General features: G+C 62.7%; 54 protein-coding genes and 2 riboswitches (2 of these 56 running past the window's edge). Of the genes, 34 read left to right on the top strand and 20 right to left on the bottom strand.

All coding sequences use genetic code 11. The features are described from left to right. The 7 genes from tolQ to pal all read left to right on the top strand — a co-directional run. A protein-coding gene (gene tolQ, locus IVA95_RS21235; RefSeq protein WP_028351338.1) for a protein TolQ crosses the window boundary here: on the top strand, nt 1-658 show its 3' portion. It extends 56 nt beyond the left edge of the window; 658 of the gene's 714 nt are visible here — the last part of the coding sequence; its start codon lies off the left edge, out of view; its stop codon occupies nt 656-658. A gap of 38 nt (nt 659-696) precedes the next feature. After that, nucleotides 697-1,173, top strand: coding sequence for a biopolymer transporter ExbD (locus tag IVA95_RS21230; RefSeq protein ID WP_247512225.1), 477 nt, complete (start codon nt 697-699; stop codon nt 1,171-1,173). 119 nt (nt 1,174-1,292) lie between these two features. Beyond that, nucleotides 1,293-2,162 (top strand): protein TolA, encoded by an 870-nt coding sequence (locus IVA95_RS21225; protein ID WP_247512236.1) that lies wholly within the window; start codon nt 1,293-1,295, stop codon nt 2,160-2,162. A gap of 54 nt (nt 2,163-2,216) precedes the next feature. Beyond that, a complete protein-coding gene (tolB, locus tag IVA95_RS21220; RefSeq protein ID WP_247512235.1) occupies nt 2,217-3,554 on the top strand; it encodes a Tol-Pal system beta propeller repeat protein TolB in 1,338 nt (445 codons plus the stop codon). A 181-nt stretch (nt 3,555-3,735) separates the two neighbouring features. Next, entirely contained in the window at nt 3,736-6,069 is a 2,334-nt protein-coding gene (locus IVA95_RS21215; RefSeq protein ID WP_247512224.1) for an EAL domain-containing protein, read from the top strand. Between the two features lie 166 nt (nt 6,070-6,235). Next, entirely contained in the window at nt 6,236-6,976 is a 741-nt protein-coding gene (locus tag IVA95_RS21210; RefSeq protein ID WP_247512223.1) for a hypothetical protein, read from the top strand. Between the two features lie 313 nt (nt 6,977-7,289). Continuing rightward, a complete protein-coding gene (gene pal, locus IVA95_RS21205; RefSeq protein ID WP_057838504.1) occupies nt 7,290-7,781 on the top strand; it encodes a peptidoglycan-associated lipoprotein Pal in 492 nt (163 codons plus the stop codon). A gap of 4 nt (nt 7,782-7,785) precedes the next feature. Here pal and IVA95_RS21200 read toward each other — a convergent pair whose 3' ends face one another. Then, entirely contained in the window at nt 7,786-8,709 is a 924-nt protein-coding gene (locus IVA95_RS21200; RefSeq protein ID WP_247512222.1) for an alpha/beta hydrolase, read from the bottom strand. 182 nt (nt 8,710-8,891) lie between these two features. Here IVA95_RS21200 and ybgF point away from each other — a divergent pair, with 182 nt between their 5' ends. Continuing rightward, on the top strand, nt 8,892-10,040 hold the full coding sequence (ybgF, locus tag IVA95_RS21195) for a tol-pal system protein YbgF (protein ID WP_247512221.1): 1,149 nt from the start codon (nt 8,892-8,894) through the stop codon (nt 10,038-10,040). A gap of 58 nt (nt 10,041-10,098) precedes the next feature. Here the strand turns inward: ybgF and IVA95_RS21190 are convergent, their stop codons facing one another. Next, nucleotides 10,099-11,370, bottom strand: coding sequence for a DUF892 family protein (locus tag IVA95_RS21190; RefSeq protein WP_247512220.1), 1,272 nt, complete (start codon nt 11,368-11,370; stop codon nt 10,099-10,101). 219 nt (nt 11,371-11,589) lie between these two features. Here IVA95_RS21190 and tilS point away from each other — a divergent pair, with 219 nt between their 5' ends. Beyond that, on the top strand, nt 11,590-12,621 hold the full coding sequence (gene tilS, locus IVA95_RS21185) for a tRNA lysidine(34) synthetase TilS (RefSeq protein WP_247512219.1): 1,032 nt from the start codon (nt 11,590-11,592) through the stop codon (nt 12,619-12,621). A 265-nt stretch (nt 12,622-12,886) separates the two neighbouring features. After that, entirely contained in the window at nt 12,887-14,809 is a 1,923-nt protein-coding gene (gene ftsH, locus IVA95_RS21180; RefSeq protein WP_247512218.1) for an ATP-dependent zinc metalloprotease FtsH, read from the top strand. 162 nt (nt 14,810-14,971) lie between these two features. Here ftsH and IVA95_RS21175 read toward each other — a convergent pair whose 3' ends face one another. Both IVA95_RS21175 and metE read right to left on the bottom strand, forming a co-directional pair. Then, nucleotides 14,972-15,172, bottom strand: coding sequence for a hypothetical protein (locus tag IVA95_RS21175; RefSeq protein ID WP_247512217.1), 201 nt, complete (start codon nt 15,170-15,172; stop codon nt 14,972-14,974). Between the two features lie 123 nt (nt 15,173-15,295). Next, nucleotides 15,296-17,638: a 5-methyltetrahydropteroyltriglutamate--homocysteine S-methyltransferase gene (metE, locus tag IVA95_RS21170; RefSeq protein ID WP_247512234.1), complete on the bottom strand. Its 2,343-nt coding sequence runs from the start codon at nt 17,636-17,638 to the stop codon at nt 15,296-15,298. Nucleotides 17,639-17,777: 139 nt separating this feature from the next. Beyond that, nucleotides 17,778-17,992: riboswitch (cobalamin riboswitch) on the bottom strand. A gap of 133 nt (nt 17,993-18,125) precedes the next feature. Further along, nucleotides 18,126-18,346, top strand: a riboswitch (cobalamin riboswitch). 115 nt (nt 18,347-18,461) lie between these two features. On the opposite strand from metE, the gene IVA95_RS21165 reads away from it, so the two are divergent. From IVA95_RS21165 to IVA95_RS21155, 3 genes are all read left to right on the top strand, one after another. Then, a complete protein-coding gene (locus IVA95_RS21165; protein ID WP_247512216.1) occupies nt 18,462-21,368 on the top strand; it encodes a ribonucleoside-diphosphate reductase subunit alpha in 2,907 nt (968 codons plus the stop codon). Nucleotides 21,369-21,393: 25 nt separating this feature from the next. Beyond that, a complete protein-coding gene (locus tag IVA95_RS21160; RefSeq protein WP_247512215.1) occupies nt 21,394-22,524 on the top strand; it encodes a ribonucleotide-diphosphate reductase subunit beta in 1,131 nt (376 codons plus the stop codon). Between the two features lie 250 nt (nt 22,525-22,774). After that, nucleotides 22,775-23,998, top strand: coding sequence for a glycosyltransferase family 87 protein (locus IVA95_RS21155; protein WP_247512214.1), 1,224 nt, complete (start codon nt 22,775-22,777; stop codon nt 23,996-23,998). Between the two features lie 54 nt (nt 23,999-24,052). Here IVA95_RS21155 and IVA95_RS21150 read toward each other — a convergent pair whose 3' ends face one another. Then, complete coding sequence (locus tag IVA95_RS21150) at nt 24,053-24,865, bottom strand: sialate O-acetylesterase (RefSeq protein WP_247512213.1); 813 nt, start codon at nt 24,863-24,865, stop codon at nt 24,053-24,055. Nucleotides 24,866-25,212: 347 nt separating this feature from the next. On the opposite strand from IVA95_RS21150, the gene IVA95_RS21145 reads away from it, so the two are divergent. Together IVA95_RS21145 and IVA95_RS21140 are read left to right on the top strand one after the other, a co-directional pair. After that, complete coding sequence (locus IVA95_RS21145; protein ID WP_247512212.1) at nt 25,213-25,887, top strand: TetR/AcrR family transcriptional regulator; 675 nt, start codon at nt 25,213-25,215, stop codon at nt 25,885-25,887. 89 nt (nt 25,888-25,976) lie between these two features. Beyond that, entirely contained in the window at nt 25,977-26,402 is a 426-nt protein-coding gene (locus IVA95_RS21140; protein ID WP_213253261.1) for an OsmC family protein, read from the top strand. Between the two features lie 123 nt (nt 26,403-26,525). Here the strand turns inward: IVA95_RS21140 and pyk are convergent, their stop codons facing one another. Then, nucleotides 26,526-27,959: a pyruvate kinase gene (gene pyk / locus IVA95_RS21135; RefSeq protein ID WP_213253262.1), complete on the bottom strand. Its 1,434-nt coding sequence runs from the start codon at nt 27,957-27,959 to the stop codon at nt 26,526-26,528. After that, entirely contained in the window at nt 27,956-28,540 is a 585-nt protein-coding gene (locus tag IVA95_RS21130; protein ID WP_247512211.1) for a DUF1036 domain-containing protein, read from the bottom strand. The genes pyk and IVA95_RS21130 overlap by 4 nt, the downstream gene beginning before the upstream one ends. A 200-nt stretch (nt 28,541-28,740) precedes the next feature. On the opposite strand from IVA95_RS21130, the gene IVA95_RS21125 reads away from it, so the two are divergent. Together IVA95_RS21125 and IVA95_RS21120 are read left to right on the top strand one after the other, a co-directional pair. Next, nucleotides 28,741-29,043, top strand: a complete 303-nt coding sequence (locus IVA95_RS21125; protein ID WP_247512210.1) for a DUF1244 domain-containing protein — start codon at nt 28,741-28,743, stop codon at nt 29,041-29,043. A gap of 294 nt (nt 29,044-29,337) precedes the next feature. Beyond that, complete coding sequence (locus tag IVA95_RS21120) at nt 29,338-29,613, top strand: DUF2312 domain-containing protein (protein WP_213253265.1); 276 nt, start codon at nt 29,338-29,340, stop codon at nt 29,611-29,613. Nucleotides 29,614-29,759: 146 nt separating this feature from the next. On the opposite strand, the gene IVA95_RS21115 is transcribed toward IVA95_RS21120, so the two are convergent. The 5 genes from IVA95_RS21115 to IVA95_RS21095 form a co-directional block, all read right to left on the bottom strand. After that, on the bottom strand, nt 29,760-31,376 hold the full coding sequence (locus IVA95_RS21115; protein WP_247512209.1) for a DUF882 domain-containing protein: 1,617 nt from the start codon (nt 31,374-31,376) through the stop codon (nt 29,760-29,762). Between the two features lie 267 nt (nt 31,377-31,643). Next, a complete protein-coding gene (locus tag IVA95_RS21110) occupies nt 31,644-33,773 on the bottom strand; it encodes a L,D-transpeptidase family protein (RefSeq protein WP_247512208.1) in 2,130 nt (709 codons plus the stop codon). 366 nt (nt 33,774-34,139) lie between these two features. Continuing rightward, complete coding sequence (locus IVA95_RS21105) at nt 34,140-35,639, bottom strand: sigma-54 dependent transcriptional regulator (RefSeq protein ID WP_247512207.1); 1,500 nt, start codon at nt 35,637-35,639, stop codon at nt 34,140-34,142. A 101-nt stretch (nt 35,640-35,740) separates the two neighbouring features. Beyond that, the gene (locus IVA95_RS21100) at nt 35,741-36,385 is read right to left on the bottom strand and encodes a TerC family protein (RefSeq protein ID WP_247512206.1); all 645 of its coding nucleotides are present in this window, start codon (nt 36,383-36,385) and stop codon (nt 35,741-35,743) included. Nucleotides 36,386-36,502: 117 nt separating this feature from the next. Next, nucleotides 36,503-36,844: a hypothetical protein gene (locus IVA95_RS21095; protein ID WP_247512205.1), complete on the bottom strand. Its 342-nt coding sequence runs from the start codon at nt 36,842-36,844 to the stop codon at nt 36,503-36,505. A gap of 407 nt (nt 36,845-37,251) precedes the next feature. Between IVA95_RS21095 and IVA95_RS21090 the strand changes: the two genes are divergently transcribed. The 13 genes from IVA95_RS21090 (at nt 37,252) to IVA95_RS21030 (ending at nt 47,861) form a co-directional block, all read left to right on the top strand. After that, the gene (locus IVA95_RS21090; protein WP_247512204.1) at nt 37,252-37,605 is read left to right on the top strand and encodes a hypothetical protein; all 354 of its coding nucleotides are present in this window, start codon (nt 37,252-37,254) and stop codon (nt 37,603-37,605) included. Nucleotides 37,606-37,773: 168 nt separating this feature from the next. Next, on the top strand, nt 37,774-39,600 hold the full coding sequence (locus tag IVA95_RS21085) for a M3 family oligoendopeptidase (RefSeq protein WP_247512233.1): 1,827 nt from the start codon (nt 37,774-37,776) through the stop codon (nt 39,598-39,600). 95 nt (nt 39,601-39,695) lie between these two features. After that, nucleotides 39,696-40,283, top strand: coding sequence for an intradiol ring-cleavage dioxygenase (locus IVA95_RS21080; protein WP_247512203.1), 588 nt, complete (start codon nt 39,696-39,698; stop codon nt 40,281-40,283). A gap of 142 nt (nt 40,284-40,425) precedes the next feature. Then, nucleotides 40,426-40,698 carry an AbrB/MazE/SpoVT family DNA-binding domain-containing protein gene (locus IVA95_RS21075; RefSeq protein ID WP_247512202.1) on the top strand — a complete coding sequence of 91 codons (273 nt, stop codon included), beginning with the start codon at nt 40,426-40,428 and terminating at the stop codon, nt 40,696-40,698. Further along, a complete protein-coding gene (locus tag IVA95_RS21070; protein ID WP_247512201.1) occupies nt 40,695-41,081 on the top strand; it encodes a type II toxin-antitoxin system death-on-curing family toxin in 387 nt (128 codons plus the stop codon). The genes IVA95_RS21075 and IVA95_RS21070 overlap by 4 nt, the downstream gene beginning before the upstream one ends. Before the next feature lie 85 nt (nt 41,082-41,166). Then, nucleotides 41,167-41,319 (top strand): aa3-type cytochrome c oxidase subunit IV, encoded by a 153-nt coding sequence (locus tag IVA95_RS21065; protein WP_213253275.1) that lies wholly within the window; start codon nt 41,167-41,169, stop codon nt 41,317-41,319. A 134-nt stretch (nt 41,320-41,453) separates the two neighbouring features. After that, nucleotides 41,454-42,581: a Re/Si-specific NAD(P)(+) transhydrogenase subunit alpha gene (locus IVA95_RS21060; protein ID WP_247512200.1), complete on the top strand. Its 1,128-nt coding sequence runs from the start codon at nt 41,454-41,456 to the stop codon at nt 42,579-42,581. Between the two features lie 11 nt (nt 42,582-42,592). Continuing rightward, nucleotides 42,593-42,910: a proton-translocating transhydrogenase family protein gene (locus IVA95_RS21055; protein WP_057851893.1), complete on the top strand. Its 318-nt coding sequence runs from the start codon at nt 42,593-42,595 to the stop codon at nt 42,908-42,910. Between the two features lie 47 nt (nt 42,911-42,957). Next, entirely contained in the window at nt 42,958-44,355 is a 1,398-nt protein-coding gene (locus IVA95_RS21050; protein WP_247512199.1) for an NAD(P)(+) transhydrogenase (Re/Si-specific) subunit beta, read from the top strand. A gap of 18 nt (nt 44,356-44,373) precedes the next feature. Next, entirely contained in the window at nt 44,374-45,231 is an 858-nt protein-coding gene (locus IVA95_RS21045; RefSeq protein WP_247512198.1) for an alpha/beta hydrolase, read from the top strand. Then, nucleotides 45,228-46,325: an ionic transporter y4hA gene (locus tag IVA95_RS21040; protein ID WP_247512197.1), complete on the top strand. Its 1,098-nt coding sequence runs from the start codon at nt 45,228-45,230 to the stop codon at nt 46,323-46,325. Before IVA95_RS21045 ends, IVA95_RS21040 begins: the two co-directional genes overlap by 4 nt. 15 nt (nt 46,326-46,340) lie before the next feature. Beyond that, nucleotides 46,341-46,625, top strand: a complete 285-nt coding sequence (locus IVA95_RS21035) for a cupin domain-containing protein (protein ID WP_247512196.1) — start codon at nt 46,341-46,343, stop codon at nt 46,623-46,625. A gap of 174 nt (nt 46,626-46,799) precedes the next feature. Continuing rightward, a complete protein-coding gene (locus IVA95_RS21030; protein ID WP_247512195.1) occupies nt 46,800-47,861 on the top strand; it encodes a hypothetical protein in 1,062 nt (353 codons plus the stop codon). 330 nt (nt 47,862-48,191) lie between these two features. On the opposite strand, the gene IVA95_RS21025 is transcribed toward IVA95_RS21030, so the two are convergent. Both IVA95_RS21025 and rpsU read right to left on the bottom strand, forming a co-directional pair. Beyond that, nucleotides 48,192-48,836 (bottom strand): tetratricopeptide repeat protein, encoded by a 645-nt coding sequence (locus IVA95_RS21025; protein WP_247512194.1) that lies wholly within the window; start codon nt 48,834-48,836, stop codon nt 48,192-48,194. Between the two features lie 208 nt (nt 48,837-49,044). Further along, nucleotides 49,045-49,347, bottom strand: coding sequence for a 30S ribosomal protein S21 (gene rpsU, locus IVA95_RS21020; protein ID WP_028350145.1), 303 nt, complete (start codon nt 49,345-49,347; stop codon nt 49,045-49,047). A gap of 254 nt (nt 49,348-49,601) precedes the next feature. Here rpsU and aqpZ point away from each other — a divergent pair, with 254 nt between their 5' ends. Further along, nucleotides 49,602-50,324 (top strand): aquaporin Z, encoded by a 723-nt coding sequence (gene aqpZ / locus IVA95_RS21015; protein WP_213253282.1) that lies wholly within the window; start codon nt 49,602-49,604, stop codon nt 50,322-50,324. A 120-nt stretch (nt 50,325-50,444) separates the two neighbouring features. On the opposite strand, the gene IVA95_RS21010 is transcribed toward aqpZ, so the two are convergent. Then, on the bottom strand, nt 50,445-51,548 hold the full coding sequence (locus IVA95_RS21010) for a 5-(carboxyamino)imidazole ribonucleotide synthase (protein WP_247512193.1): 1,104 nt from the start codon (nt 51,546-51,548) through the stop codon (nt 50,445-50,447). Next, nucleotides 51,545-52,033: a 5-(carboxyamino)imidazole ribonucleotide mutase gene (gene purE / locus IVA95_RS21005; RefSeq protein WP_247512192.1), complete on the bottom strand. Its 489-nt coding sequence runs from the start codon at nt 52,031-52,033 to the stop codon at nt 51,545-51,547. Before purE ends, IVA95_RS21010 begins: the two co-directional genes overlap by 4 nt. 151 nt (nt 52,034-52,184) lie before the next feature. Between purE and IVA95_RS21000 the strand changes: the two genes are divergently transcribed. Further along, nucleotides 52,185-52,868, top strand: a complete 684-nt coding sequence (locus IVA95_RS21000) for a GGDEF domain-containing protein (protein WP_247512191.1) — start codon at nt 52,185-52,187, stop codon at nt 52,866-52,868. A 143-nt stretch (nt 52,869-53,011) separates the two neighbouring features. Here IVA95_RS21000 and IVA95_RS20995 read toward each other — a convergent pair whose 3' ends face one another. The 3 genes from IVA95_RS20995 to IVA95_RS20985 all read right to left on the bottom strand — a co-directional run bounded on the left by IVA95_RS20995 (nt 53,012) and on the right by IVA95_RS20985 (nt 53,902). Next, entirely contained in the window at nt 53,012-53,263 is a 252-nt protein-coding gene (locus IVA95_RS20995; protein ID WP_028350150.1) for a hypothetical protein, read from the bottom strand. A 27-nt stretch (nt 53,264-53,290) separates the two neighbouring features. Next, entirely contained in the window at nt 53,291-53,497 is a 207-nt protein-coding gene (locus IVA95_RS20990) for a hypothetical protein (RefSeq protein WP_247512190.1), read from the bottom strand. Nucleotides 53,498-53,695: 198 nt separating this feature from the next. Next, nucleotides 53,696-53,902: a DUF465 domain-containing protein gene (locus IVA95_RS20985; RefSeq protein ID WP_028350152.1), complete on the bottom strand. Its 207-nt coding sequence runs from the start codon at nt 53,900-53,902 to the stop codon at nt 53,696-53,698. 239 nt (nt 53,903-54,141) lie between these two features. Between IVA95_RS20985 and IVA95_RS20980 the strand changes: the two genes are divergently transcribed. Beyond that, a complete protein-coding gene (locus IVA95_RS20980) occupies nt 54,142-54,327 on the top strand; it encodes a DUF465 domain-containing protein (RefSeq protein WP_213253287.1) in 186 nt (61 codons plus the stop codon). A gap of 85 nt (nt 54,328-54,412) precedes the next feature. On the opposite strand, the gene IVA95_RS20975 is transcribed toward IVA95_RS20980, so the two are convergent. Further along, nucleotides 54,413-55,516, bottom strand: coding sequence for an NAD(P)/FAD-dependent oxidoreductase (locus tag IVA95_RS20975; protein ID WP_247512189.1), 1,104 nt, complete (start codon nt 55,514-55,516; stop codon nt 54,413-54,415). 258 nt (nt 55,517-55,774) lie between these two features. On the opposite strand from IVA95_RS20975, the gene IVA95_RS20970 reads away from it, so the two are divergent. Next, a protein-coding gene (locus IVA95_RS20970) for an EAL domain-containing protein (protein ID WP_247512188.1) crosses the window boundary here: on the top strand, nt 55,775-56,301 show its start. The gene runs 2,179 nt beyond the window's last position; only the first 527 of its 2,706 coding nucleotides appear in the window; the start codon lies at nt 55,775-55,777; its stop codon lies beyond the right edge, outside the window.

Below are 56,301 nucleotides of genomic sequence, written 5' to 3'. Positions count from 1 at the left end.
GCTGATCGCGCTGTTCTGGCAGGCCCACTGGGTCGTGAAGTCGGTCATGCTGGGCCTGCTCGCCTGCTCGGTCTGGGTCTGGGCGATCGCGATCGACAAGATTTTCCTCTATTCCCGCACCAAGCGCGCGATGGACCGCTTCGAACAGGCGTTCTGGTCGGGACAGTCGATCGAGGAACTCTACCGCGCGCTGTCGGCCAAGCCGACCCAATCGATGGCGGCGTGCTTCGTCGCCGCCATGCGCGAATGGAAGCGCTCGTTCGAGAGCCAGTCGCGCTCCTTTGCCGGATTGCAGATGCGGATCGAGAAGGTGATGAACGTCTCCATCGCCCGCGAGGTCGAGCGGCTGGAGCGGCGGCTTCTGGTGCTGGCGACCGTCGGATCGGCCGGACCGTTCGTCGGCCTGTTCGGAACCGTCTGGGGCATCATGTCGAGCTTCCAGTCGATCGCGGCTTCCAAAAACACGTCGCTGGCGGTCGTTGCGCCCGGCATCGCGGAAGCGCTGTTTGCGACCGCTATCGGTCTTATCGCCGCCATCCCGGCGACGATTTTCTACAATAAGTTCACATCCGAGGTGAATCGGCAGGCGCAGCGGCTGGAAGGTTTTGCCGACGAGTTTTCAGCCATCCTGTCCCGCCAGATCGACGAGCGGGCGTGAGGCGTGGCAAATGATGAGCGCATCGTGAGATCAAGATCATGGCGATGAACATGGCAGGTTCGGCCGGAGGCGGCGGTGGACGCCGCGGCCGTCGTCGCGCCGCCGTGATGGCGGAGATCAACGTCACGCCGATGGTCGACGTGATGCTCGTGCTGCTGATCATCTTCATGGTGGCGGCGCCGCTGATGACCTCGACGATCGATATCGATCTGCCCGTCGCCGGCGGCGGCAGGCAACTGCAAGCCAACGCGCCGCCGCTGACGCTGTCGGTCAAGCGCACCGGCGGGGCCTGCAATTCCAACGTCGAGCTCTATCTCGGGGATACGCTGATTCCGGCCAATGAGCTCCTGCCCAAGATAACGGCGATCAAGGAGACCAGATCGGAGGCTGAGAGGGTGGTATACCTGCGGGGGGACAAAGACGTTTGTTATACGGATATGATGAAATTATTGGGGTATATTCGGACGGCGGGGTTCAAGGCGAATATCGTCATCGTGCCGGAGCAGGGCTCCTGAGCCATGAAGCGGCGCGCGACGATTGACGGCGGAGCGGGAAAGCTCAAGTGAAGCTCAAGGACGTCGACAAGACACTGGTTGCGTCGGTTGCCCTACACGTCCTCGTGCTGGGGTGGGCGATGGTGTCTGTCTCGACCAAGGCCCTCGAAATGCCGCCGGAAGATTCTGTAGCGGTCGATGTGATTTCTCCCAATGAGCTTGCCAAGGTCATGGCGGGCATGAAGACGGGCAAGAAGGAAAATCCGAAGCCGCTGGTCGAGAAAGTTGCTGAAGCCAAGCCGGTCGATGACGCCGTTGGCAAGATCACCGAGAAGGCGCCTGTTGTGACCGAGACCGCGCCGCCGCCCCAGCCGAAGGTCGAGGAAAAGCCGGTCGAGAAGAAGCCCGATCCGCCGAAGGTCGTCGAGAAGCCGAAGGAAGAGCCGAAGCAAGTCGAGAAAAAGCCCGATCCGCCGAAGGTCGATCAGATCGGCGACACCATCAAGAAAGAAGAGAAGAAGCCGCCGCCGAAGCCGCCGGTGCAGGCCGCCAAGCCGCCGCCGGAGCCGCCGAAGCAGCGGATCGTGGAGCGGCACTTCGATCAGAACCAGATCGCGGCCCTGCTCGACAAGCGTGATCCGTCGCGTCAGGCCACGACCGGCGACACGTTGAATTCCAATGCCGCGCTCGGCCTTTCGAAGGGCGCGGCTGCGGACAATTCCGCGACATGGGGCGCGATGTTCAAGCAGCAGGTCGCGCGCTGCTGGAAAAAACCCTATGGCGCCCTCGAGTCGCAGAAGCCCGAGGCCATCTTCGCTATTCGCCTGAAGCGCGATGGCAGCCTCGAAGGCACGCCGGTTCCTATAGGAACGCCGGCGACGCCGTATCTGCGCGTCTATCAGGAGAGCGCGTTGCGCGCGATCATCGAATGTCAGCCTTACAAACTGCCGGCGGCGCTGTTCGATGAATGGAAAAATTTTGAGCCGGTGTTCCAGGAGCGAGCGACCTGACGGCGCTCCGATCATGAGTTTGAAGCGATGACTGACAAAGATGAATTGCTTGATATGCCGTTCCGCCTGAGCCGCCGGCAGGTTATTGCCGGAATGGCCTCGACCGGCCTCTTGATGGGCGGTCACGTCGGCGGTGCGTCCGCCCAAGCGCCCAAGCGCATCATCGTTCCAGAGGGCGAATTCACCCCGCTGCCGATCGCGATCCCGAATTTCGTCGCGGGCACGCCTGGAGACGCCGAGGTCGGCGTCGGCGTGTCGCAGGTCATCACCAACAATCTCAAGCGCAGCGGACTGTTCGCGCCGATCGACCAGGCCGCGTTCATCGAGCGCATTTCCAATATCGATACCGCGCCGCAGTTCAATAGTTGGAAGCAGATCAACGCGCAGGCGCTGGTGACGGGACGGATGACGCGGCAGGGCGACGGCCGCCTCAAAGCGGAATTCCGCCTCTGGGACGTCAACACCAACCAGCAGCTCACCGGCCAGCAATATTTCACCTCGCCGGAATACTGGCGGCGGATCGCGCATATCATCTCCGACCAGATCTATGAGCGGCTGACCGGCGAGAAGGGCTATTTCGACAGCCGCGTCGTCTTCGTCGACGAGACCGGATCGAAGGAGCGCCGCGTCAAGCGGCTGGCGCTGATGGATCAGGACGGCGCCAATGTCAGGTATTTGACCAGGGGATCCGATCTGGTGCTGACGCCGCGGTTCTCGCCGTCGACGCAAGAGATCACCTACATGGAATTCGGCCAGGGCGATCCGCGCGTCTATCTGTTCAACGTCGAGACCGGGCAGCGCGAGATCGTCGGCAATTTCCCGGGCATGTCGTTCTCGCCACGCTTCTCGCCGGACGGCCAGCGCATCATCATGAGCCTGCAGCAGGGCGGCAACTCCAACCTGTTCGTGATGGATTTGCGGTCGAAATCGACGACGCGGTTGACCGATACGCCGGCGATCGACACCTCGCCGTCCTATTCGCCCGACGGCAGCCGGATCTGTTTCGAATCCGACCGCGGCGGCAAGCCGCAGATCTACGTGATGCCGGCCACCGGCGGCGGCGCGCAGCGCATCTCGTTCGGCGAGGGCAGCTATTCGACGCCGGTGTGGTCGCCGCGCGGCGACTACATCGCCTTCACCAAGCAGGGCGGCGGGGCATTCGCCATCGGCATCATGAAGACCGACGGTTCGGGCGAACGCATCCTCACCTCGGGTTTCCATAACGAGGGGCCGACCTTTGCGCCGAACGGCCGGGTCGTCATGTTCTTCCGCGATCCCGGCGGCAGCGGCGGGCCGTCGCTGTACACGGTCGATATCTCCGGTCGCAACGAATTGCGCGTACCAACGCCCGGTTTCGCCTCCGATCCGGCGTGGTCGCCGCTGTTGTCGTAGTGCAACCGGGCCGCGCGGACGGCCTGTCATTAACCGGCAAACATTGCCTAGCCTGCTGATTTTTCAGGCAAATTGTTCGTGCGCCGAATAAAAGCAACATCTCGGTAACGATGTTCGCTCAGAAAGACTTCATCTGAGAAGGGTAGAACTACGCACCCCTAACAGGATGCGTGCCCCGAATATGCAGCTCGCCAATCAGAGCGGAGAGCCGGACCAGCGACAGATATCGCCGAAGATTGCGGCGGCGCTGATCGACTCGCTGTTCGAAACTCAAGGTCCGGTGCACGTCGGCATCTTCTTCCTGGCCGTCGCGGCGAGCCTGACCGCGCTGAAGACCGGCGAAAATCTGATCTGGGCATGCGTCGGGCTTCTGCTGCTCGCCGGTGCGATCCGGGCTTTCGATTTGCAACGGTACCAAGCCTGTAAAGCGAACCTGACGGCCGATGAAGCTGAGCGGTGGAAAAAGCGATATCAGATCGGGGCGATAATCCAGGCCGCTGCAATGGGCATATGGGGCGCCGTCACCATGCTGAGCAGCGACGATGCCGTCGCCCATATGATCTGTTTGTCCGTCATTACGGGGGTCCTATCGGGAGGCGCAGGTAGGGCCTATGGACGGCAATGGATATTCCAGTTGCAGGCTGCACTTGCCTTCGGTCCAACCGTGATCGCGCTGGCGCTGCGTGGTACGCCCTATTACATCGCCATGTCGGTTATCACCGCGGCGTTCCTTATCGTTGTCATGCAGATGTCGGCCAATTTGCACGGCATATTCTTGCGGGCGCTTCTGGCGCGCGAGCGCGAGGCGGCGCTGGCCGGACAGTTCGATACCGCCTTGAACAACATGCCCCACGGTCTGTGCATGTTCCGCGGCGACGGACAGCTTGCGGTGATGAATCACCGCTTCTGCGAAATGATGGATCTGTCCGAAGATCTCGTGCAGCAGGGCGCGAGCGCGCCCGACATCATCGCCGCCTGCGTGAGTGCCGGATCGATCTCGGCGGCGAGTGGACAAATGATCCTCGCCGAAATCGAGAATTCACAGGCCATGGACGTCGTCACCGCGGACCCCGATCTCACCAGAAACCGTTCGCTATCGTGGACCTTCCAGCCGATGGCCGGCGGCGGCGCAGTCGTGCTCCTGGAAGACATTACCGAGCGGCGCAACTCCGAAGCCAAGATCAGCCATCTGGCGCGGTATGACGAACTGACCGAGCTCCCCAACCGGGTCAACTTCCGCGACGAGATCGGACATCTTCTGGCAGCCCAGCAGGGCGCCGAACAGTTGTCGGCGCTGCTGTTCGTCGACCTTGACCAGTTCAAGCAGGTCAATGACACGCTCGGCCATCCCTGCGGCGACCAGTTGCTGTGCGCGGTGGCCGGTCGCCTGCGTGAAATGCTGCGGCCCGAGGATTTCGTGGCGCGCTTCGGCGGCGACGAGTTCGTGGTGTTCCAGCAGAACATCCAGTCCCCCGACGACGCCGCCGGTCTCGCGCGGCGCATCGTCGATCGCCTGAGCGAGCGCTACAAGATCGACAACCATCTGGTCGAGATCGGCGCCAGCGTCGGCATTGCCATGACCTCGCGCGGCGTCAGCGCCGACACGCTGCTCAAGAATGCCGACATGGCGCTCTATCGCGCCAAGGCCGACGGCCGCGGCACCTTTTGCTTCTTCCGGGAGGAGATGGCGCAAATCGTCGAATCCCGCCGTATCCTCGAACTGGACCTGCGCAAGGCGCTGGCCAACGAGGAGTTCGAGCTGTTCTTCCAGCCGCTGGTCAATCTCAAGTCGGGCCGGATATCGACCTGCGAGGCGCTGATACGCTGGAATCATCCAGTCCGCGGCACGGTGTCGCCGACCGACATCATTCCAATCGCCGAGGACATGGGTCTGATTGTCGATCTCGGCCGCTGGATTTTGCGCAAGGCCTGCATGGAATGCATGAAATGGCCCGAAGCCGTCAGCGTTGCCGTCAACTTCTCGCCGCAGCAGTTCCATCAGCGCGACGTGCTGAGCGAGGTCCGCTACGCGCTCGAAGTCTCCGGCCTGCCGGCGAACCGGCTCGAAATCGAGATCACCGAATCCTCACTGCTGCGTAACACGCAGTTGACCCACGACGTGCTGTCGCAATTGCACTCGCTCGGCGTGCGGATCTCGCTCGACGATTTCGGCACCGGCTATTCGAGCCTCAGCTATCTGCACAACTTCCCATTGCAGAAGGTGAAGATCGACCGCTCCTTCCTGGAAGGGATCGATAGCGACCGTCCGCTGACGCTGCTGCGCGGCGTGGCGCGGCTGTCAGCCGATCTTGGAATGTCCGTCGTGGTCGAGGGCATCGAGACCAACGAGCAACTCGAATTGATCAGCGCCGACGGGGCGGTAACGGAAGCGCAAGGCTATCTGTTCAGCCCGCCGGTTCCGGCCGTGCGCGTCCGGCAGTTGCTCAATGCGTCGCACGGTCGCCGCATGCCTGACGATCAGATCGTCGCTGTTTCTTCGCGATCGATCGCCTGACTTCAGCCTAATCAGCCCCACTGTGTTTGTGCTCTCGACCCGGCTACTCCGGGTTTTTGCGGGCTGCAAGGTTAACCCTAACGTGTCTAAGCCTTTGCAATTTTGTTAAGGGACCGTTAATCTTTTCGCACTCGTAGAAGTTGTTATGGAAAGATTAGGAGTACAGATGAAGGCCAGAGCCGAACCGCGCACTTCGCTCTTTGCGCCGGAGTCAGGGTTATCTGATCGCGTCGATTACCGACTCATGGAAACTCCCGAGGAAAAAGATTGCATCTATTTGATGCGTTACAAAGCCTATCTCCACGGCGGAGTAACCTCGCCGTCGGAGTCTCAGCGCGTCAGCGATCGTTACGACGATGCGCCCAACGCCTGGATATTCGGAATCTATGTTGACGGAGAACTCTGTAGTTCGATCCGCCTCAACGTCGTGACGTCAGAATGTCGGATTTCCGGTTCAGCCGACTTGTTCGGCGATGTTCTTCACCCGCGCCTCGATCAAGGCGAAGTTTTCATCGATCCGCTTCGTTTGGCAGCGGACCCCGAAAAAACGAGGCGGTTTCCTGACCTTCCCTACCTGACGGTGCGGCTGGCCTATCTGGCATGCGAGCATTTCAACGCCGATACCGGGCTGGCGCTCGTTCGTGCCGAGCACCAGGCGTTCTATCGCCGGGTCTTCATGTCCGAGGTCATCGCCGAACCGCGTTCGTTTCCGGGCTTTTTGCCAAAGGTGGCATTGATGGCGTCCGATTACCGGGCCGTGCGGGAAAAGGTCATGACCCGTTTTCCCATCATGCGTTCGACGTCCGTCGAGCGGCGGATGCTGTTCCAGCGCGCCGGCGAGCGCCATTCCTCGCCGCGCCGTGTCGTCACATCCTTCGAGCAGGCCTCGATCGTTCCGACTTCCTGAACCGGCCGGACAACGGCGGATCAGACCATCCGGCATAGGCCCTATCCGAATTTCCGCGACTCGCCATTCTTGGGCCACCGTTCTGGGGCCACCGTTGCCGAAACGCCGCAAATCCGGTGATTTCGGCCCATGCGCGCTTGCCTTCACCCTCGCGCCACATTTACAAATCATTAACTATCGCAGTCGCTTTTCACGGGTTGTCGGCATTTGATCGGGTCTGGCAAGGTTCCATCAAGGTTGACGGAACGTTCGCTTAACCATCCACCTGTAGACCGGATAACAGTCGAAAAACGTGAGCGTTGGAGGCTCCGGAATGAAATACCAGATGCGTATCCTCCAGGGATGGAAGCTGGCGGCCGTGGTCGCTGTGGCGCTGTCGATGGGCGCCTGCGCCAAGAACAATGTCGGCGCCGATGGCGCGATGGCCAGTGCGGCAACCCCGGGCAGCCAGCAGGATTTCGTGGTTAATGTCGGCGACCGCGTGTTCTTCGAGAGCGACCAGACCGATCTGAGCCCGCAGGCGATCGCCACCCTGGAGAAGCAGGCGCAGTGGCTGCAGACCTACAACCGCTATTCCTTCACCATCGAAGGCCATGCCGACGAGCGCGGCACCCGCGAGTACAACATCGCGCTCGGCGCACGCCGCGCCCAGTCGGTGCGCAGCTATCTCGCCTCGCGCGGCATCGACCCGAACCGCATGCGCACGATCTCCTACGGCAAGGAGCGCCCGGTGGCGGTCTGTAACGACATCTCCTGCTGGTCGCAGAACCGCCGCGCGGTCACGGTGCTGAACGCCGGCGCCTGAGCCGTCAGGCCTTTGGCAGAGTTTGAAAGCCGGCGCCTTCGGGCGTCGGCTTTATTTTTGGGCGCAGGATGAAATCGCGGATAACGGCCAGCGTGCGTTCGGGGGCATCATTGATCACGCCGTGGCCGCAACCGGCAAAGCGCTCGAACTGCACGAGACGCGGCGGCAGCGCGGCGGCGATATCCGCCTGGCTCTCGATCGGATGCATCGGATCGTCCTCGCCGCCGAGCACGAGTGTTGGACAGCGGATGCGACCGAGATCCGGAAACATGTTGAAGCTGTCGCTCTCGCCGTCGGGTCTTGCGAACCAGTGCAGCGCCACCTCTCGGCGATTGACCGCACGCCTCGCCATGTCCGGATCGCGCGGCATTCGCGTATAGACCGGCATGGCGAGCCGCAGCCAGGCGTCGCGCTCTGTCTGATCCAGGGCGCCTTCAGGCGCCAGAAATCGGCGCCGAGCCAGCGCACCCACTTCCGGCCCACCGAAGCGCTCAAACAGCGCTACGCGCCGTTCCCGATAGGAACCACCGGCGGCCTCGGTGCTGATGAGGATCAGTCTGGAAGGGTGATCCGGATGGCGCGTGGCATAGGCAAGTGCGACCATGCCGCCGAACGACGCGCCGAGCACGATCGGATCGACGATGCCGAGCACCTCGCAGAAGGCGCGCACGTCATCGCCCCATTGCGCCAGATTCCAGCCCTCTCGTGGACCATCCTCGCTGCGGCCGTTGCCACGATGGTCGAGATAGACGACCTGGGCGATGTCGGCCAAGGCGGAGTAGGCGGGCCGGTAGATCGAGTGGTCGGCGCCAGGGCCGCCATGCAGCATCAAGAGCACCGGTTTTTCCCGCATCACCGGGCCGTCGGGGACGAATTTCGCGCCCTCGACGTCGAAGAACAGCCGCACTCCGTTCACAGACACGTGCATGAGCGGGTCTCCCTCGATTTGTGAACAGACTGCCGGACCGGGCGGCTTGTCTTGCAGCAGATACTAAACCATACCGGGATGCAGCAAACCGATTCGGAAACGCCAGTCACAATTCCGGCGTACTCCCTCTCTCAATGTGTTCTGCTTTCGTTTGACCACGTGATTTTCGTCGTCAGGGCAAAATGTCATCCAGATTCCTCAATGCTGCCGGCGCCGCGGCAATTGCCGCGATGCTGGCTTTGTCTGTGCAGACCTCGTCCGCACAGATCACGTTCCCGTGGGAGCGTTCTCCGCAAGGCTCCCCGCAGGTCCAGGCGCAGTCCGACGACGCCGATCTGGAGATGCGGATCCAGCGGTTGGAAAACCAGCTCCGGCAACTGACCGGCCAGAACGAGGAACTGCAGTACCGCAACCGCCAGCTTGAGGATAGGCTGCGGCAGCTCGGCGGCGCACCGCCTGCGCCGGGCGGCCAGCCTCCGGGTGCGCAGCCCAACGTGGCCGCGGCGCCGCCTCCAGTTCAGCCCGGCCCGCCGCAGGGGCAACAGGGCTATCCGCAACAAGGTTATCCGCAGCAGGGGGCGCGCCAGCCGCAGGGCTATCCGCAGACTCAACCCGGCTATGACCGGCAACCGCAGATCGCCTCGCCGGCGCCCATCGTGCAGGAGCCGGCAGCCCCGGCGGTCGGCAGCCGGCGCCGCGGCGATGCCTTCGACCCCAACCAGAATCCCAACGCTCCCGGTGCGCCGCGTGCACTCGGCGGCGGCCAATTGCCGGTCTCGAACGAAGCTTCGGTCGGCGCCCCCGGTGGACGCGGACCGGGTGAGCCGCTCAATCTCGGCGGTCCGCGCGACCCCGGTGGTGCCTTGCCGCCGCCCGCTGCAGCCGCACCGCCGCCGCGCGGCCCGGGGCCCGGCGCCACCGCTGCGCTGACCACGTTGCCGCCCTCGGCCACATCCAAGGACGAGTTCGATCTCGGCATCGGCTACATGCAGCGCAAGGATTACGCGCTGGCCGAAGAGACCATGAAGAATTTTGCGCAGAAATATCCGAGCGATCCGCTGATTGGCGATGCGCAATACTGGCTCGGCGAAAGCTATTTCCAGCGCCAGCAATATCGTGACGCCGCGGAAGCGTTTCTTGGCGTGACCACCAAGTTCGACAAATCAGGCAAGGCGCCGGACGCGCTGCTGCGGCTCGGCCAATCGCTTGCGGCGCTGAAGGAAAAGGAAGCCGCCTGCGCGGCGCTCGGCGAAGTCACGCGGAAATATCCGCGCGCATCTGCCGGCGTCAAAGCCGCCGTCGATCGTGAGCAAAAGCGGGTCAAATGCTAACCGCGATCTCTGCTGCAGCCTCGGTGGCCCGCAGCAGAGACCCCTTGCACCTTGCTGTCTATTGTTCGGCTTGCTCGATCGCAGCCGGCATCTTAGCCACCGACATCAGCGACCGCGCCACCTGGTTGAGAAGCTGATCCGAATTTTCTTCCTCGGCGAGCGACTTGGACAGCAAGGCGACGACCGCGCTGTGGCGTAATTGCTGGGCGAGATTCTTCGCCGTTGTGTAGGCGGAGATTTCATAGTGCTCGACGCGCTGGGCGGCACCGATCAGCGCCAGATCGGCCGCGGCGTCTTCCTTTTCCTCGCCTTCGGCCATGACCTCCTGGCCTTCCTGGACTAGCCCCATCATCCCCTTGCAGGGCTTCGCGCGGGCTGTCTTGCCGAGCAATTCGAAGCACTCGTTGATGCGTTCGACCTGGTTCTCGGTCTCGGCGAGATGCTGCTCGAACAGCTCGCGCAGTTGATCGAAGCGTGCTGCCTGGGCCATTTTCGGAAGCGCCTTGGTGAGCTGTTTCTCAGCGTGCAGGATGTCGCGGAGCTCATTGATCAAGAGATCCTCGAGTCCGGCTTCATCGACCGGCGGAGAACTTTCTGTGACGATGACGGTGCCGGCGCCCGGTTCGGCCTGAATGGCCGGAGATTCCGTGAATACCCAGCCGTTGCCTTCGTTCCATGGGCCGCGCGTGTCGATTTCGCCATGCTCGCCGGTGCCGGTGGAATCGTTGAAGAACTGGTCGACCAATCCCGGCGTTGGCGCGATGCGGCCGACGCTGAAGGCCGGCTTGTTCATGCTTTCGAGCGCCAGAGCGAACGCCTTCATGTGGGTGATCTCGCGGGTCATCAGGAACTGCAGCGCGTCCTTGGTGCCGGCATCGTCGCAGAAATTGATCAGCCGCTCGTAGACGATCTTGGCTCGCGCCTCGGCCGCGATGTTGCTGCGCAGATCGACGTCGAGCTCTCCTGTTATCTTCAGGTAGTCGGCTGTCCACGCGTTGCCTTGCGAGTTGAACAGGTTGACCCCGCCACCGCCCGCAATGGCGATGAGCGGATCGGCTTCGGCGGCCTGACGGTCGAATTTTGCCGGCTTGAGATGCATGCGCGCCAGGGTGCCGACTACCTCGAGATGGCTGAGTTCCTCGGTGCCGATGTCCATCAGCAGGTCCTTGCGATCCGGATCCTCGCAATTGAGGCCCTGTATCGAATACTGCATCGCGGCAGCGAGTTCGCCGTTTGCGCCGCCGAACTGCTCGAGAAGCATGTTGCCAAAGCGCGGATCGGGTTCGTCGACGCGAACGGTGAACATCAGTTTCTTGACGTGGTGATACATGGGAGGGCCTCGAAGGTTGGGATGAAGACTCCCGAACGGCACGCTCTGCGCTTTGTTCCTAAACTGATGCGTGTGATCCGCAGCGACGCGCTGGCTCAATCGGAACTTCAAAGGGGCGGCAGCCTTCTGGCGCAGCAGCAGATTGATGGGAGTGCCAAGTGCCTTGCGGTAATCGGCAGATCGCTCCAAACATAGGGTTTTCATGGCGCCGGCAGGGCTATGCCTGATTTCGACCTATCCCCCATTTCGGCGAGCGAGGCGAAACGCCTGTTCGCGGGCTGGAAGGCTGCGCCCGCGCTCGTGCTGGCAGTGTCCGGCGGTCCCGACTCGATTGCACTGATGTGGCTCGCCGCGCGATGGCGACGCTCCCTCACGCAGGGGCCGCGACTGATCGCCATCACTGTCGATCACGGCCTGCGGCCGGAGGCCGCGCGCGAGGCGCGCAACGTCAAGCGCCTCGCCCGCTCGCTCGATCTGCCCCATCGCACGCTACGCTGGACCGGGACCAAGCCAAAGACCGGATTGCCGGCTGCCGCGCGGGAGGCCCGTTACCGCCTGCTGGCGAAAGCTGCGCGGGCGAGCGGCGCGACGCACATCCTGACCGCGCATACCCGCGATGATCAGGCCGAGACATTGTTGATGCGGATGTTGCGCGGCAGCGGCATCGCCGGTCTCGCGGCGATCGCGCGCGAGAGTGAGCGCGAGGGCGTGTGGCTGGCGCGGCCGTTGCTGGACATCCCGAAGTCCCGGCTTGTCGCGACGCTGGACAAGGCAAAGATCGCCTTTGCCGACGATCCCACCAATCGCGACATGAGCTTCACGCGGCCGCGGCTGCGTGCATTGATGCCGGCTTTGGCAGAGGAGGGCGGTGACAGCCGAAATCTGGCGCGGTTGGCATCAAGGCTGGCGCGGGCGAATGCCGCGATTGAGGTGTTGGCCGACGGCGCCGAGCGCTATCTCGCCGTGAGAGATCGTGATGATGCGGCACGCTTCGGTTTCGATGCCCAGGCGTTTGCCGGTCTGCCCGAGGAAATCCGGCTTCGGCTGCTCAAGCGCGCCATTGACCGGGCCGGTCACGAAGGACCCGCGGAACTCGGCAAGGTCGAGGCGCTGCTGGCGGTACTGGACAACGCCATTGCGAACGGCCAAAAGCAATCAAGACTGAAACAGACGCTTGCTGGGGCCGCAATCAGCCTTACCGGCGGCCGAATTTATGTCGATGCAGCGCCGCCGCGGGCTAGCCGGGCGTGACAGGCGTTCCTATCTCCCAGTATCCGTAATATCGGGACGGAGAGCCTTAACCACCCGGAAAAACCCTGGCCTTTTGCGCCATTTTTTGAACGGGAATCGCGTTAAGATGCGTTAAATAGTCCCGTATGGTTCCCTTGGCATTGACCCGGGCGCCACCTAGATTGGGTGTAGTGGACCGGGATTCTCGCCTCACTACCCAAGGAATATTCTAGGGTTACTATCAAGGACATACGGCCGCGATCCGCGCGACCACGAAGGAAGATCAATGAACGCCAATCTGCGCAACTTCGCCCTCTGGGTCATCATTGTCTTGCTGCTGTTGGCATTGTTCACGCTTTTCCAGAATCCGGGTCAGCGCACGTCTTCGCAGGACATCACGTTTTCGCAGCTATTGAGCGAGGTCGATCAGAACCGCGTGCGCGACGTCGTGATCCAGGGGCCGGAAATCCACGGTACCTTTACCAACGGCTCCTCGTTCCAGACCTATGCACCGAATGATCCGACGCTGGTGAAGCGTCTCTATGACGGCAAGGTCTCGATCACCGCCAAGCCGCCCGGCGATAACGTGCCGTGGTTCGTGTCGCTGCTCGTTTCCTGGCTGCCCTTCATCGCGCTGATCGGCGTCTGGATCTTCCTGTCCCGCCAGATGCAGGGCGGTGCCGGCAAGGCGATGGGCTTTGGCAAATCGCGCGCCAAGATGCTGACGGAGGCCCATGGCCGCGTCACCTTCGAGGACGTCGCGGGTGTCGACGAAGCCAAGCAGGACCTGCAGGAGATCGTCGAATTCCTGCGCGACCCTGGAAAATTCCAGCGCCTCGGCGGACGGATTCCGCGCGGCGTGCTGCTGGTCGGCCCTCCCGGTACCGGCAAGACGCTGATTGCGCGCGCGGTCGCGGGCGAAGCCAACGTGCCGTTCTTCACGATCTCGGGTTCTGACTTCGTCGAAATGTTCGTCGGCGTCGGCGCTTCCCGTGTCCGTGACATGTTCGAGCAGGCCAAGAAGAATGCGCCCTGCATCATCTTCATCGATGAAATCGACGCGGTCGGCCGTCATCGCGGCGCGGGCTTGGGCGGCGGCAATGACGAGCGCGAACAGACGCTCAACCAGTTGCTGGTCGAGATGGACGGTTTTGAAGCCAATGAAGGCGTGATCCTGATCGCCGCGACCAACCGGCCCGACGTGCTGGATCCCGCGCTGCTGCGTCCCGGCCGTTTCGACCGCCAGGTGGTGGTGCCGAACCCGGACGTCGTCGGCCGCGAGCAGATCCTGAAAGTTCACGTTCGCAAGGTGCCGCTGGCGCCGGATATCAACCTCAAGACCATCGCGCGCGGCACGCCGGGCTTCTCCGGCGCCGACCTGATGAACCTCGTCAACGAGGCCGCACTGACCGCTGCCCGCCGCAACAAGCGGATGGTGACGCAGGCCGAGTTCGAAGAGGCCAAGGACAAGGTGATGATGGGTGCCGAGCGCAAGTCGCTCGTCATGACTGAGGAAGAGAAGCTCTTGACGGCCTATCACGAGGGCGGCCACGCCATCGTCGGCCTCAACGTCGTCGCGACCGATCCGATCCACAAGGCGACGATCATTCCGCGCGGCCGCGCGCTCGGCATGGTGATGCAACTTCCCGAACGCGACAAGCTGTCGATGTCGCTCGAGCAGATGACGTCACGTCTCGCCATCATGATGGGCGGTCGCGTCGCCGAAGAACTAGTCTTCGGCCGCGAAAAGGTCACCTCGGGCGCGGCCTCCGACATCGAGCAGGCGACGCGTCTGGCGCGCATGATGGTGACGCGCTGGGGCCTGTCGGAAGAACTCGGCACCGTGTCCTACGGCGAAAACCAGGACGAGGTGTTCTTGGGCATGTCGGTGTCGCGCACGCAGAATGCCTCGGAAGCGACCGTCCAGAAGATCGACAAGGAGATCAAGCGGCTGGTCGAGGAAGGCTACAACGAGGCCACCCGAATCCTCACCGAGAAGCGCCAGGATCTCGAGACGCTCGCCAAGGGCCTGCTCGAATTCGAAACGCTGAGCGGCGACGAGATCATCGATCTCTTGAAGGGCAAGAAGCCCAACCGCGAGTCGGTGCTGGAGCCGAGCACGCCGCGCGCCTCCGCCGTACCCCCCGCCGGCAAGCCGCGTCCGCGTCCCGATCCGGACCCGGGTCTGGAGCCGCAGCCCCAGGCGTAACAGCGGGACTGCCTTCTGAATAAAAACGCGGCGGCGACGCCGCGTTTTTTTATGCTTGCGATCGGGTCCTCTTTGCGCCGCTGCCTTGCTGGTTCATGCGTATTAACGACGAGAGCTGGGAGCGCTTTGGTGATTACACAAACGGGATTGATTTTCGAACCGTCATGGCGCCGCGGCCGTCGCCCCGAGGTGTACGGCCAGAATGTGTTCCGGCGTCTCGACCACTTCCACCTTTTGCCCGTCGCCGCCGACGAAGGCGAGCATGGTGCGCTCGCCTTCGCGCCACATGCTGCCGACCAGGGCAATGTTGATGTGGATAGATTGCCCCGTCTCAAATCGCGTGCATTCGATCCAGAAGCGCATGACGTTCTCCTTGATGAGGGCCGTAGGGTGGGCACACCAACGATCTCGGATAGATGGTGGGCACGGCGCAAGTGCGCCTTTGCCCACCCTACGCAGCCGCAGTAAGATTAGAGGCTTCTTGCGCTACACGGATGCCCGCAATTCGCGGGCCGCCGCGACCATATTGACGAGCGCGGGCCGTACCTCCTCCCATTTGCGGGTCTTCAGTCCGCAATCCGGATTGATCCATATCTGGGTATCGGATAGCCGCGTCCGGGCGAGCTTCAGCAGAGCCGTCATCTCCTCGATGTCAGGCACGCGCGGCGAATGGATGTCGTAGACGCCGGGGCCGATTTCGTTCGGGTACCGGTAGTCCCTGAAGGCGTCGAGCAGTTCCATCTTCGAACGCGAGGTCTCGATCGAGATCACGTCGGCGTCCATCGCGCCGATCGCGCCGATAATGTCGTTGAACTCCGAGTAGCACATGTGAGTGTGGATCTGCGTCTCGTCGCGCACGCCGGACGAACAGAGGCGGAAAGCGTCGACGGCCCAATCCAGATAGGCCTGCCATTCGGACTTGCGCAGCGGAAGGCCCTCCCGCAGCGCCGCCTCGTCGATCTGGATCATGCCGGCGCCGGCGGCTTCGAGATCGGCCACCTCATCGCGGATCGCGAGCGCGATCTGCCGGCAGGCTTCGCTGCGCGGAATGTCGTCGCGGACGAACGACCAATTCAGAATGGTGACGGGGCCGGTGAGCATCGCCTTCATCGGTTTTTTCGTCAGCGATTGGGCGTATTGCCACCACTCGACCGTCATCGGCTTCGGCCGCGAGACATCACCGAACAAGACCGGCGGGCGAACGTAGCGCGATCCGTAGGATTGCACCCAGCCGTGTGTGGTGAAGGCGAAGCCTGCGAGTTGTTCGCCGAAATACTGCACCATGTCATTGCGCTCGAACTCGCCATGGACGAGCACGTCCAGCCCGATATTTTCCTGCCAGCGTACCGCGCGGGCCGTCTGGTTCTGTAGGTAGAGCTTATAGGCTTCGTCCGTCAGGGCTCCCCTGGCGTGAGCGGAGCGGGCGTTCCTGACATCGGCGGTTTGCGGGAACGAGCCGATGGTCGTGGTCGGGAACGCCGGCAGGTTGAAGCGCTCGCGCTGAACGGTGGCGCGTTCAGCGAAGACGCTGGAGCGGAAGCGCATCGGCTCATTGATGCCAGCAACGCGTGCCGCTACCTTCGCGTCGTGAATGCGCGGCGACGCCTTGCGGGAGGCTGCCGCCTGGTCTGAGGCTTTCAGAGTGGCCTCGACCGCTGCGCGGCCGCTGGCGAGCGCCGTTCCGAGCGCGGCCAGTTCCTCGAGCTTCTGCACCGAAAATGCCAGCCAGCTTTTGATTTCGGGATCGAGCCCGGTCTCAAGTGAGAGGTCGATCGGGACATGCAGTAGCGAACAGGAGGGGGCGCTCTGCACACGATGCTTGCCAAGTTTGGCGATCACGGGCTCAAACCGGTCGAGAAGCCGGCTCAAATCAGCGCGCCAGATGTTACGGCCGTCGATGATTCCGAGCGACAGCACGCGGTCATCAGGAAAACCGGCGAGCTCGTCGATCTGCTCCGGCGCGCGCACCAGATCGAGATGCAGGCCGGCGATGGGAAGGGACAGCGCGAGGTCGCGGTTGGCGCCCAGCCCGCCAAAATAGGTCGCCAGCATGATCTTGAGCTGCGGTACTGCGCTCGCGATCTCCGCATAGGCATAATGCAGTGCCTGCCGGGCGACGACGTCGAGATCGAGCACGAGACATGGCTCGTCGATCTGCACCCATTTCGCGCCGCGATAGGCGAGTTCGCGCAGGACCTCGATGTAAACCGGCACCAAGCGATCAAGCAGGGACAGCGGATTGAAACCGGCATTCTTGCTCTTGGCGAGTTTGAGAAACGTGACCGGCCCGACCAGCACAGGGCGGGTCTGATAACCCAGCGCCTTGGCTTCCTCGTATTCCTCGATCGGCTTGCGCGAGGCGAGGACAAATTTCTGATCCTTGGCCAGTTCGGGCACCATGTAGTGGTAGTTGGTGTCGAACCATTTTGTCATCTCGAGCGCCGGCACGCCATGCGCGGCGTCGTGTCCGTGATTGATATGGCCGCAGCTCGCTTCACGCGCCTTGCCTTGCGCGCCGCGTGCCATCGCAAAGTAAGTCGCGAGGGAGACCGGCCCGCCGTTCCAGCGATAGATTTCCGGAATCGCACCAACCATCACGGATGTGTCGAGCACCTGGTCGTAGAACGAGAAATCGTTCGACGGGATCACGGTGACGCCAAGCTTTTTCTGGCGCGCCCAGTTGGCGGCGCGAAGCCCGACGCTGGTTTCGATCAGCGCCCTCTCGTCGGTTGCGCCCGACCAGAAACTCTCCAGCGCGAATTTCAGCTCGCGGCGCGGACCGATGCGCGGCGTGCCAAGGGAGGCAACGGGAAGTGAGGAAGTGGAGATTGTGGAAGAAGACGTAGAACCAGACATTGGCTTAACCCCAAAAGTTGGGGGCAAAGGCCGAAGTGACACGTCTGGATTTTCGCGAACGGCAGAGCGCGCGCGGAAAATCGCAACCGCACCACCGGGACACCCCGCCCGAGGACGTGTATGTTGTCGAGGCAGGTCTCCTGGCTCGCGGGTCAATGCTGCTGTCCGGCCTTCCCGAAACCTCGTGAGGCTTCAGTGACTTCATTGGACAGCGGCTCGCCGCTTACAGTTGCGGGGGCAGCTCCGGCTTTGGCTTTTCGGCCGCACCGGCTTCCCTCTTAGCTTCGGAAGAACGTCTCCCGAAGAACCACGACAGGGTCCACTTATCGGCAACGCGGCAGGCGCGTCAACTCGGCGATATTCGCCGGCGCGTTGTAATCGTTGTTCACAGCCGAGAGTTCCCTCGCCGAAATTCTTGCACATCACCTGCTCTTCCCATTGACAGGCGGACGCGAATAACACGAGATATAGCTGTCACGGTCCGCCATGACCCAACACATGGTGGCTAAGAGGGAAGCCGGTGTATCGCGCGTAATGCGCGAGAATCCGGCGCTGCCCCCGCAACTGTAAGCAGTGAGTTGTTTCCGAATCTTACGTCACTGATGCGGCATCGCATTGGGAAGACACGGGGACAACGGCGACCTGCGAGCCAGGAGACCTGCCGCGACACCGAAAAAACGTCCACGGGCGGGGTGTCCCGGCGGCGCTTGCAGATTCATGCCGGCATTTCCAGCCCGTGCACTTGAAGCAGCGTCCTCTCTGACATCCAGCCCCAACACCATCACGGGGTCTCTTGATGTCACTCTCTCTCGATCGCGAAGCCAGCGCCGCTCCATTCCTCCGATTGCTGCCCGAATCGCTTGCCGCCTCGGAAGCGCAGCCGCCGATGCAGGTGATTCGTCGCAACGGCACGGTTTCGAAATTCGACGCCAGCAAGATTTCGGTCGCGATGACCAAGGCGTTTCTCGCGGTCGAGGGACATGGCGCGGCGGCCTCCCGCCGGGTGCATGAAATCGTCGAGCAATTGACCGCCGAAGTCGTCGGCGCGCTGTCGCGCCGGATGAGCGAGGGCCGCACCTTTCATATCGAGGACGTGCAGGACCAGGTCGAGCTCGCCTTGATGCGCAGCGAGCATCACAAGGTCGCGCGCGCCTATGTGCTCTATCGCGAGGAACGCACGCGCCAGCGTGCCGGACAGGACGCGGCCATGGCCGCCCAGCCATCGGGGAAGCCCTCGTTACGTGTCACGCTGGCCAGTGGCGTGCAGGTCCCGCTCGATATCGCGCGGCTGACGCTGATCATCGAAGAAGCCTGCACTGGCCTTCAGGGCGTCGGCGCCACCGCGGTGCTCGCCGAGACGCAGCGCAATCTCTATGACGCCATCAGCGAGGACGAACTGGCGCTGGCGTCGGTGATGGCCGCGCGCACGCTGGTGGAGCAGGAGCCGAACTACGCCTATGTGAGCGCGCGGCTCTTGCTCGACAAGCTGCGCACCGAGGTGCTGTCTTTCGTGCATAATACGCCGAGCAGCGCATCGCAGGCCGAGATGGCCGAGCGCTACGGCGAGTACTTTCCGGCCTACATCAAGGCCGGCATCAAGGCCGAACTGCTCGATCCCGATCTGGCGCGCTTCGACCTGAAAAAGCTTGCCGCGGCATTGAAGCCGGAACGCGACCTGGCGTTCCAGTTTCTGGGTCTGCAGACGCTGTACGACCGCTATTTCCTGCATGTGCACGGCAATCGCATCGAGCTGCCGCAGGCGTTCTTCATGCGGGTCGCGATGGGGCTGGCGATCCGCGAGATCGACCGCGAGGCGCGCGCGATCGAGTTCTACGATTTGCTGTCGTCGTTCGACTTCATGGCCTCGACGCCGACGCTTTTCAATTCCGGCACGCTGCGGCCGCAATTGTCGTCCTGCTTTCTCACCACCATCGCCGACGACCTCGACGGCATCTTCAAGTCGGTCAAGGACAATGCGCTGCTCGCAAAATATTCCGGTGGGCTCGGCAACGACTGGACCCGCGTGCGTGGGCTCGGCGCGCACATCAAGGGAACCAATGGCGAAAGCCAGGGCGTGGTGCCGTTTCTAAAGGTGGCCAACGACACCGCGATCGCCGTCAACCAGGGCGGCAAACGCAAAGGCGCGGTCTGCGCCTATCTCGAAACCTGGCACATCGACATCGAGGAATTTTTGGACCTGCGCAAGAACACCGGCGACGATCGCCGCCGCACCCATGACATGAACACGGCGAACTGGGTGCCCGACCTGTTCATGCAGCGCGTCGAGGCCGACGGCGAATGGACGCTGTTCTCGCCGGACGAGACGCCCGATCTGCATGACCTCTACGGCGAGGCATTCGCCGAGCGTTACGCGGCTTACGAAGCCAAGGCGGCGCGGGGCGATATCCGCGTGTTCAAGCAGATCCGCGCCACCGATCTCTGGCGCAGAATGCTGACCATGCTGTTCGAGACCGGGCATCCCTGGATCACGTTCAAGGATCCCTGCAATCTACGCTCGCCGCAGCGCCATGCTGGCGTGATTCATTCTTCAAACCTCTGCACCGAGATCACGCTCAATACGTCCGACGACGAGACCGCCGTCTGCAATCTCGGCTCGATCAACCTGCTCAACCACGTGCGGGAAGGCCGGCTGGATGAGGCGCGGCTGAAGCGCAGCGTGACCATTGCGATGCGGATGCTCGACAATGTCATCGACATCAATTTCTACACCATCCCCGAAGCGCGGCGCTCGAACCTGCGGCACCGCCCGGTCGGCCTCGGGCTGATGGGATTTCAGGATGCGCTGCAGGCGATGCGGATCGCGATGGCTTCCGATGCGGCGGTAACATTCGCCGATACCAGCATGGAGATGATTTCCTATTACGCCATCTCGGCTTCCGTCGATCTGGCCGCCGAGCGCGGGCGCTATCCGTCGTTTGACGGCTCGCTGTGGAGCCGCGGCATTTTGCCGATCGATTCGATCGAACTGTTGGCGGCAGCCCGCGGCGGTCTCGCGATGGACCGCAGCATGACGCTCGACTGGAATACCTTGCGCGAGCGCGTCAAATTATCAGGCATGCGCAATTCGAACGTGATGGCGATCGCGCCGACCGCGACGATTTCCAACATCTGCGGCGTCGCGCAGTCGATCGAGCCTGCTTACCAGAACCTTTATGTCAAATCCAACATGTCCGGCGACTTCACGGTGGTGAACGAATTCCTGGTCCGCGACCTCAAGGCGCGCGGGCTGTGGGACGAGGTGATGGTCAACGACCTCAAATATTTCGACGGCGGCTTGGGGGCCATCGATCGCATTCCCGACGACCTCAAGGCGCTCTATGCGACCGCATTCGAGATCGACAGCGCCTGGCTGATCGAGGCGGCGTCGCGGCGGCAGAAATGGATCGACCAGTCGCAGTCGCTCAACCTCTATATCGCCAACCCCTCGGGCAAGAAGCTTGATGCGCTTTATCGGCTGGCGTGGGCGCGCGGGTTGAAGACGACCTATTACCTGCGCTCGCGCAGCGCGACGCATGTCGAAAAGTCCACGCTCCGGGGGACCGACGGCAAGCTCAACAGCGTCGCGTCCGTGACGATGATGGCTCCAGCCCCGATCATCGTCGCGCCGGCCGCCACCGCGCCGGATTTAACCGGTGCGGTGGCGTGCTCGATCGATAATCCCGAATGCGAAGCCTGCCAGTAAGCAGCAAGAACAAAAGGAAACCACAATGCTCGACTGGTCCGAACCATCCGCATCCCCGCGTCAGCCGCAGCCGCCCTTCGTTGCGCAATCCGTTAGCCAGGCCGAACAAACCGGCCTCGGCACGATCGATCGCCACGGCGGGCGGGTGTCTGTCGACGACAAGCGGATGATCAACTGCCGTGCCGACGTCAATCAGCTGCTGCCGCTGAAATACAAATGGGCCTGGGAGAAATATCTCGCCGGCTGCAACAATCATTGGATGCCGACCGAAGTTTCCATGCAGGCCGATATCGCGCTATGGAAATCGCGCGATGGGCTGACGGAAGACGAGCGCCGCGCCATCAAGCGCAATCTCGGCTTCTTCGCGGCTTCCGAAAGCCTGGTCGCCAATAACATCGTGCTGGCGATCTACCGCCATCTGACCAATCCGGAGTGCCGGCAATATCTGCTGCGGCAATCCTTCGAGGAAGCCGTGCACACCCACACCTTCCAATACATCGTCGAGAGTTTGGGGCTGGACGAGGGCGAGCTGTTCAACATGTATCGCGAGGTGCCGTCGATTACTGACAAGGCGGCCTGGGCGCTCAGGCATACGCAGCATCTCGACGATCCCGACTTCAGGACCGGGACGCCGGAAGCCGACCAGGCGTTCCTGCGCGATCTCGTAGCCTTCTACGTGATCTTCGAGGGCATGTGGTTCTATACGGGCTTTGCGCAGATCCTCTCGCTCGGCCGCCGCAACAAGATGGTGGGCATCGCCGAGCAGTACCAATACATCCTGCGCGATGAATCGATTCACCTGAATTTCGGTATCGACGTCATCAACCAGATCAAGATCGAAAACCCGCATCTGTGGACCAGCGCATTCCAGGACGAAGTCCGCGCCATGCTGCACGAGGCGGCTGAACTGGAAGCGGCCTACGGGCGGGATACCATGCCACGCGGTTTCCTCGGGCTGAATGCGGCGCTGTGCGAGAGCTACATGCACTTCATCGCCAATCGCCGGTGCGCGCAGCTCGGGCTTCAGCGGGTGTTCGACGAGATTGAGAATCCGTTCCCCTGGATGTCGGAAGCGATGGACCTGAAGAAGGAGAAAAATTTTTTCGAGACGCGGGTGATCGAGTACCAGAACGGCGGTGCGCTGAGTTGGGAGTAGGGGAAGCCATACTCTCCCAACACGTCGTCCCCGCGGACGCGGGAGACCCATACCGCGTGATTTCTCAATGAGGCACTTAGGTGGGCGCTCTTTGTAAATAACTAGCTCCGGTGGTTGTGGGTCCCTGCGTTCGAGGGACGACCGGAAAAACCGCCGCTTGCGCCTGAAAACTTAAGATTTCCTCAAATCAGTCCGGCCTATTGCTTGAAGGCGTGCGTCTTCGGACAGGCGCGCCAGGCAAGGACCGCGCATGACCGCCTCTCTTTCCACGCCCAAAACCGCCCGCGACCAAGCTCCGATTCCCGAGTGGCTCGTGAAGGTGTGCCTTGCGCTGGCAATGGCCAACCTGGTCCTTTGCCCGGTGGCGTATTTCTCAAGCTGGTGGATTTACGACGCGAAGGGCCTGGGTATTCCGACTGACTTCATCAACGTCTGGGCCGCGGGCCGTCTGGTGCTCGATGGCGTTCCGGCGCAGGCCTATGATTGGGACATCCAGAAGCAGATCGAGGTCGCCAAGCTCGGTCAGGATTTCGTCGGCTATTTTGCCTGGCACTATCCGCCGCCGTTCCTGTTCGTCGCTTCGCTGCTGGCGATGCTGCCCTTTTCGGTAGGCTATGCCGGCTGGGTATATGTCAGCATGCTTCCCTACCTCGCCGCCATGCGCGCGATCGTAGGCCGCAATTTCGGCCTTCTGCTCGCGCTCGCAATTCCGACGGTGCTGGTGAATTCCTATGTCGGGCAGAACGGCTTCCTGACCGCGGCGATGATCGGCGGCACGCTCTATCTGATCCCCATTCGGCCGGTTCTTGCAGGCATTTGCCTCGGGCTATTGACCTACAAGCCGCAATACGGGTTGCTGTTTCCGGTTGTGCTGATCGCGGCGGCGCATTGGCGGGTGTTCATCAGTGCCGGCGTCACGGCGGTCGTGGTGGCGTTTGCCTCATGGCTCGCTTTCGGCATCGAAAGCTGGCTGGCGTTCTTCCACTGGATGCCGAGATTCTCGCAAGCCTTCCTGACCGAGGGCAAAGCCACATGGTGGAAGCTGCAGAGCATTTTCTCACTGGTGCGTTACTTCGGCGGCAGCGAGCCGCTCGGCTGGGCGTTCCAGTGGGTTCTCACCGCCTCCGTTGCCGTGGTGCTGGCGCTGATGTGGCGAAGCCGCGTGCCCTACACGTTGAAGGCGGCAGCGCTTGCCGCCGGTACGCTGCTGACCACGCCCTATCTCTTCATGTACGACATGATGGTGCTGGCGATCCCGATAGGCTTCCTGGTCCGCATCGGATTGAAGAGCGGCTTTCGTGCCTACGAGCTTCCCGCGTTGGGCGCCGTCATTGCCCTCATCGGCTGCTACATGTTCACCGGCATTCCGACGGGCCTTGGCGCCACGCTGATCGTGGGCGGTCTGGTCCTGCGCCGCGCCGGTCCCTGGTGGCGGCGCGAGACGGCGCCGGCATTGGCTGCGGCAGGGGCGTGAAACGGCCCGACGTGACGCCGGTCATCGCGCGTCAAGACGTCAGGTCATCAACCGCTACTTGATGAATGCCGCCCAGAGAGCGGCGTTGGCGAGCGTACCGATCTCGTTCATGTGACAACCGTCGGAGGGGTTGCGGCCGTCATTTCCGATCGTGTCGGTGTCGGGCCCTTGACGGATGTTGAGTGCGTCGTCGACAGCGGATAATTGACCGGCACGTACCGCAGCCGTGTTCTTCGGCTCGGCCATGCCGCATTTTGTGCTGCGTGACAGATAAAAGGGCGCATCGAACCCAGCCACTCGAAATCGATTCACGAGCTGATGCAATAGCGAGATATATTCTTCCGCTGATATCGTTGACCGCGCGTCCGTTTCACCTTGCTGAAATAGAAAATGCGTCGGCGTCAGGCCCGCTTCCTTCAGCTTCGAGATGGCGTTTGTGATCCAATCCGCCCGCTCATTGTTCAGGACCGAAAGTGAGGCGCTGCCAATGGCAAGGGGTACGACGATCACGCGATCGTAGCGCCCGGCCTGGATCAGAATGTCGCCGAGCCGTGTTGCAAAGCTCCCGCCTATGCCATCGGCACCCAGCAGGGGATCGGCGGCAGCGAAGCATTTGCCTGTGAGTGGGTCGAAATTGTCGACGGCTTCGCGCGCGGTATATCGGACGCTACCCCAATTGCCCGCATTGCTCTGGCCGTGCACGACGATGATTGCCGTGTTGCCGGACGCGTGGGCACAGGACCGTTCGACACGCGCCGGCGGCGCAACCGTGGCCAAATCGATCTGGTGGGCGCTCGACGTCAGTAGCTTGCCAGCAACCGTGCCGATCACAAGGCCACCAATCAGGAACGCGACAAGGCGCAACAATGGAAATGCTCTCCAAGGTAATTCTGATCGCGCCAGCGCGCAGTTCGCCCGCTCATCGCAAATGGCCTGCATCAGACGGCGTTTACCAATCCGGGCCGAGCGCGACCGATCTGAGGCTGCCCAACTCGGCGCATGCTAAACCGGCCAGCGTTGAGAGCCTGTTAATGGTTCGCAAGCCCCGCCGGCAAAACCTCTCCAGATCCGCGTTGCAAAACTGTCTTGTCATCAGCCGTGAATAGTTGTTCACTTCTTCAAGCGATAGCGCTTATCGCTCAAGACTTTGAAGATGTGCGCGTTCTGGCAGGCCCGCGGGGCCCGAGGGCGCGCCCGGGGACGGAAAACGCGCCATGGTCTATCGGCGAACCCATCAAGTCGTAAAGCGGCTGGCGGCGCGGCGTAACGCCATTCTGGCGGCGGCGCGGGATGCTGCGGCCGAAGGTGGCATGGCTGCGGTGCAGATCGCCCCGGTTGCGGTCCGCGCCAGTGTCGCGGCCGGCACCGTCTATCGTTACTTCCCCTCCAAGGCCGAACTGATTTCCGAACTGATCGCCGAGGTCTCGCGGGATGAGCTGGCCGCGATTCGCCGCGCGGCGGATGCGGCGCCGGGACCGTCGTCGGCGCTCGCCGCCGCCGTCACCACGGTTGCCGTGCATGTGCTGTCGCAGCGCAAGCTCGCCTGGGGCATTCTGGCCGAACCCGTTGATGTCGATGTCTCGGCGTCGCGGCTTGCCAGCCGCCGCGAAATCTCCGGCGAGATCGCTGCCAGAATTGACGCCGCGGTGCGTGCCGGCCATCTCCCGGCGCAGGATACCGCGCTCGCCGCCACCGCGCTGCTCGGTGCGCTGCATGAATCACTGGTTGGCCCGCTGGCGCCCGAGAATCTGGATGACCCCGCGAAGCTGCGCGACGCCGTGCAAACGGTCACACTTTTGGCGCTCCGCGCCGTCGGCGTGATGGATGCCCGCGCCCGCGGCCTCGTCGTGCAGGCGGTGCTGCCGGCAAAGGCGCTGGTCGGGGCCTAGAAACTTCCCCCCTTTGCGACACGCCTTTGCCGCAACCATTTGCCACGCTGCGGCTTATCGACGGTGCAACCCGCGATCAGGAGCATGCGATGACCATGACATCAGGGTCCGCCAAATGGCAGGGCGGCATCAAGGACGGCAAGGGCGCGATCTCGACCAAAAGCGGCGCGCTGAACGATTATCCCTACGGCTTTTCGAGCCGATTCGAGGGCAAAGCCGGCTCCAATCCGGAAGAGCTGATCGGCGCGGCGCACGCCGCGTGCTTCACTATGGCGCTGTCGCTGATTCTGGGTGAAGCCAAGCTCACCGCCGAACACATGGAAACGAAAGCCGACGTCACGCTGGAAAAACAGGACGATGGCTTTGCCATCACCTCGATTCATCTGACGCTGAACGCGAAGATTCCGGGCGCCGACAACGCAAAATTTCAGGAGCTGGCAGGCAAAGCGAAGGCCGGCTGCCCGGTGTCGAAACTGCTGAACACCAAGATCACGCTGGACGCGACGCTGCAGTAGTACTGCTGCTCCGCCATTCCAGGGCGATGCGCAGCATCGAACCCGGAATCTCGAGATTCTCAGGTGCGCAATTGCGCACCTGAGTTCGTCGCTTCGCGCCGCCCCGGAATGACGGCTACGCCGTCACTTCGCCCCGCCCTCCGGCTCGACATTGGCGATCCGCACCATGTTGGTGGTGCCGGGGATGCGGAGCGGCACACCGGCGACGATGATCACGCGCTGGCCTGCCTTGGCGAAGCCGTCACGAAAGGCAATCGAGCCGGCGCGATCGACCATGTCGTCCTGGTCGTGGGCATCTTCCGCCACTACGCAATGCACGCCCCAGACGACAGACAATTTGCGGCCCGTCGCGAGATTTGGCGTGATCGCGACCACCGGCAGCTTCGGCCGCTCGCGCGCCACGCGGATCGCGGTCGAGCCTGATGAGGTCCAGCAGATGATCGCCGACAATTCCAGTGTCTCGGCGATTTGCCGCGCGGCGTCAGCAATAGCGTCGCCGACGGTATTTTCGGGTTCGGGCCGCTGCGCCGACAGTACCGCGCGGTAGGTCGGATCGCGCTCCACTTCCTCGCCGATGCGATTCATGGTCGAGACCGCCTCGACCGGGAATTTGCCGGCGGCCGACTCGGCCGACAGCATGATGGCGTCGGCACCTTCGTAAACCGCGGTCGCGACGTCGGAGACTTCGGCGCGCGTCGGCACCGGCGCCTGGATCATCGATTCCAGCATCTGGGTTGCGATCACCACCGGCTTGCCGGCGCGACGCGCCATCCGCGTCATCTGTTTCTGCAGGCTCGGCACCCGCTCCAGCGGCAACTCGACGCCGAGGTCGCCGCGCGCGACCATCAGCGCGTCGGAAGCGTCGATGATCTCGGCCAGCCGGTCGATCGCCTGCGGCTTTTCGATCTTGGCCATGACAGCGGCGCGGCCGCGGATCATCCGCTTGGCTTCATGGACGTCCTCGGCGCGCTGCACGAAGGAGAGCGCGATCCAGTCGACACCGGTCACCAGGGCTGCTTCGAGATCGGCCCGATCCTTCGGCGTCATCGCCGACACCGGCAGGTCGGTATCGGGCAGGCTGACGCCCTTGCGGTCCGACATCTTGCCGCCGATCACCACGCGCGTTACCGCGCGTTCGGACGAGGTCTCCTCGGCGATCAGGCGCACCTTGCCGTCATCGAGCAGCAGCGCGTGGCCCGGCCGAAGTGCTGCGAGGATTTCCGGATGCGGCAACTGCACGCGGTTGTTGTCTCCCGGTGCCTTGTCGGAATCGAGTACAAAATTCTGGCCGTTCTTGAGCTGGGTCGAACCTTCGGTGAACGCACCGAGCCGCAGCTTCGGACCCTGCAGGTCGACGAGGATGCCGATCGGACGGCCGTAGCTGCTCTCGACATTGCGGATGGTATTGACCAGTTCGCGCATCTTGTCGTGCGGCGTGTGGCTCATGTTGATGCGGAACACGTCCGCACCCGCCTCGAACAGCTTCCGGATCATCGCGCTGTCGGATGATGCCGGCCCGAGGGTCGCGAGAATCTTGATACGACGAAGCCGTCTCATTGCTTGGGCGCCGGGGCTGGCGGCAGACCCGGTCCGCCCGGCGGATTGGACAGGCCGGGAACCCCGCCCGGACCCCCCGGTCCCATTGTGCCTGGAATTCCCGGCACGCGCTGCGCGGGCTGCTCGTTGGCTTCGGTCAATTGCACGGTCCACGCTCGCTGTTCGCCTGTATCGACCTCGAAGAACCCGGTGCGGTCATAGCCGCGCGCCAGGCAGTTCTCGGTGCCCTTGATGGTGAATTCCTTGTCACGCGAACACATGAAGGCCTGCCCCGACCATTCGCCGCCGCGGTCATAGTCAAGCGCGTAGATGTAATAATAGCGCGCAACAAGAGTTCCGCGCAGCAGTGTCTCGCAACTGCGCGACGACACGTTCCACCAGCCTTCGGTGGTCCAGCCCTCAGCATCCTTGTAGCCCAGCGCAATGCCGACCCGGCTGGAAGTGTTGTTGCAGAGCCGGAAATCGGCCGCAGCCGAGCTGCTCCACAGACACGCCACCGCCAGTGCAAGCAGCGGCGCAAGGCCGGCGGCGGTCACGCGAACGGGGAGGGGAGAAAAGCAGCGCGAATCTTTTCCGATCATGCAGCGAAGCTATATCAAATCATTGATGATTTCGCGTGACCCGGCGGGGCCTGTCAACGGCCGGGAAACGCCTTTCCCGCGCTATGGGAAACCGAGACTCCCTTATGAGACGCCAATTTTGCGCGCAGATATGGCAAAATCTGTGACAATTCCCACCTGATATCAATATGCTCGGCACATCTGACGCGGGATCCAAGACCATGACGATCGACGACAAAACCAGAACAGAACTGGAAGCCGCCGTTTTCCGGCGCCTGGTCGACCACCTGCGTGCCCGCACCGACGTCCAGAACATCGATCTGATGAATCTGGCGGGCTTCTGCCGCAACTGCCTGTCCAACTGGATGAAGGAAGAGGCCGACGCCAAGGGGGTCGCCGTCAGCAAGGACGAGAGCCGCGAGGCGGTCTACGGCATGCCCTATGAGGAGTGGAAGGCGAAATATCAGGGCACCGCCACGCCCGAGCAGCTAGCCGCAATGAAGAAGGTTCATCCCGGGCATTGAGTCCGGTTCTTACTCTCTCGTTGATGGCACCCAAGTTCTCCGTCATGCCCGAGCTTACCCCGGGCATCCACGTCTTGGCAGCTTCGCAAGGAAGACGTGGATGGCCGGGTCAAGCCCGGCCATGACGTGGCAACAGAGTGCCCTCATCTCCTGTGGGCGCGCTGTGGATGAGCGCGATGCTGCCTTGACGCAACGCCCCCTGATCTTGAGGGTCATTTTGCAAAAGCGCCGTGCGGTAACGCGTGCGGCGCTTGATCTTTCAGCATCACCGTCAGTTCCATTCAGGAGTATCCGATGGCCACCTCCGCCGCTGCAGCCGTCCAAGACGAGCCCGCGACAAGATTCGCCAAAGACCAGCTCAAGGCCATCATCGAGCGCATCGAGCGTCTGGAAGAAGAGAAGAAGACGATCTCCGACGACATCCGTGACGTCTATGCCGAAGCCAAGGGCAATGGCTACGACACCAAGGCGCTGCGCACCATCGTGCGGATGCGCAAGCAGGATGCCAATGAGCGCGCCGAGCAGGAAACCATTTTGGAAACCTACATGCAGGCGCTCGGGATGCTGTGAAGGTTGAGCGCAGTACGTAGCCCGGATGGAGCGAAGCGAAATCCGGGATCATTGCACAACCGGATCATCGCGCAATACGGCCGAGTGATCCCGGATTGCGCTGCGCTCCATCCGGGCTACTGTCGAGTGTGCGGAAACAGTGAACGTTAGCGCAGCGCGGCGGTGCGCAGCACGAACGACTGCGTCGGCAGTTGCGCGGTGGCCGATCCCGTGAAGCGGTCGCAGGTCATGCCCATCATTGGATCTTCCGAGAAGGTCATGGAGATCGCGGCCTGCGGCTTGACGAAATAGGCGCGCATCTGGGTCATCTCGGTGTCGCCGAGTACGGTCGTCGACATCGCGCTGCTGGCACTCGGCGCCAGCATCACCACCCGCATCCAGATATTGTTGCCCTGTGCGGCGGCAAGGCGGGTCGAGGTCGCGACCACGCTGTCCTGACCCTGGGTGCCTTTGGCGACCACGGTGTTGATTTCGGTCGATGCAGCACCGGCATAGCGCGCCGGACGGGCAGGACGCGGGATCGGCGCGGAGGCGGCGACGACGTTGGAGCGATCGACCGGCGAAGAAGCGGCCGGCGCATAGGCCATTGCCTTGTTGAAGGCGTCGCTGACGCTGGCGGTCGGCTGCGGATCGGTGGCCGCGGCGAGCGCCTGGCGGGCGCGCAGGGCCGCGACCTGCGCGGGGGTTGCCTGGTTCGGCGCCGTCGGTACATCGTCCCAGAAGCCGCGGGAATTGATGATATCGGCCGGCGTTTGCGGCTTCGGCTCGGCCTTGTCGGCGGACGCCTGCGCAACCTGCTTCGTCTCAGGCTTGGGCTCAGCTCTGGCTTTGGGCGCCGACACGATCTGGGCGTCGGCCGAGGCAAGCTGGATCGTCGCACCGATCGGCTTTGCGCGCGGGGTCGGGACCGGCTCGGCGGATTTCACAGCAGCCACGCTGGTCGGTGCAGGCTTCTCGTTCTTGACGGGCGCGCTGCCGCCCTCGTCATCCTCTTCGGTCGACTTGCCGCCCCTGAACAGGGCCGCGAATAGGTTCGGCAACTTGATAGTCGCGGCGTCGTTGCCGTTGCCGCGGCGTTCGATGTCGGCGCGGGCCAGTTCATAGCCCTTCATCGGACCGCCATTGGATGGCAGGTGCACCGTGCGTCCATCCGGGAATATCCTGGCCAACTGATCGTGGGTCATGCGCGGCCAGTGACGAACGCTGCCGGTATCGAGGTGGACGAAAGGCGATCCGGAGGTCGGGTAGAAGCCGACGCCGCCACGCTGCAAGCGGAGGCCGGCGGCGCGGATCTGCTCCAGCGGCACGTCCGGGATGTAGAAGTCCATGGCGTGGCCGAGCATGTGCTGGCTGAAACGCGCCACGCCGGAGGAGCGGCGGCGGAGCATGGAGTTGGTGGCGGGGGAGCGATAGGCGGAGATGATCTGGATCGGCTTCTTGCCGTCGACGTCGCGGTAGACTTCCCAGATGATATCGAACAGGTGCCGATCCATCGTGGTGGATTCCTGGCTGCGCCAGTCGCGAAGCAAGTGATTGAGTTTCTTCAGCGCCTCTTCGTCGTAGCGCCCGTCGCGCTTGAAGGTGACGGTGAGATCTTCGCCGGAATGGGTGTGGTGGAAGGAAAGGGTGCGGGTTTCGTTCAGCGCCGTCGCATCATGCACCGTGCCGGCGCCGGCCAGCAGCAAAAGCGACGTCAGGCCGATCCGATATCCGGCTTTTGGCAGAGCAAGCGGATTGAATTGGCGCGCGAAACCAGCCAGCACGTATGAGCCCACCCAGTCGACGAGCGTTCACGGTGTTCTTTTGCAGACCCCCGGCAAAAGACGGTGAACGCTTTCTTAAAGCAGGACGGTTAACCGAGGTTTACCGTCCTGCCCCCAAGCAAGCCTTAACCTAACGCGTGGACTGTGGCGAAAAAGCGCCCGGTGCCGAATCCGGGATGGATATTGGTTAACATAAACAATCTCTCCGGCGAGGAGAGATTGTTGATTTTGTTCCGAAATTCTGCCCTCGGGCCGTAGTGCTCCGGATTACCGGGTGAACCGCGGTTGCGGTCGCCGGCCGACCGGAGCCGGCGGCGTCATGGGTGACGGACCGCCGAACAGGCGCTCGAAGAATGACGGGCCGGAGGAAAAGGTGTTGTCACTGGCGAAGTTGACGCCGGCCGGCAAAGCATCCCTGGGGCGCGAATAATTCGGCTGGGCATGGGAGACCATGACCTCCAGGTCCCGATTGCGGTTGTTCTTGAGCAGCGCGATCATCGTGGCGTCGCGGCCATAGACGTCCTTGCGAAACTGCAACTTGCCGGCGTCATCCACGAACGCGGTCTGGTAGGTGATGTGTACCGGTATGGGAGTCGGGAATTTCAGGTCGATCTCGCTGCGGCCGTACATGCTGCGGATTCTTTCCGGGGTGTAGCGGTCGTTCGGCATAACGATGCCGAGCAGAGTCGCGGCGTATTGGTCCGGGTTCTGCACCCGCATGCAGCCATGGCTGAACGCACGCTCTTCCTTTGCGAACAGATGCTTGTCCGGGGTGTCGTGCTGATAGACCAGGAACTTGTTCGGGAAGTTGAAGCGGATACGCCCGAGCGCATTGGCTTCACCGGGCGGCTGCGAAATGTGGATGCTGCCGTCGCGGCGCCGCTCGAGCCTCAGACCCATGCGATCCAGCACGGTTGGATCCTGCTGCAGGGCAGGCAGGTATTCGTTGTAGATGATCGACGGCGGCACGTTCCAGGTCGGGTTGACGGTGATGAACTTCATCGTCTCCGTCAGCATCGGCGTGGCGTGCTTGCCCGGCTTTCCGGTCACCACGCGCGTGGTCCACACCGGGGCCCCGTTCTGCATCACCTTCAGCGTGAAGTCGGGCACATTGAGAATGACATAGGCATTGCCGAGCGAGGCAGCGCCGAGTTGGCGCGGCAGCCAGCGCAGGCGCTCCAGATTGACGAGAACGATGTCGATCTGCCGGTCGCGCTTCGGGCTGTTGATAGCCTTGACGGTACGGTCGTCAAGTACGCCGGTCGGCTTCAGATCGACGCTCTCCTGGAATTTGCGCACGGCGGCGGCAACCTTGGCGTCGTAATGCGTGCCATCGGGATTCTCGGCAATGCCGAGCTTGGCGCGCAGTTGCGGCACGCGCGGGTCTTCCGGCGCGACCTCACCCTGCTTCTTGGTAGCCGCCTTGTAAGCCAGCGCCGGACCTTCGGCGATGTGGATCATCGGTCCATCGCCCTGGCCGCGCAGCTCGGCGAGCTTGGCCTTCAGGTCCTTGTAGAGCTTGTGCGGCGGATTGTAGCCGTCGAGCGCCGCGGAAGCATCCTTGGCGGTCGAGATGTTGGCGAGCACTTCGGCCGGGTCGGTCGGGTGCTCGGGGTACAGGATGTCGCCAGCGACCTGCGACCAGTGCATCCGGCCGCTCTGGGCGTGTCGCGCATAGTCGAGCATGCTCGCGGTCAGTTTCAGTTCGGCTTCGGCGAGCTGGTCCGGCGAAGTGGCGGCGGCAAAATCCGGTACCGGATAGTCGGCCGGATTGAGGCCCTCGGCGGCGGCGTCCCTCAGGCGGGCGATTACGCCCTTGCCGCTGTCGGTCAATTTGCCGGCTTGGGTCCATTGCGGCGCATAGTCCCGCGTCGAGTAGAACTTCTCGACGGCAGCGCGCTCGTTCTTGCGGTCGAAATAGCGCAGCGATTTGGCGCCGAGCATGTCGCGCAACCGGTCCGCGACCGGCTGGTCGGCCGGTGCGACGGTGCTGACCTTCACCGGCTCCTTGGCAGGTTCGGCGACGGGCGCGGTGGCTGTCGCAGCCGGAGGTGCAGCGATCGTGGCCTCGTTGGCTGCAGGCGCAGTAATGGTCTCGGCCGGCTTGGGCTCGTCGGCCTTTGCCGCTGGGCTCGGCTCGGCCGGCTTGTCGATTGCCTTGGTTGCGTCAGGCACCGAGGCAGTGGAATCCATCTTGAAGTCGCCGATGGTCGGAGGCGGGACGTTGGCCGGTTCAGGACGGGGGATTGCTGCGTCGATCGCGAGCTCGGCAGCGCTGGTGCGCGGCGTCGTCGACTGGGCCGCCAGCGCTGAGGTCGCTGACACCGTGAGGAAGGTTGCCGCGACGGCCATCAGCACGCGGTCAAATCCTGCACGATTCATCGAACAGTCACGCATCGTCACACCCCCTTGGGCGAAACTGCCCCGTCATGGAACAGTCGTTGGCATCGTTCATAGCTTGCGCGGGAAAGCGCCGGCCTGGATCGGTTTCTCTGTCGTACGCCTGCACGCCACGATTCAACGCAGACGATACATGTGCCCCTTTCATGCAGCCAGCGCCATGCGGGACAACTCACGACAAACTGACCTCAAACTACCCGTTTGCATTCGAGTAGCGCGGTTTTGCCACGCTCCCCACCATTTGTCTGTCACCGCCAAGCCACGGTTCAAAAGCTTCCGAATGGTCGATGTCGTTGGTTCGCCACGATCTTTGCCATGCGGCCGCCATAATCGCGCGGGGCGACCGCTCGCTCAGTTCGCGCCTCAGTTTGCGTCCTGCGCGCCGCCTTCGGCCGAGCCGCTGGCGGCAGCTTCATCGAGCTTACGATAGAGTGTGGAACGACCGATCTTGAGCCGGCGCGCGACTTCCGACATCTGGCCGCGATAATGCGAGATCGCGAAACGGATGATTTCGTTTTCCATGTCTTCGAGCGGCCGCACCTCGCCGGTGGTGGTCAGCATCGAAAGGCTGCCGGCAGTGGCGAGGGGGGCAATTGGTATTTCGCTACCCGATACCATTGCAGGCGCCGTCGACGGCGCGACGACCAACGGTTCGCTGGGCGCTAACTGGCCGTCCGGCACGGCATGGCCGATAGCCTGCGGGAAATCAGACAGGCCGAGTTGATCGCTCTCGCTCATGACGACGGCGCGGTACACCGTGTTTTCGAGCTGGCGGATGTTGCCGGGCCAATCAAGCTGCGCGAGATGGGCTACGGCCTCGCCGTTGATGCCGGTGATGGTGCGGTTCTCCTCGGCGGCAAAACGCGCCAGGAAATGCCGCAACAGATGCGGGATGTCTTCGCGCCGCATCCGCAGCGGTGGGATGGTCACCGGCAGCACGTGCAGCCGGTAGAACAGGTCCTCGCGGAACGCGCCGCTCTTCACGAGGTCGAGCAGCTTGCGGTTGGTCGCGGAAATGATGCGGACGTCGACCTTCACCGGCTTGCGGCCCCCGACCGCCTCGACGGTTCCTTCCTGCAGCGCGCGCAAAAGCTTTACCTGCGCCGCGAGCGGGAGCTCGCCGATCTCATCGAGAAACAGCGTGCCGCCGGAAGCTTCGACGAACTTGCCCATGTGCCGTTCGGTGGCGCCGGTGAACGCGCCCTTCTCGTGACCGAACAGGATCGATTCCACGAGATTGTCGGGAATGGCGCCGCAATTGACCGCGACGAAGGGTTTTGCCTTGCGTTCACCGGAACCGTGAATGGCGCGAGCGAACAATTCCTTGCCAACGCCGGATTCGCCCTCGATCAGAACAGGAATGCTGGAAGCTGCCGCCTTCTGCGCGGTGCGCAGCACGGCTGCCATGGTTTCGCTGCGGGTGATGATATCGGCAAAGGTCAGCCGTCCTTCGCGGCTGTGACGGATGCGCTGCAGTTCGCCTTTGAGTGCTGAGGTGTTGAGCGCGTTGCGCAGCGATACTTGCAGCCGTTCGAAGCCGACCGGCTTGACCACGAAATCCTGCGCGCCGGCGCGCATCGCCGAAACCACGTTGTCGATGCCGCCATGCGCGGTCTGCACGACGACGGGGATGCTCAGGCCTGCTTCACGCATTTTTGCGAGCACGCCGAGCCCGTCGAGGCCGGGCATGACGAGGTCGAGCACGACCGCGTCGATCGCCTGCGCATCCGGAGCGGTCAGCAGGGCCACGGCCGCATCGCCGCTATCGACGACGAGAGGCTCATAGCCGCACTTCTGCACCATGTTCTCAACCAAACGGCGCTGCACGGCGTCGTCGTCGGCAATCAAAATGGTCGCAGCCATGGCTCTCCCCGCACGCTACTGTATTGTACCGAATCGGGGCAATTTCGCCGATGCCGATTAACGTTCTCTTAAACGTTGAAAACGGCCTTGTTGAGAAGCGGCTAGACGTTGAGGTGCGGCCACACTTCGAGCGCGCCGCGATAGCACATGTCGAGAGCCACATAGAGTATGATGGCGAGGCCGACATAGGCAATCCAGCGCTGCTTTTCCAATAGCCGCGCGATGAAGTTGGCGGCGAGCCCCATCAGCGCAATGGAAAGTGCCAAACCGAATATCAGAATCATCGGATGCTCGCGCGCTGCGCCCGCGACGGCGAGCACGTTGTCGAGCGACATCGACACGTCGGCGAGCGTGATCTGCCAGATCGCCTGGCCAAGCGTCTTTTGATGACCCGCTGGGGCGGATGCATCGACCGTCCCGGCAGCCGACAGGTCATTCAATTTCGCTTCATGATGATGCGATGTCCGCAACTCGCGCCACATCTTCCAGCACACCCAAAGCAGAAGAATGCCGCCGGCGAGCAACAATCCTATGATCTGCAGCAATTGGACGGTGATGGAGGCGAAGCCGATCCGCAGCGCCGTGGCGGCCAATATGCCTATTACAATCGCCTTCCGGCGCTGGGCCTCGGGCAGTCCAGCGGCTGCAAGCCCGATGACGATCGCATTGTCACCGGCGAGCACCAAGTCGATCATCACGACCTGGAAAAACGCTGTCAGGGCTTCTGAGGAGATTGATTCTAGCATGCGGGCCACTCCGTGAATTGGTCCAATCCGACATCGCAGTTCGCTTGAACTGCCAGAGGGGCCCGGGCTTGGACGCGCGTAAAAAACGTCGCAGTCAAACTGCGCAGATTCTTCTCGTTACTCTGGTTGATGCGAGAGGGTGAAAAGTCTGATCATCTGGTCCGGCTCGATCAGAACCGAGAGGACGACGCCGATGAACGTCAGGCTGCCGGCGAGCTCGAACGACATGATGCGGTAGCGATCGCGCCGGCAGAGCAGCGCGAAGCCGGCCGTCAGTGCGGCAACGCCAAAGAGCAGGGAGACGATCGCGGGCGCCAGCGCATCCGCCGGCACTACGTTCCGGATACCGAAGGTCGCAATCAGCGCCACGATCAGAATGCCGGCAAACAACTCCTTGCCACGAGCCGCAGGTGCTCGATCGTTCGTTCGGGCAATCTGACTGCGGTCCAAAAAGGCCATCGGAATCTTATTCGCGAGCTGAGATTGTGGTAGGAACTTCACCGGTCCCGGTATTCGGTTTTGCTAGTTTAGTAATCATGAAACGAGGAAAACATCAAGGCGGTTTCGCTGAACGGCTGCCGGGCAAGGCTGCGCCGGAAGCCAAGCAGTTGCGGAAATTGGCCGGGGATTGGCTGAAGCAGCGAAGGGCGGATGCCGAATTGTCGCAGGCGGACCCTCGCTGCTCGCCTCAGCCTGAAATATTACACGTTCATCTCACAGGTCGAAAACGGGTTGAGCCCCGTTCCAACTGAAATTATGGGGGCGTGGGCCAGCGAATTGGGTCTTGAACCGGCCGCCTTCGCGAGGCATCTGTTAAGGTATTACGAACCGGAATTGCACCGGCTGCTGTTCGGAGCGGAAAGCACATGAGCGTGGTTGCGTTCGAGCGCAAAGAGAATGCGGGCGAGTGGAGCGAGCGAGAGCTCAGCACCATTGTCGCGGCTCTGGATGCAGCGCTTACGCCGGGCACCAGACGCCAATGGGAAACCGGCATGACGGAGAAGCGCGATCCCCAGTTCTACCTGTTGGGACCGCTTCCGGATCAGGCTTGCGAGTTGTCCGTGTCGCGGATCGGCGGACGGTATATTCTCGAGGATGGATTGGGGCGGCTGCTCTTCGAGCACCGAAATCTCGATCTGGTCGTTCTGCACGCGCGCGGCAGTCCCGAGCACGTCGTGGCTTATGGTACGCGTGATCGTGTTGTGGTGCGCGATCCGTAGCGTGATGCACGAAAGGATCGAGCCGATGCTCACCGAAAGCGAGGAGTTGCTTGTCCAATTGGCACCGCAGCTTTCGGCTTTCGTCTGATCCCTCGCCCAGTTTCCTGATCACCTCTCAATTTTGAAAGTGTCATGAGCGCAAAATCTGCGATCTCCCGAGCCGTCAAGATGTCCCGTAAGCCCGCCAAGGGAAGCAAGGCGAACGCAGCCAAAGCCAAAACCGGCAAATTGCCGGAATGGAACCTCGCCGATCTTTATTCCGGCATCGACGCGCCTGAAATCGCGCGCGACCTCCAGAAGATGGATACCGACTGCGTCGCGTTTGAAACGGACTACAAAGGCAAGCTGGCGGAAGGCGTTGCCCGGGACGACGGCGGTCTTTGGCTGGCGGAGGCGGTCAGGCGCTACGAGGCGATTGACGATTTGGCCGGCCGGCTCGGCTCCTATGCTGGCCTCGTTCATGCCGGCGACAGCGTCGATCCCGTGATTTCCAAATTCTACGGCGACGTCTCCGAGCGGCTGACGGCGGCCTCGCTGCACCTCTTGTTCTTCGCGCTCGAACTCAACCGCATCGAAGACGCCGTGATCGAAGGCGCAATGCAGACACCTGAGCTCGGACTTTACCGGCCGTGGATCGAGGATCTGCGCAAGGACAAGCCGTATCAGTTAGAGGATCGCGTCGAGCAGTTGTTTCACGAAAAATCCCAGAGCGGCTATGCCGCCTGGAATCGGCTGTTCGACCAGACCATCTCCGGCCTGCGTTTCAAGGTCGGGACCAAGGAGCTCGCGATCGAGCCGACGCTCAATCTGCTGCAGGACCGCGCGCCGGAAAAGCGCAAGGCCGCCGCGCAGGCGCTGGCGAAAACGTTCAAGGATAATGAGCGGACCTTTGCCCTCATCACCAACACGCTCGCCAAGGACAAGGAAATTTCCGATCGCTGGCGTGGTTTCCAGGACGTTGCGGATTCGCGCCACCTGAATAACCGCGTCGAACGCGAGGTCGTCGATGCGCTGGTCGGCTCGGTTCGCGCAGCTTATCCGCGGCTGTCGCACCGCTACTACAATCTGAAAGCCGGCTGGTTCAAAAAGAAGAAGCTCGCGCATTGGGACCGCAATGCGCCGCTGCCGTTCGCGGCGGCCGGCACGATCGCCTGGCCCGAGGCGCAGAAGATGGTGCTGACGGCCTATCGCGGCTTCTCCACCGAGATGGCGGCGATCGCGGAACGTTTCTTCACCGACCGCTGGATTGATGCGCCGGTGCGCCCGGGCAAGGTGCCGGGCGCGTTCTCGCACCCGACCACGCCCTCCGCGCACCCTTACGTGCTTATGAACTACCAGGGCAAGCCGCGCGACGTGATGACGCTGGCGCATGAGCTCGGCCATGGCGTGCACCAGGTGCTGGCCGCGAAGAACGGCGCGCTGATGGCGCCGACGCCGCTCACGCTTGCGGAGACGGCAAGCGTGTTCGGCGAAATGCTGACCTTCAAGCGGCTATTGTCGCAGACCAAAAACGCCAAGCAGCGCCAGGCGCTGCTTGCCGGCAAGGTCGAGGACATGATCAATACCGTGGTGCGGCAGATCGCGTTCTATTCGTTCGAGCGCGCCTTGCACACCGAGCGCAAGAACGGCGAACTGACCGCCGAGCGCATCGGCCAGATCTGGCTCAGCGTGCAGGGTGAAAGCCTCGGGCCGGCCATCGACATCCGTCCGGGCTACGAGAATTTCTGGATGTACATTCCGCACTTCATCCATTCGCCGTTCTACGTCTACGCCTATGCGTTCGGCGATTGCCTGGTGAACTCGCTTTACGCGGTCTACGAGAACGCTTCCGAAGGCTTTGCCGAGCGCTATCTCGCCATGCTCGCAGCCGGCGGCACGAAGCATTATTCCGAGTTGCTCAAGCCGTTCGGCCTCGATGCCAAGGATCCCAAATTCTGGGATGGCGGGCTGTCGGTTATCGCAGGCATGATCGACGAACTTGAAGCGATGGGCTGATCGGCCGCGGGCACGAAACGGAATTGTGATGGACGCCGACACACTTTCGGCCGCCGTCGCCGGCCATGATGGCGGCGACAGGAGGGGAGTGCCCCATGATCGACACCCCGACAAGGCGCGCGGTGCTTGGAGCGGGAGTCTTCGCGGCCGGTTCCCTGCTCACGATCGACACCAGCGTTGCTGAGGCCTCGCTTGCCCTTACGCCCGAATGCCATGACGGCGACGCCGCGACAGTGGCGCAGACCGAAGGGCCGTTCTTCAAGCCGTCCTCGCCCGAGCGCGTCGAGCTGATTGAAGAAGGCATGGCGGGACAGCCGATCGAACTGGTCGGCTTCGTTCTTACCCGCGCCTGCAAACCGATCGCCGGAGCCTTGCTGGATTTTTGGCAGGCCGACGACAAGGGCCGATATGACAATTCCGGTTTTCGCCTGCGCGGTCACCAGTTCTCCGATGCGGAAGGGCGTTACCGGTTGCGCAGCGTCGTTCCCGGCGCCTATCTCGGCCGTACGCGTCATATCCACGTAAAGGTGCAGCCGCGCGGCGGCCGCGTGCTGACGACCCAGCTCTATTTCCCGGGCGAATCGCTGAACCGTACCGACGGCCTGTTTCGCAAGGAATTGCTGATGCGCACGACCAAGAACGCGGGCTGGCTCGCCGGGCGTTTCGACTTCGTGCTTGCTTAGGGGCGGCCCAGCCTCCGGCCGAGGGCGGGTCCTGAAGCGGACGGGCCGAAAACAGACGCCGACCAAGAAACGTGGGGATGTAAAACATCTGTTGAACGGAGCGGCGGGCAATGTTATACGTTTTGTATAACGGAGCTTGGCCATGAGCGAACAATCGAAAGTTGCGCCCGATCCCCGCGGCCAGGTGATCGGAACCGTCGAAATCAAAAAGATTGGTAATTCCTCGGGGATCATCCTGCCGAAGGATGTGCTTGCTCGGATGCATGTCAGTGTCGGCGATAAGCTCTATGCGACTCTCACGCCCGATGGCGGTTTTCGGCTAACCCCCCATGACCCGGATTTCGAGAAGGCGATGGAAGTCGCCCGGCGCGGCATGAAGCGCTATCACAACGCGTTGGCTGAGCTTGCCAAATGATCGAGCCGTTCTGGCTTACCCGCCAGATGATCGTTGCAATTCACGACGAGCAACTCACGATACACGGCGGTGCAAGTGGATTGCGCGACGAGGGCATGCTTGAATCTGCACTCGATCGACCGAAAAACAGGTGGGCTTACGAGAAGCCCGAACTGGCCGAGTTGGCTGCAGCATATGCGTTCGGCATCGCACGCAATCATCCGTTCGTTGACGGCAACAAGCGAATGTCGTTGCTGGCGCTCTACACCTTTCTGGGCGTCAACGGCATCGACTTCATTGTGCCCGGAGCGGAGGCGGCTGCCATCATCCTCTCCCTCGCCGCGGGCGAGGTCAGCGAAGAAAGCCTGGCCCGCTGGATCCGGGACAATTGGCCTTCCGAATGACCCGATAGGCAAGGGGGGCCGTTGCCCTCCCAAACGCTTTGCGGTAATTGCACGCGAGAAACGCGGATTTTGACTGGGGATACCGATGGCAGACCATAACGAAGTGGCGTACACGACCGCTGAGGGCAACGACTATGCGGCCCATGAGCAGACCTATGAAGGGTTCATCATGCTGGTCAAATACGGCACCATCGCCGTCGTAATCATTGTCGCCCTGATGGGCTATTTCCTGACCTGACGCGTCGCTGACTGCACCGCCGGCCCCGGCGGTGGCCAGAAAATTCGCACGCATGCCGGTTGTGAAACCGGTATCCAACTAAGCGAAAAAGACGCTAGTTTGCTTGCGCGCGCCCGCCGCGCCGGGGAGGCCTCATGAAAATTGCCGTTGCCAAGGAAATCGATCCGTCCGAACCGCGGGTTGCCGCTTCCCCGGATACTATCAAGAAGTTCAAGGCGCTGGGCGCCGAAGTCGCGATCGAACCGGGCGCGGGCATCAAGTCGGGCCTGCCGGATTCCGAATTCACCGCCGTCGGCGCCACCGTCAGCGCGGACGCGTTGAAGGACGCCGACATCATCATCAAGGTGAAGCGGCCCGAGGCCAGCGAACTTGCGAAGTACAAGCGCGGCGCGCTCGTGATCGCCATCATGGACCCTTACGGCAATGAAGCGGCGCTGAAGACGATCGCGGAGGCCGGCGTCTCGGCGTTTGCGATGGAGTTGATGCCGCGCATTACGCGCGCGCAAGTGATGGATGTGCTGTCCTCGCAGGCAAATCTCGCCGGCTATCGCGCGGTGATCGAGGCGGCCGAGTCCTTTGGCCGCGCGTTCCCGATGATGATGACGGCGGCCGGCACCGTGCCCGCAGCCAAGGTATTTGTGATGGGCGTCGGCGTTGCCGGCCTGCAGGCAATTGCGACAGCGCGCCGGCTCGGTGCCGTCGTTACCGCAACCGACGTGCGTCCGGCCACGAAAGAACAGGTCGAATCGCTCGGCGCCAAATTCCTCGCGGTCGAGGACGAGGAGTTCAAGAACGCCCAGACCGCCGGCGGCTACGCCAAGGAAATGTCGAAGGAATATCAGGCAAAGCAGGCCGCACTCACCGCCGAGCACGTCAAGAAGCAGGACATCGTGATCACGACCGCGCTGATCCCGGGCCGCCCCGCGCCAATGCTCGTCAGCGCCGAGATGGTCAAATCGATGAAGCCTGGTTCAGTGCTGGTCGATCTCGCGGTCGAGCGCGGTGGCAACGTCGAAGGCGCGAAGGCGGGCGAGGTCGTAGATGTCGATGGCATCAAGATCGTCGGCTATACCAATGTCGCCGGCCGCGTGGCGCAATCGGCCTCGAGCCTTTACGCCCGCAACCTGTTCTCGTTCATCGAGACGCTGGTCGACAAGGCGAACAAGGCGCTCGCGGTCAATTGGGACGACGAACTGGTGAAAGCCACCGCGCTGACCAAAGACGGCGCCGTCATCCATCCGAACTTCCAGCCGAAAGCCTAAGGAGAGAAGCCATGGAGCATATCGCTCAAGCCGTCGATCCCTTTGTGTTCCGGCTGTCGATTTTTGTCCTCGCCGTATTCGTCGGCTACTTCGTGGTCTGGTCGGTGACGCCGGCGCTGCATACGCCTTTGATGTCGGTGACGAACGCGATCTCCTCGGTGATCGTGGTCGGCGCGCTGCTAGCGGTCGGCGTGCCGATGATCTCGAGCGGCAGCGGCTGGGCACGCGGCTTCGGCTTCATCGCGCTGATCTTTGCCTGTGTGAATATCTTCGGCGGCTTCCTTGTCACCCAGCGCATGCTGGCGATGTACAAGAAGAAGGCCAAGTGAAATGACGGCGTGCACCTCGCGGGTGACGAAGACAATGGGGACCTGAGATGAACGCCAATCTGGCTGCACTGCTGTATCTCGTGGCGGGCGTGCTCTTCATCCTGTCGCTGCGCGGACTGTCCAGCCCCGCGACGTCACGACAGGGCAATTTGTTCGGCATGATCGGTATGGCGATCGCGATCGGCACGACGCTCGCGAGCCATCCGCCGGCTGACGGCGTGGCTTGGCTACTGGTCGTGCTCGGCATCGCCATCGGCGCCGGCATCGGCGCTGTGATCGCGCGGCGGGTGCCGATGACGTCGATGCCGGAGCTGGTCGCGGCCTTCCACTCGCTGGTCGGTATGGCCGCTGTGCTGGTCGCCGCCGGTGCGTTCTACGCGCCCGAAGCCTTCGACATCGGCAAGCCTGGCGCCATTCACGCCTCGAGCCTGATCGAGATGTCGCTCGGCGTCGCCATCGGCGCGCTGACCTTCACCGGCTCCGTGATCGCGTTCCTGAAGCTTTCCGCGCGCATGAGCGGTGCGCCGATCATCCTGCCCGGCCGGCACATCATCAACATCGCGCTCGCGCTGGCGCTGGTGTTCTTCATTTTCGGACTGGTGCGATCCGGCAGCGCGCTCGACTTCTGGCTGATCACCATCATCGCGCTGGTGCTGGGCGTGCTCATGATCATCCCGATCGGCGGCGCCGACATGCCGGTCGTGATCTCGATGCTGAACTCCTATTCGGGGTGGGCCGCGGCCGGCATCGGATTTACGCTCGGCAATTCCGCGCTGATCATCACCGGCGCGCTGGTCGGCTCCTCGGGCGCCATCCTGTCTTACATCATGTGCCACGCGATGAACCGCTCGTTCATCTCGGTCATCCTCGGCGGCTTCGGCGGCGAGACCGCGGCCGCTGGCGGCGGCAGCGGTGAACAGAAGCCAGCAAAGCTCGGCTCGGCCGACGACGCCGCCTTCATCATGAAGAACGCCTCCAAGGTCATCATCGTCCCCGGCTACGGCATGGCGGTGGCGCAGGCCCAGCACGCGCTGCGCGAAATGGCCGACATGCTCAAGAAGGAAGGCGTCGAGGTGAAGTACGCGATTCACCCGGTCGCGGGCCGCATGCCCGGCCACATGAACGTGCTGCTTGCGGAAGCCAATGTGCCCTATGACGAGGTGTTCGAGCTCGAGGACATCAACTCCGAATTCGCCCAGGCTGATATCGCCTTCGTGATCGGCGCCAACGACGTCACCAACCCGGCCGCGGAAGAAGACAAGACCTCGCCGATCTACGGCATGCCGGTGCTGCAGGTCTGGAAGGCCGGTACCGTGATGTTCATCAAGCGCTCGCTGGCATCGGGCTATGCCGGCATCGACAATCCGCTATTCTACCGCGATAACACCATGATGCTCCTTGGTGACGCCAAGAAGGTCACCGAGAACATCGTCAAGGGGATGTAACGCGATCGCAGGAAGTTCATGACCGGGCTGAAATGGCTACTGATCATCGTTTCGGCGGGTTATATCTGTGGTCTGCTCGCGCTGTTCTTCGCGCAGCGCGCCGTGCTGTTTCCTGTCCCGACGGGCGTGCGCACGCCGCCGCAAGCAGCGGGCTTTCCGGAAGCTGAAGAACATGTCCTCGTCACAGCCGACGGCGAAAAGGTCATCGTCTGGCATGTTCCGGCCAGGCCTGGACGTCCGGTCGTCCTTTATTTCCACGGCAATGGCGATTATCTCGCCGGCTTCTTCGGCCGCTTTCGCGGCTTGATCGCCGACGGGATAGGGATCGTCGCGCTGTCCTATCGTGGCTATGCCGGTTCGAGCGGGCGACCGAGCGAGCAGGGATTGCTGCAGGATGCTGCGGCGGCCTATGCCTTCACGGCAGCGCGATACAGCCCGGACAAAATCGTTGCATGGGGATTCTCGCTTGGTACCGGCGTTGCAGTGGTGCTGGCAGGCGAACAGCCGGTCGGAAAGCTGATCCTGGAATCGCCTTATACTTCCATTGTGGACGTCGCCGCGTCGGCGTTCTGGTTCGCGCCGGTGCGGCTATTCATGCGTGATCGGTTTCACTCCGACCAGCACATCGCGCGGATCAGGGTTCCGCTGCTTGTGATGCATGGCGCGCTCGATCCCACGATACCCGTTGCTTTTGGCGAACGGCTGTTCGCGCTGGCGAATGAGCCGAAACGGTTTGTCCGCCTCGCCCGGGGAGGTCACAACGATCTGGACAATTTCGGCGCGATTGAAATCGCGCGGAATTTCATCAATCTTGCGAAGGGGTGGTCGCTGCATGGACGGGCCTATCTTCCGTCCACGAACCGGTTGGGAACATGAGCGCACATGGACCGATGCCACGATCGGCCTGGATATTCCCGGCGCTGGCGATGCTGCTGTTTGCCGCGGCCACCGGCTTCGGGCTCAACTTTACGCCGTCAGTTGGCGGGTTTTTGTTCGCGGCCGCTCTGCTGGCGATCCTGTTCGGCACCGTGTTCGCAGCCGTGCATCATGCCGAAGTGATCGCCGAGCGAATCGGCGAACCCTACGGCACGCTGCTGTTGACGCTTGCCGTCACCATCATCGAGGTCGCGTTGATTGCGACCATCATGCTCGGCGAAAAGCCGCAGCCGGCGCTGGCGCGCGACACCGTGTTTGCGGTGGTGATGATCGTGTGCAACGGCCTCGTCGGCCTGTGTATCTTTATCGGGGGCCTGCGCTACCGCGAGCAGGATTTCCAGGTCTCCGGTGCCAACCTTTATCTCAGCGTGCTGTTCGTGCTCTCGACGATTACGCTGATCATGCCCAATTATACGCTGACGGCGCCGGGGCCGATCTATTCGGCGGCGCAGCTTGGCTTTGTGGACCTGGTCACGCTCATGCTCTACGGCGTGTTCCTTTATACCCAGACGATCCGGCACAGTGATTATTTCATCAAGGAAGGCGGCGGTGCTGCCACCAAAACCTCATCCCTGTCGAACCGGATGCTGGCGCTCAGCGTCGCGCTGCTGCTTATCTCCCTACTCGCCGTGGTGCTTCTGGCGAAGAAATTTTCGGTGGTGGTCGACGTCGTGACCGCGATGATCGGCGCCCCACCGGCGTTCGCCGGCGTGCTGGTCGCGATCCTCATCCTGCTCCCGGAGGGGGTCACCGCTATCGCAGCTGCGCGCAATAACGATCTGCAGAAGAGCATCAATCTCGCGCTCGGATCATCGCTGGCGACCATCGGGCTAACTATTCCCGCCGTCGGCCTGGCCACCTACGTGCTCGACAAGGAACTTGTGCTCGGGCTCAACGGTCAGGGCATGGTGTTGCTGTTGCTCACGTTCTTCCTGAGCATTCTCACCTTCGGCACCGGCCGCACCAACATCCTGTTCGGACTGGTGCATATGGTGGTGTTTGCTGTGTTCGTGTTTATGGTGTTCGTGCCGTAATCGGAGAAGAGTGAAATGCTTGCCGCGAAATCCGACGTTCAGGTCGACACATCAGAAGTCCGCGTCACCGAATGGCGGCTGGCGCCCGGCAGTGCCACCGGACATCACACGCATGAAATGGACTATGTGATCGTGCCGGTGACCTCGGGTGAAATGACGATTGTGGCGCCGAACGGCGAACGCACCAAGGCGCAGCTCGCGGCCGGCAAGTCCTATTTCCGGAAAGCCGGCGTGCAGCACGACGTGCTGAACGAGTCGGCAAGCGAGATTGTGTTTCTGGAGGTCGAGCTGAAGCCCTGACCCTCGCTAGGGTTCCACCTTGATTGCGGTGCCGCGCCGATGGGGAACCGTAGCGGTTGGGCGGGCGTCGCTGCACCTGCACAGGAACTGCTGAATTGCCATCGATCCGTCGCACTTGATCCCTCAATGTGCCTCAAAGTTCCAGCAATAAAAGGGCCGCGGGGAGTGGCCGGAATGCTGAATTACCTCAAGAAATTTGCGGTGGACATCTTCCCCTCGGTGGCTGCGACCGTCATCGGGGCGTACATCGTCAATCACTACATCGTAACCAAGCCCGCCGCGGACGCGCCGGCTGCCGCTGCGGCGTCAACAGCCAATCCCAAGGCGGACGACAAGGCCGAAGCCAAATCCGAAGCCAAGACGGCGTCCGACACCAAGTCGGGCGACACCACTGCCAGCAATCTGCCCGCCGCGGGCGTCAAGGCGAGGGGAATCTCCGAGAAGGCCATCATGGAGAAGACCGCGGCTGAACGGCCGGCGGTCGCCGAGAAGGCGCAGGAAAAGACCGAAGCCAAGGCTGACGCCAAAGCCGATGCCAAGTCGGCCGATGCCAAGTCCGCTGAGGTCAAGTCCGCCGGTGCCAAGTCTTCTGATACCAAGTCGTCCGATACCAAGTCTTCCGACAACAAGCCCGAGGTGAAGTCGGCCGAAGTCCCGGCCGATGACCAGCGCCGACATGCAGCGGCACCGCGCGAAAAGGAAAAGATTCGGGTCGTGCTGCCGTCGCCCGTGCAGCCCGTGACGTCCTCGGCCGCTCCGGTTGCGGCGGCTGCACCGGCCGCCCCGACCGAGCCGGCGGCTGCGCCGGATGAACGCCGCGACGCCAACGATCTGGCGCGTGCCGCGATCGAGCGCCTGCGCGAAACCTCGCCGCGCGCCCCGGAAGTGGCCCGCGCTCCCGAGGCACCAAGAGTCGCGAATGCACCGACTGCCGCGAATGCGCCTGCCGCCGTGAATGCGCCCGCGCTTCGTCCGCTGCCGCCGCCAATCATGATCTCGGGTACGCCGGCCGGCGAACCCCATGGTCAGGCTTCTTCGCCGGCGCCGGCGCGGCCACCCTATGCCGAGGCGGTCGATCCGAACCGCCCAACTCCGCCCGCCGAAATTCCGGTCTCGCGCCCGCTCGATCTGCGTGCCGAAGTTGCGGAGCCTTCCGTGCGTGAACGCGCCACGGCGGCTGCTGAGGACGCGCTGTCGACCGCCAAGTCGATCTTCCACGCGGTGCTGCCGAAATAGCGGATAGCATTTCGAGCGAAAGCATGCCCTCGGACCTGATCCGGGGGCTTTTGCTTGGCGCGCGGGAAAGCGCATCAAGTCATGCGCAGCGAGATCCCGATCCAATCAAATCCGATTGCGCCACGAAGAAGGTGCGCTCCCTCTCCCGCTTGCGGGGGAGGGCTGGGGTGGGGGTGTCTCCGCAGGCGACTCTGCCCGAGTGGAGAGAGCCCCCACCCGGCGCTTCGCGCCGACCTAAGAGCGAGCTTCGCTCGTCTCGACCCCGCAAGCGGGAGAGGTGAAGTGCGTCTGCGGCCAAGTCGATCTAAGCAAAAATCATCGCGCTCTAGTCTAGCCGCCGGTGCGCGCGAGCCCACTTCGCGCGGCGTCATCCTTGGGCCGGAGCGCCAGCGCACGGCCGTAGGATGTGAACGCTTTGGCCTTGTCGCCCAGGCGCTCATAGGTGACGCCGCGTGCCGACCAGGCTTGCGCGCTGTTGGGATCGGCCTGCACCGCCTCGTCGAGATCGGACGCGGCTTCCTTCGCCTTGTCGATGGCGAGGTAGCTGGTCGCCCGCGCCAGCAACGGCTCGACCCGTTGCGGCGTCAGGCCATTGGCCGCGGTGAAATCGGCGATCGCCTGCTCATGCTGCTTATCGGCCTGATGGATCAGGCCGCGGCCGTACAGCGCCTGCACATTGTAGGGATCGAGTGCGAGCGCGCGCTCGAATTCCGCGAGCGCTTCCTCGGTCTTGCCGGATTTAGCGAGCGTCTGCCCGCGCGTTGCGTGGCCTTGGGCGTCGCTGACGCTTTGTCCGCTGATCGTGCCGGTCGGTTTCTGCTCGACGGCCTGTGGCTTTTCCTTGTCCGATCCCCACGATCCCAGGTCGAACGAACAGCCGCCGAGGGGCAGGCCGAGAACGATCGCGAGCAACGCGACCGATGCGGCCGTGAAGCGCGAAGCGCAGGGAAGGGCATTGCAATCGATAACGGCCATGCAGCGGAATACTCGCGCGTCGAACATGGCATAGGTAACCCGATGGCTCGCAAAATGCATCGGTCAAAATGGCCGCAACGGCGTCGACGGCGATGTGGGTTGTTGAGAGCGCCGATTTTCCGGCGCGCCCGAATTCCGAGGAACAAGATCGCGAAAAACAAAACGCGGACCCAAGGCCCGCGTTTTTCATTCAAATCTAACGAAGTGCTTAGCGCGGTCCGCGCGGACCTGCACCCGGGCCACGGCCGCCAGCGCCACCACGGTCGCCACCGGGACCGGCGCCGAACACCGGCTTGGGCTTCATCGGCAGCAAGCCTTCACGCTGCAGCTTCTTGCGGGCCAGCTTGCGCGCGCGGCGCACGGCTTCGGCCTTTTCACGGGCCTTCTTCTCGGACGGCTTTTCGTAATGGCCGCGGAGCTTCATCTCGCGGAAGATGCCCTCGCGCTGCATCTTCTTCTTCAGCGCCTTGAGGGCTTGATCGACATTGTTATCGCGGACGAGAACCTGCACGCGGCATCCTCTTTCAATTGATCGGATAGGAATTCTGGTAAAGCGAAGGGCCGGCGAAACGCCTGATCCTCAACCCTGAGCGCGGGCATGTAGCAGACAAATCCGTAAATGTCTACCTGAGAAGGCGGCTTCCGGCCCCGGAAAGCTGCGAAAATCGGCTAGATTCGGCCGCGACCAGCCCGTTTCCTCAAATAACGAGCCCTTCACGGGACCTGCCTAGCATCCAGCAGTGCAAAAACATGCGGGAGGCGAGCATGAATACCAAAAAATATACCGCTGAAGCGATCGGCACGTTTTGGCTCACTTTTGCGGGATGCGGCAGTGCGGTCATCGCCGCCGGTTTCCCGCAGGTCGGTATAGGCCTGGTCGGTGTGTCCCTGGCATTCGGCCTGAGCGTCGTGACCATGGCCTATGCGATCGGCCACATCTCCGGCTGCCATCTCAATCCCGCCGTTACCATCGGGCTGGCCGCCGGCGGACGGTTTCCGGCGCAGCAGATCGTTCCTTACGTGATCGCACAGGTGATCGGTGCTGTCGCTGCCGCGGCGCTACTCTATGCGATCGCAAGCGGCGCGCCCGGCTTCGATCTAGCCAAGGGCTTTGCCGCCAACGGCTATGACGCGCATTCGCCCGGTCAGTACAGCTTGGTGGCTTGCTTCATCACCGAAGTCGTGATGACCATGATGTTCCTGTTCATCATCATGGGCGCCACCCACGGCAAGGCGCCTGCCGGCTTTGCGCCGCTCGCCATCGGATTGGCGCTGGTGATGATCCATCTCGTCAGCATCCCCGTCACCAACACGTCGGTGAATCCCGCGCGCAGCACCGGGCCCGCGCTGTTCGTCGGCGGCTGGGCGCTGGCGCAGCTTTGGCTGTTCTGGGTTGCACCCTTGATCGGCGGTGCGCTCGGCGGCGCGATCTATCGCTGGCTCAGCGAGGAGCCGGCCGGCGTCGTCGAAGGCTTGAAGACGGCCTGATCTGCAAACGCGCTCAATAGCGGTGCGGCTGCTCCTCGCCATTAGTCGGGGACGCACGGAGTCTGACGTGCGTACTCACCTCACCTGGCGTTACGGTCCAGGCGAGGAGCACGACAAGCACTATTTCCTGCTCGCCGGCATAATCTCGGTGACATGGCCCATCTTGCGGCCCGGCCGCGGCGCGCCCTTGCCGTAGAGATGAACCGTGGCGCCGGGAACCGTCAGCCATTGCTCACAGTCGAGGATATCGTCGCCGATCAGATTGGTCATGGTGACCTGGCCGTGACGAACCGGCTTGCCGAGCGGCCAGCCGGCAATCGCCCGGATGTGCTGCTCGAACTGGGAGATCGAGGCGCCGTCCAGCGTCCAGTGCCCGGAATTGTGAACCCGCGGCGCGATCTCGTTGACCAGCACGTGCGGTCCGCCGTTTCCGGTAACCACGAACAGCTCGACCGCGAGCACGCCGACATAGTCGAGCGCATGGGCGATCTTCTCGGCAACGGCTCGCGCCTGTGCTGCCAACTCGTCCGATATCGCGGCTGGCACGCGCGAGAATTTCAGGATGTGATCGCGATGCTCGTTTTCGGTGACGTCATAGCATTCGACATGGCCATCCGCCGATCGCGCGGCGATCACGGAGATCTCGCGCTCGAAGGGAACGAAGGCTTCGAGGATCGCGGATTTGGTGCCGAGTTCTTCCCAAATGCGGATGGGGTCGTCGCCCTCACGAATAATCGCCTGCCCCTTGCCGTCATAGCCGAAACGGCGGGTCTTGATCACGGCGGGAAGGCCGATGCGGGCAATGGCGCTCTGCAGGGTTTCCGCCGACGACACATCGGCATAGTCGGCGGTGTCGATGCCGAGCCGCTTGACGAAATTTTTCTCGATCAGCCGGTCCTGCGTGGTCTCCAGGATTCTCTGCGCCGGCAATACCGGACGGCGCGCAGCCAGCACCATGGCGGTGGCGGCCGGCACGTTCTCGAATTCATAGGTGATGACGTCGACATCGTTGGCGAACAGCTCGAGCGCCTCGACGTCGGCATATTCGGCGCAGGTTGCGTTCAGCACCACGTCGAATGCGGGCGAGTCCGGGTCCGGCGAAAACACCTGGCATTTGAAGCCGAGGCGCGCCGCCGCCATGGCCAGCATCCGGCCCAATTGTCCGCCGCCGAGAATTCCGATGGTGTCGCCCGGCTTCAGCTTCACCTTGCCCGAAGCCGTCATGCCGAATCCTCCGGGCGCTCCTTGACCGCATCCGTCTGCTGCTTGCGCCAGGCAGAGAGCCGCGTGGCGAGGGCGGTATCGTTCAGCGCGAGTACAGCCGCCGCGAGCAGCGCGGCGTTGATGGCCCCGGCCTTGCCGATCGCCAGCGTTCCGACGGGAACGCCGGCCGGCATCTGCACGATCGAGTACAGCGAATCGATCCCCGACAGCGCCTTGGATTCGACGGGAACGCCGAACACGGGGAGTTCCGTCAGCGCCGCCGCCATGCCGGGCAGGTGCGCCGCGCCACCGGCGCCGGCAATGATGACCTTGAAACCTTGGGCCTTGGCGCCCTTGGCGAAGGCGAACAGCCGGTCCGGGGTCCGGTGGGCCGAGACGACGCGCTTTTCGCAGCCGATCCCGAGCGCCGCCAGCGTCTCGGCGGCATGGCGCATGGTCTCCCAGTCGGACTGGCTGCCCATAATGATGGCGATCGGTGCGGTCATCTCGTCAATTCTGTTCGGGAATCCAGAAACATAGGCCGATTATAAGGTCGGCCCGGGGCTCATCCAAGGCGTGGCAAGGGATCAGGAATGGACTATCCTGTCTTGGTGAATCCCGGCAAGCCTTCATAAGCGTGCCTGCACAGGGAAGGCCATGAAGAAGAAAACCAGGGCGACCGCCTCCAGGGCCGGAAAACGCCCCAAAAGCGCGGCTTCCGGGCGAAAATCCGCACCGCGGCGATCACCGCCACCGGCATCCCGGCCGCCGGCAGCGTCCAACGAAACCAAGGCGACGATTCGCCGGCTGAAGGCGGAACTGGCCCGGACCCAGGCGCAGATCGAGGAACTTCAGGCCTCCGCCGACACCGACTTCCTGCTGGGCATCCCGAACCGGCGCGGTTTCGAGCGCGAGCTCAATCGCGCGATCGCCTACATGAAGCGGTATCGCGCCAGCGGCGCCCTGGTCGTGCTCGACGTTGATCGGCTGAAGCCGATCAACGACGCCTTCGGACATGCTGCGGGCGACCAGGTACTCAAGGCCATCGTCGCGGCGCTGCTGGCGCAGGTTCGCTCTTCCGACATGGTGGGCCGGCTCGGCGGCGACGAGTTTGCGCTGCTGCTGTGGAATCTGAGCGAGACCGATGCGAGAGCCAAGGCCGCCGCATTGGAGGAAGCGATCGATCGCCTCAGCTTCGAGTTCGATGGCCGCACCATTACCGCGGGGGCCTCCGCGGGCGTCTCGGTGCTCGATACCCACTCTGATGCCGGCCGCGCGCTGGAAGCGGCCGACAGCGCCATGTATGTGCGCAAGGCGCTGCGGCGGCATGAGGCGTCGTGAAGGCGTAGAGTGAGCAAAGGAGCGCTTCGCGCCGTGTCCACCATCAGACGAGCATGGAAGAAAGTTGGTGGGCACGCGGAGCCTGTCATCGGGCGCGCGTTCGCGCGACCCGTTGGCTTTGCCCATCCTACGAATTCGATGATCTACAGCCCGCTGAGATCGTCCGGCACGTTGCCGAACTTGCGCAGCAGTTTCGCGTCGCCGAATTCACCCATCATGGGATCGCCGCTGCGACTGAAGGCAACGGCGCCGATGCTGCCGGCCATCCGCGACATCGTCTCGGCGCGCCGCAACGCGGTGGTCGGACTCTGGCATTCTTCCGCGGCGCCCGCCACCGGCGAGCCGCTATCGTCCTGCAGGAATGGCATTGCGACGTAATAGGTAACATCGGCCATGTATCTCTCCAGTGTGATCGCTCCAGATCAGGCCGCGTTGCTACTCGCACGTTTGGCCGGCACACAGCCGGCTGCTATCGCGGCCTGCAACTCCTCCAGTTCGATTTCCAGATACTCGTTCGCCATGATCAGCGCCTTGATGGTCGACCGCAGATTGCCGTCGCACATCGCAATGGCCTGATCGCAGGCCTGCTCGTAACGGCTGTTGTCGGAGAGGGGCGGTGTAGCGGACATGGCTGGACTCCCGAGGCTGGCGGCAGAAAGGTATGTTCTCTTTTTGTTCTCGTGGAGTCAAGCCGCATCCGCCAGCCGCAGGCTTTTTTTGCTGGCCGCCCGGCAAGCCTGTCGCCCACGGCGTGTGGATGTCGGGGAAAAGAATCTGCCGAAAGGCGGATAGCTTTGCGCGCCGAATTGGGCGGAACGCGGCGATGATCAGGCGATGATGTCAGGCGTGATCTGGTCTTCGATGAAGGCGATGCGGTCGCGCAATTGCAGCTTGCGTTTCTTCAGCCGCTGCAGCCGCAACAAGTCCGGCGCCGGCGACTGATGCAGCGCGTCGATCGCTGCATCGAGATCGCGATGCTCCTGCTGCAGCCTGGCGAGCTCGGTTTCAAGCTCGCGCTCATCATCGTCGGTCATGGTGTACGTTAGCTGAAAGCGCGATCAGGTTGCGAACGGATTCTTCGGAAGCTGACGGTGAATATCGTCCCTGCGAGGCTGCTCCGCAAGCTGATCGAGTTCCATAGTCACGATTGGTTACAGATAAATCCGAAAATATGAAAGTCCCGTTTCCGGATACCCATCGACAGATTCGGCGGCTGGTGTACACTCGCGCGTCCGGATCGAATCTGAGGTTTCACCCACCGAGGAGATTTCGTATGGCACTACAGGCGCATCTTGTTGAGCTTGAACGTAAGCACAAGATTCTCGAGAATGAATTGCACGAAGCGCTCGTGCACCTTTCCACAGACGACCTGCAAATTGTCGAGTTGAAGCGCCGCAAGTTGATGGTCAAGGATCAGATCGAGCGGTTGAAGCAAGCCGCCGACGAAACCCTCCACTAGCTAGTCCAGCAAAGTATCGAAAATCCCCACGCGGCCGGATGGGCGCCGATGCGCTCGTCCGTCCGTCGTTACGCTGCGGCCTCCGTCACAGCTCCGCCAGCGCGCCGACATGATCAGCGATCGCGAGAGATGACGTCAGCCCCGGCGATTCAATGCCGAACAGGTTGATCAGCCCGGCGACGCCGTGATCGGCGGGACTTTGGATCAGAAAATCCTGTGTGGCGACGGCGGGCGGCACGATTTTCGGCCGAATTCCGGAATAGCTCGGCATCAGCGCGCCGTCCGGCAGCGTCGGCCAGTAGCGCCGGATCGCGGGATAGAATCGCTCGGCGCGGGCAGGGTCTACCGCATAGTCGATGCTCTCGACCCATTCGACGTCGGGGCCGAACCGCGCCTGTCCGGCCATGTCGAGCGTGAGGTGCACGCCGAGCCCACCGGGCTCCGGCACCGGATAGATCAGGCGTGAAAATGGTGCCCGCGCGCTGCAGCTGAAATAATTGCCCTTGGCGAGATAGGCGCACGGAATCATTTCGATCGGCATGCCCTCGATGCTGCGCGCCACCGCAGGCGCGCCTAAGCCTGCCGAATTGACGAGCAGGTTGCACGCAAGCGTCATCGGCGCATCGCCGCCGGCTTCGATTTCGATACGACCGGCAGTGGCTCGGGCGTGCAGCAGCGGAGTGTGAAATGCGAAAGCCGCGCCGGCTTCTTCCGCATCGCCTCGCAGCGCCAGCATATAGGCGTGGCTGTCGATAATGCCGGTGGACGGCGACAACAGCGCCGCGTCGCAATTCAACGCCGGCTCCAGTTCGCGCGCCGCTTCGCCCGTCAGCAACTGCATGTCGTCGACGCCATTGGCCTCGGCATGCGCGCGGATCGATTGCAGCTTCTCGGTTTCCTTCGGCGTCGTGGCCACGATCAGCTTGCCGCAATTGCGATGCGGAATGCCGTGGTCGCGGCAGTATCGATAGAGCGCGTGCTTGCCGCTGACGCACGTCTGCGCCATCAGGCTGCCGGCGCGGTAATAGATGCCGGCATGAATCACCTCGCTGTTGCGCGAGGAGGTGACGGTGCCGATGCCCTCGGCTGCTTCGAGCACGATCACTTCGCGGCCCGCCTGGGCCAGGCGCCGTGCGATCGCGAGCCCGATCACCCCCGCTCCGATGACGACGCAATCGACCTTGTCCATGTCAGCTTAGAACCCAAGAGTCTGGCGCGGGAATCGGCGCTCGCCACGCTCGGCAACCATCGTTCCGTTCGATGCAGCCGTCGAACAACGCGTTGGTTTGCCTCGAAATACGCCGTACACGCAGTCCCGTTAGCGAAGCATTAATCATGTCGGGCCAATTGCCGTAATTTGGGTCATATTTTAGAATTGTACGGGTAGTCGTTTACCCGATCCAAACCCGTCAAGCCAGACACTCCGCCCGCAAACCTCGGGTGGGTAATGGCTGACAGCAACGGGCAGGCAGGACGGAAGAATTCGATTCCGGCGCAGGCCCTCGTCTGTCTGCTCGCCATTGCCGCGCCGTGCGGATCTGCATGGGGCGCCTCGCCTTCCGCGGGCTTTGCGCCGGCGAGCTATATCGGCGAATTAGATCCTAACATGGTCTGGGAGTTCCTGATCGGCGGGATCGTCGTTGCCTCCTTCCTGGCCGCGATCGCGATCTGGATTTTGTCGGCATGGCGCAGGGCCAAGGGCGCCGAATTGCAGCGCAGCGCGTTCATCAGCTCGGCGCTCAACAATCTCAATCAGGGCGTGATGATGACTAACGCGCAAAACCGCGTGGTCTTCTGCAACGACCGTTTCCTCGAAATGTACGGGCTGAGCCGTACCGAGATTTCGAGCCGCATGACCGGCCGCGAACTGCTCGAACTGCGCCGCGCGCGTGGACTTCTCAAGCTCACGGTCGAGGAGTTCCGCAATCTGGCCGGCCGCCCGGAAGGCGTCGTCACCGAACTGCCTGATGGTCG

Origin of the sequence: Bradyrhizobium sp. 157 (assembly GCF_023073815.1) — a bacterium.
Lineage (GTDB): Bacteria > Pseudomonadota > Alphaproteobacteria > Rhizobiales > Xanthobacteraceae > Bradyrhizobium.
This window is presented reverse-complemented; position numbering and strand designations above follow the sequence as displayed.

Bases quoted from the DNA above. Each gene is read 5' to 3' on its own strand.
- IVA95_RS21230 (WP_247512225.1), top strand. From the start codon at position 697: ATGGCGATGAACATGGCAGGTTCGGCCGGAGGCGGCGGTGGACGCCGC.
- IVA95_RS21225 (WP_247512236.1), top strand. From the start codon at position 1,293: ATGGTGTCTGTCTCGACCAAGGCCCTCGAAATGCCGCCGGAAGATTCT.
- tolB (WP_247512235.1), top strand. From the start codon at position 2,217: ATGCCGTTCCGCCTGAGCCGCCGGCAGGTTATTGCCGGAATGGCCTCG.
- IVA95_RS21215 (WP_247512224.1), top strand. From the start codon at position 3,736: ATGCAGCTCGCCAATCAGAGCGGAGAGCCGGACCAGCGACAGATATCG.
- IVA95_RS21210 (WP_247512223.1), top strand. From the start codon at position 6,236: ATGAAGGCCAGAGCCGAACCGCGCACTTCGCTCTTTGCGCCGGAGTCA.
- pal (WP_057838504.1), top strand. From the start codon at position 7,290: ATGAAATACCAGATGCGTATCCTCCAGGGATGGAAGCTGGCGGCCGTG.
- IVA95_RS21200 (WP_247512222.1), bottom strand. From the start codon at position 8,709: ATGCACGTGTCTGTGAACGGAGTGCGGCTGTTCTTCGACGTCGAGGGC.
- ybgF (WP_247512221.1), top strand. From the start codon at position 8,892: ATGTCATCCAGATTCCTCAATGCTGCCGGCGCCGCGGCAATTGCCGCG.
- IVA95_RS21190 (WP_247512220.1), bottom strand. From the start codon at position 11,370: ATGTATCACCACGTCAAGAAACTGATGTTCACCGTTCGCGTCGACGAA.
- tilS (WP_247512219.1), top strand. From the start codon at position 11,590: ATGCCTGATTTCGACCTATCCCCCATTTCGGCGAGCGAGGCGAAACGC.
- ftsH (WP_247512218.1), top strand. From the start codon at position 12,887: ATGAACGCCAATCTGCGCAACTTCGCCCTCTGGGTCATCATTGTCTTG.
- IVA95_RS21175 (WP_247512217.1), bottom strand. From the start codon at position 15,172: ATGCGCTTCTGGATCGAATGCACGCGATTTGAGACGGGGCAATCTATC.
- IVA95_RS21165 (WP_247512216.1), top strand. From the start codon at position 18,462: ATGTCACTCTCTCTCGATCGCGAAGCCAGCGCCGCTCCATTCCTCCGA.
- IVA95_RS21160 (WP_247512215.1), top strand. From the start codon at position 21,394: ATGCTCGACTGGTCCGAACCATCCGCATCCCCGCGTCAGCCGCAGCCG.
- IVA95_RS21155 (WP_247512214.1), top strand. From the start codon at position 22,775: ATGACCGCCTCTCTTTCCACGCCCAAAACCGCCCGCGACCAAGCTCCG.
- IVA95_RS21145 (WP_247512212.1), top strand. From the start codon at position 25,213: ATGGTCTATCGGCGAACCCATCAAGTCGTAAAGCGGCTGGCGGCGCGG.
- IVA95_RS21140 (WP_213253261.1), top strand. From the start codon at position 25,977: ATGACCATGACATCAGGGTCCGCCAAATGGCAGGGCGGCATCAAGGAC.
- pyk (WP_213253262.1), bottom strand. From the start codon at position 27,959: ATGAGACGGCTTCGTCGTATCAAGATTCTCGCGACCCTCGGGCCGGCA.
- IVA95_RS21130 (WP_247512211.1), bottom strand. From the start codon at position 28,540: ATGATCGGAAAAGATTCGCGCTGCTTTTCTCCCCTCCCCGTTCGCGTG.
- IVA95_RS21125 (WP_247512210.1), top strand. From the start codon at position 28,741: ATGACGATCGACGACAAAACCAGAACAGAACTGGAAGCCGCCGTTTTC.
- IVA95_RS21120 (WP_213253265.1), top strand. From the start codon at position 29,338: ATGGCCACCTCCGCCGCTGCAGCCGTCCAAGACGAGCCCGCGACAAGA.
- IVA95_RS21110 (WP_247512208.1), bottom strand. From the start codon at position 33,773: ATGCGTGACTGTTCGATGAATCGTGCAGGATTTGACCGCGTGCTGATG.
- IVA95_RS21105 (WP_247512207.1), bottom strand. From the start codon at position 35,639: ATGGCTGCGACCATTTTGATTGCCGACGACGACGCCGTGCAGCGCCGT.
- IVA95_RS21100 (WP_247512206.1), bottom strand. From the start codon at position 36,385: ATGCTAGAATCAATCTCCTCAGAAGCCCTGACAGCGTTTTTCCAGGTC.
- IVA95_RS21095 (WP_247512205.1), bottom strand. From the start codon at position 36,844: ATGGCCTTTTTGGACCGCAGTCAGATTGCCCGAACGAACGATCGAGCA.
- IVA95_RS21090 (WP_247512204.1), top strand. From the start codon at position 37,252: ATGAGCGTGGTTGCGTTCGAGCGCAAAGAGAATGCGGGCGAGTGGAGC.
- IVA95_RS21085 (WP_247512233.1), top strand. From the start codon at position 37,774: ATGTCCCGTAAGCCCGCCAAGGGAAGCAAGGCGAACGCAGCCAAAGCC.
- IVA95_RS21080 (WP_247512203.1), top strand. From the start codon at position 39,696: ATGATCGACACCCCGACAAGGCGCGCGGTGCTTGGAGCGGGAGTCTTC.
- IVA95_RS21075 (WP_247512202.1), top strand. From the start codon at position 40,426: ATGAGCGAACAATCGAAAGTTGCGCCCGATCCCCGCGGCCAGGTGATC.
- IVA95_RS21070 (WP_247512201.1), top strand. From the start codon at position 40,695: ATGATCGAGCCGTTCTGGCTTACCCGCCAGATGATCGTTGCAATTCAC.
- IVA95_RS21065 (WP_213253275.1), top strand. From the start codon at position 41,167: ATGGCAGACCATAACGAAGTGGCGTACACGACCGCTGAGGGCAACGAC.
- IVA95_RS21060 (WP_247512200.1), top strand. From the start codon at position 41,454: ATGAAAATTGCCGTTGCCAAGGAAATCGATCCGTCCGAACCGCGGGTT.
- IVA95_RS21055 (WP_057851893.1), top strand. From the start codon at position 42,593: ATGGAGCATATCGCTCAAGCCGTCGATCCCTTTGTGTTCCGGCTGTCG.
- IVA95_RS21050 (WP_247512199.1), top strand. From the start codon at position 42,958: ATGAACGCCAATCTGGCTGCACTGCTGTATCTCGTGGCGGGCGTGCTC.
- IVA95_RS21045 (WP_247512198.1), top strand. From the start codon at position 44,374: ATGACCGGGCTGAAATGGCTACTGATCATCGTTTCGGCGGGTTATATC.
- IVA95_RS21040 (WP_247512197.1), top strand. From the start codon at position 45,228: ATGAGCGCACATGGACCGATGCCACGATCGGCCTGGATATTCCCGGCG.
- IVA95_RS21035 (WP_247512196.1), top strand. From the start codon at position 46,341: ATGCTTGCCGCGAAATCCGACGTTCAGGTCGACACATCAGAAGTCCGC.
- IVA95_RS21030 (WP_247512195.1), top strand. From the start codon at position 46,800: ATGCTGAATTACCTCAAGAAATTTGCGGTGGACATCTTCCCCTCGGTG.
- IVA95_RS21025 (WP_247512194.1), bottom strand. From the start codon at position 48,836: ATGGCCGTTATCGATTGCAATGCCCTTCCCTGCGCTTCGCGCTTCACG.
- aqpZ (WP_213253282.1), top strand. From the start codon at position 49,602: ATGAATACCAAAAAATATACCGCTGAAGCGATCGGCACGTTTTGGCTC.
- IVA95_RS21010 (WP_247512193.1), bottom strand. From the start codon at position 51,548: ATGACGGCTTCGGGCAAGGTGAAGCTGAAGCCGGGCGACACCATCGGA.
- purE (WP_247512192.1), bottom strand. From the start codon at position 52,033: ATGACCGCACCGATCGCCATCATTATGGGCAGCCAGTCCGACTGGGAG.
- IVA95_RS21000 (WP_247512191.1), top strand. From the start codon at position 52,185: ATGAAGAAGAAAACCAGGGCGACCGCCTCCAGGGCCGGAAAACGCCCC.
- IVA95_RS20995 (WP_028350150.1), bottom strand. From the start codon at position 53,263: ATGGCCGATGTTACCTATTACGTCGCAATGCCATTCCTGCAGGACGAT.
- IVA95_RS20990 (WP_247512190.1), bottom strand. From the start codon at position 53,497: ATGTCCGCTACACCGCCCCTCTCCGACAACAGCCGTTACGAGCAGGCC.
- IVA95_RS20985 (WP_028350152.1), bottom strand. From the start codon at position 53,902: ATGACCGACGATGATGAGCGCGAGCTTGAAACCGAGCTCGCCAGGCTG.
- IVA95_RS20980 (WP_213253287.1), top strand. From the start codon at position 54,142: ATGGCACTACAGGCGCATCTTGTTGAGCTTGAACGTAAGCACAAGATT.
- IVA95_RS20975 (WP_247512189.1), bottom strand. From the start codon at position 55,516: ATGGACAAGGTCGATTGCGTCGTCATCGGAGCGGGGGTGATCGGGCTC.